Origin of the sequence: Bacillus sp. OK048 (assembly GCF_900103525.1) — a bacterium.
Taxonomy (GTDB): Bacteria; Bacillota; Bacilli; order Bacillales; family Cytobacillaceae; genus Neobacillus.
On sequence record NZ_FNHN01000005.1, the window covers coordinates 173,015 to 229,533 of the forward strand.

General features: G+C 38.7%; 62 protein-coding genes, 1 pseudogene and 2 riboswitches (2 of these 65 running past the window's edge). Of the genes and pseudogenes, 48 read left to right on the forward strand and 15 right to left on the reverse strand.

Annotation, left to right across the window (positions count from 1 at the left end; all coding sequences use genetic code 11):
- On the forward strand, window positions 1-83 hold the final stretch of the coding sequence (locus tag BLR86_RS11270) for a family 1 encapsulin nanocompartment shell protein (RefSeq protein WP_090761393.1). 766 nt of this gene lie to the left of the window's left edge; 83 of the gene's 849 nt are visible here — the last part of the coding sequence; its start codon lies beyond the left edge, outside the window; its stop codon occupies window positions 81-83.
- Window positions 83-451, forward strand: coding sequence for a 2Fe-2S iron-sulfur cluster-binding protein (locus BLR86_RS11275; RefSeq protein ID WP_090761395.1), 369 nt, complete (start codon window positions 83-85; stop codon window positions 449-451). Before BLR86_RS11270 ends, BLR86_RS11275 begins: the two co-directional genes overlap by 1 nt.
- A 523-nt stretch (window positions 452-974) precedes the next feature.
- On the opposite strand, the gene BLR86_RS11280 is transcribed toward BLR86_RS11275, so the two are convergent.
- Window positions 975-1,439 (reverse strand): hypothetical protein, encoded by a 465-nt coding sequence (locus tag BLR86_RS11280; protein WP_090761397.1) that lies wholly within the window; start codon window positions 1,437-1,439, stop codon window positions 975-977.
- A gap of 331 nt (window positions 1,440-1,770) precedes the next feature.
- Between BLR86_RS11280 and BLR86_RS11285 the strand changes: the two genes are divergently transcribed.
- The 3 genes from BLR86_RS11285 to BLR86_RS11295 all read left to right on the forward strand — a co-directional run bounded on the left by BLR86_RS11285 (window position 1,771) and on the right by BLR86_RS11295 (window position 4,199).
- The gene (locus BLR86_RS11285) at window positions 1,771-2,772 is read left to right on the forward strand and encodes an AI-2E family transporter (protein WP_254782305.1); all 1,002 of its coding nucleotides are present in this window, start codon (window positions 1,771-1,773) and stop codon (window positions 2,770-2,772) included.
- A gap of 12 nt (window positions 2,773-2,784) precedes the next feature.
- The gene (locus BLR86_RS11290) at window positions 2,785-3,018 is read left to right on the forward strand and encodes a group-specific protein (protein ID WP_090761401.1); all 234 of its coding nucleotides are present in this window, start codon (window positions 2,785-2,787) and stop codon (window positions 3,016-3,018) included.
- Window positions 3,019-3,218: 200 nt separating this feature from the next.
- A complete protein-coding gene (locus tag BLR86_RS11295) occupies window positions 3,219-4,199 on the forward strand; it encodes a cation diffusion facilitator family transporter (RefSeq protein ID WP_090761403.1) in 981 nt (326 codons plus the stop codon).
- 269 nt (window positions 4,200-4,468) lie between these two features.
- On the opposite strand, the gene BLR86_RS11300 is transcribed toward BLR86_RS11295, so the two are convergent.
- Entirely contained in the window at window positions 4,469-4,981 is a 513-nt protein-coding gene (locus BLR86_RS11300) for an acyl-CoA thioesterase (protein WP_090761405.1), read from the reverse strand.
- A 153-nt stretch (window positions 4,982-5,134) separates the two neighbouring features.
- Here BLR86_RS11300 and nadE point away from each other — a divergent pair, with 153 nt between their 5' ends.
- The 9 genes from nadE (at window position 5,135) to BLR86_RS11345 (ending at window position 14,463) form a co-directional block, all read left to right on the forward strand.
- Window positions 5,135-5,953 carry an ammonia-dependent NAD(+) synthetase gene (gene nadE / locus BLR86_RS11305; RefSeq protein WP_090761407.1) on the forward strand — a complete coding sequence of 273 codons (819 nt, stop codon included), beginning with the start codon at window positions 5,135-5,137 and terminating at the stop codon, window positions 5,951-5,953.
- 137 nt (window positions 5,954-6,090) lie between these two features.
- Entirely contained in the window at window positions 6,091-7,293 is a 1,203-nt protein-coding gene (locus BLR86_RS11310; protein ID WP_090761409.1) for an MASE3 domain-containing protein, read from the forward strand.
- 181 nt (window positions 7,294-7,474) lie between these two features.
- Window positions 7,475-8,317, forward strand: a complete 843-nt coding sequence (locus BLR86_RS11315; RefSeq protein WP_090761411.1) for an amino acid ABC transporter substrate-binding protein — start codon at window positions 7,475-7,477, stop codon at window positions 8,315-8,317.
- Complete coding sequence (locus BLR86_RS11320; RefSeq protein ID WP_090761413.1) at window positions 8,304-8,999, forward strand: amino acid ABC transporter permease; 696 nt, start codon at window positions 8,304-8,306, stop codon at window positions 8,997-8,999. The genes BLR86_RS11315 and BLR86_RS11320 overlap by 14 nt, the downstream gene beginning before the upstream one ends.
- A gap of 18 nt (window positions 9,000-9,017) precedes the next feature.
- A complete protein-coding gene (locus BLR86_RS11325; protein ID WP_090761415.1) occupies window positions 9,018-9,752 on the forward strand; it encodes an amino acid ABC transporter ATP-binding protein in 735 nt (244 codons plus the stop codon).
- A 120-nt stretch (window positions 9,753-9,872) separates the two neighbouring features.
- Window positions 9,873-10,406, forward strand: a complete 534-nt coding sequence (locus tag BLR86_RS11330) for an NfeD family membrane protein (protein WP_090761417.1) — start codon at window positions 9,873-9,875, stop codon at window positions 10,404-10,406.
- 13 nt (window positions 10,407-10,419) lie between these two features.
- Window positions 10,420-11,934 (forward strand): flotillin family protein, encoded by a 1,515-nt coding sequence (locus BLR86_RS11335; protein ID WP_090761419.1) that lies wholly within the window; start codon window positions 10,420-10,422, stop codon window positions 11,932-11,934.
- A 464-nt stretch (window positions 11,935-12,398) separates the two neighbouring features.
- Complete coding sequence (locus BLR86_RS11340) at window positions 12,399-13,109, forward strand: response regulator transcription factor (RefSeq protein ID WP_090761421.1); 711 nt, start codon at window positions 12,399-12,401, stop codon at window positions 13,107-13,109.
- Window positions 13,087-14,463 (forward strand): HAMP domain-containing sensor histidine kinase, encoded by a 1,377-nt coding sequence (locus tag BLR86_RS11345; protein ID WP_090761422.1) that lies wholly within the window; start codon window positions 13,087-13,089, stop codon window positions 14,461-14,463. The genes BLR86_RS11340 and BLR86_RS11345 overlap by 23 nt, the downstream gene beginning before the upstream one ends.
- A gap of 16 nt (window positions 14,464-14,479) precedes the next feature.
- Here the strand turns inward: BLR86_RS11345 and BLR86_RS11350 are convergent, their stop codons facing one another.
- From BLR86_RS11350 to BLR86_RS11365, 4 genes are read right to left on the reverse strand one after another with little or no spacing between them, the layout of a single operon-like run.
- A complete protein-coding gene (locus BLR86_RS11350; RefSeq protein WP_090761424.1) occupies window positions 14,480-15,253 on the reverse strand; it encodes an ABC transporter ATP-binding protein in 774 nt (257 codons plus the stop codon).
- Window positions 15,250-15,948 (reverse strand): ABC transporter permease, encoded by a 699-nt coding sequence (locus tag BLR86_RS11355; protein WP_090761426.1) that lies wholly within the window; start codon window positions 15,946-15,948, stop codon window positions 15,250-15,252. The genes BLR86_RS11350 and BLR86_RS11355 overlap by 4 nt, the downstream gene beginning before the upstream one ends.
- A gap of 35 nt (window positions 15,949-15,983) precedes the next feature.
- Complete coding sequence (locus tag BLR86_RS11360) at window positions 15,984-16,850, reverse strand: ABC transporter substrate-binding protein (RefSeq protein ID WP_090761428.1); 867 nt, start codon at window positions 16,848-16,850, stop codon at window positions 15,984-15,986.
- Entirely contained in the window at window positions 16,850-17,785 is a 936-nt protein-coding gene (locus BLR86_RS11365) for a substrate-binding domain-containing protein (protein ID WP_090761430.1), read from the reverse strand. Before BLR86_RS11365 ends, BLR86_RS11360 begins: the two co-directional genes overlap by 1 nt.
- Before the next feature lie 240 nt (window positions 17,786-18,025).
- Here BLR86_RS11365 and BLR86_RS11370 point away from each other — a divergent pair, with 240 nt between their 5' ends.
- Window positions 18,026-18,688, forward strand: coding sequence for an FMN-dependent NADH-azoreductase (locus BLR86_RS11370; protein ID WP_090761433.1), 663 nt, complete (start codon window positions 18,026-18,028; stop codon window positions 18,686-18,688).
- A 221-nt stretch (window positions 18,689-18,909) separates the two neighbouring features.
- Here BLR86_RS11370 and BLR86_RS11375 read toward each other — a convergent pair whose 3' ends face one another.
- The gene (locus tag BLR86_RS11375) at window positions 18,910-19,692 is read right to left on the reverse strand and encodes an undecaprenyl-diphosphate phosphatase (protein WP_090761435.1); all 783 of its coding nucleotides are present in this window, start codon (window positions 19,690-19,692) and stop codon (window positions 18,910-18,912) included.
- Window positions 19,693-19,856: 164 nt separating this feature from the next.
- Between BLR86_RS11375 and BLR86_RS11380 the strand changes: the two genes are divergently transcribed.
- The gene (locus BLR86_RS11380) at window positions 19,857-20,630 is read left to right on the forward strand and encodes a DUF4931 domain-containing protein (protein ID WP_090761437.1); all 774 of its coding nucleotides are present in this window, start codon (window positions 19,857-19,859) and stop codon (window positions 20,628-20,630) included.
- A gap of 130 nt (window positions 20,631-20,760) precedes the next feature.
- Complete coding sequence (locus tag BLR86_RS11385; protein WP_090761439.1) at window positions 20,761-21,930, forward strand: FtsW/RodA/SpoVE family cell cycle protein; 1,170 nt, start codon at window positions 20,761-20,763, stop codon at window positions 21,928-21,930.
- A gap of 48 nt (window positions 21,931-21,978) precedes the next feature.
- Here the strand turns inward: BLR86_RS11385 and BLR86_RS11390 are convergent, their stop codons facing one another.
- Window positions 21,979-22,110: a YuzL family protein gene (locus tag BLR86_RS11390; RefSeq protein WP_090761441.1), complete on the reverse strand. Its 132-nt coding sequence runs from the start codon at window positions 22,108-22,110 to the stop codon at window positions 21,979-21,981.
- A gap of 218 nt (window positions 22,111-22,328) precedes the next feature.
- On the opposite strand from BLR86_RS11390, the gene BLR86_RS11395 reads away from it, so the two are divergent.
- From BLR86_RS11395 to BLR86_RS26415, 22 genes are all read left to right on the forward strand, one after another.
- Window positions 22,329-24,716 (forward strand): 3-hydroxyacyl-CoA dehydrogenase/enoyl-CoA hydratase family protein, encoded by a 2,388-nt coding sequence (locus BLR86_RS11395; RefSeq protein WP_090761443.1) that lies wholly within the window; start codon window positions 22,329-22,331, stop codon window positions 24,714-24,716.
- Between the two features lie 86 nt (window positions 24,717-24,802).
- Entirely contained in the window at window positions 24,803-25,978 is a 1,176-nt protein-coding gene (locus BLR86_RS11400) for an acetyl-CoA C-acetyltransferase (RefSeq protein WP_090761445.1), read from the forward strand.
- Between the two features lie 253 nt (window positions 25,979-26,231).
- The gene (locus BLR86_RS11410; RefSeq protein ID WP_090761450.1) at window positions 26,232-28,016 is read left to right on the forward strand and encodes an acyl-CoA dehydrogenase family protein; all 1,785 of its coding nucleotides are present in this window, start codon (window positions 26,232-26,234) and stop codon (window positions 28,014-28,016) included.
- 181 nt (window positions 28,017-28,197) lie between these two features.
- Window positions 28,198-28,554 carry an arsenate reductase family protein gene (locus BLR86_RS11415; RefSeq protein ID WP_090761452.1) on the forward strand — a complete coding sequence of 119 codons (357 nt, stop codon included), beginning with the start codon at window positions 28,198-28,200 and terminating at the stop codon, window positions 28,552-28,554.
- A gap of 87 nt (window positions 28,555-28,641) precedes the next feature.
- Complete coding sequence (gene gcvH, locus BLR86_RS11420) at window positions 28,642-29,025, forward strand: glycine cleavage system protein GcvH (RefSeq protein ID WP_090761454.1); 384 nt, start codon at window positions 28,642-28,644, stop codon at window positions 29,023-29,025.
- 217 nt (window positions 29,026-29,242) lie between these two features.
- Window positions 29,243-29,599, forward strand: a complete 357-nt coding sequence (locus BLR86_RS11425) for a toprim domain-containing protein (protein ID WP_090761713.1) — start codon at window positions 29,243-29,245, stop codon at window positions 29,597-29,599.
- 3 nt (window positions 29,600-29,602) lie between these two features.
- Entirely contained in the window at window positions 29,603-29,911 is a 309-nt protein-coding gene (locus tag BLR86_RS11430; protein WP_090761456.1) for a thioredoxin family protein, read from the forward strand.
- A gap of 132 nt (window positions 29,912-30,043) precedes the next feature.
- Window positions 30,044-30,148, forward strand: a riboswitch (SAM riboswitch).
- 70 nt (window positions 30,149-30,218) lie between these two features.
- Entirely contained in the window at window positions 30,219-31,535 is a 1,317-nt protein-coding gene (locus BLR86_RS11435) for an O-acetylhomoserine aminocarboxypropyltransferase/cysteine synthase family protein (protein WP_090761458.1), read from the forward strand.
- A 133-nt stretch (window positions 31,536-31,668) separates the two neighbouring features.
- Window positions 31,669-31,777: riboswitch (SAM riboswitch) on the forward strand.
- A gap of 141 nt (window positions 31,778-31,918) precedes the next feature.
- A complete protein-coding gene (locus tag BLR86_RS11440) occupies window positions 31,919-32,944 on the forward strand; it encodes a methionine ABC transporter ATP-binding protein (RefSeq protein ID WP_090761460.1) in 1,026 nt (341 codons plus the stop codon).
- A complete protein-coding gene (locus BLR86_RS11445; protein ID WP_090761462.1) occupies window positions 32,937-33,602 on the forward strand; it encodes a methionine ABC transporter permease in 666 nt (221 codons plus the stop codon). The genes BLR86_RS11440 and BLR86_RS11445 overlap by 8 nt, the downstream gene beginning before the upstream one ends.
- Before the next feature lie 18 nt (window positions 33,603-33,620).
- Window positions 33,621-34,448 (forward strand): MetQ/NlpA family ABC transporter substrate-binding protein, encoded by an 828-nt coding sequence (locus BLR86_RS11450; RefSeq protein ID WP_090761464.1) that lies wholly within the window; start codon window positions 33,621-33,623, stop codon window positions 34,446-34,448.
- Between the two features lie 412 nt (window positions 34,449-34,860).
- Window positions 34,861-35,646 (forward strand): Fe-S cluster assembly ATPase SufC, encoded by a 786-nt coding sequence (sufC, locus tag BLR86_RS11455; protein WP_090761466.1) that lies wholly within the window; start codon window positions 34,861-34,863, stop codon window positions 35,644-35,646.
- 17 nt (window positions 35,647-35,663) lie between these two features.
- Entirely contained in the window at window positions 35,664-36,974 is a 1,311-nt protein-coding gene (gene sufD / locus BLR86_RS11460) for a Fe-S cluster assembly protein SufD (RefSeq protein ID WP_090761467.1), read from the forward strand.
- A complete protein-coding gene (locus BLR86_RS11465; RefSeq protein ID WP_090761469.1) occupies window positions 36,974-38,203 on the forward strand; it encodes a cysteine desulfurase in 1,230 nt (409 codons plus the stop codon). Before sufD ends, BLR86_RS11465 begins: the two co-directional genes overlap by 1 nt.
- Window positions 38,193-38,624: a Fe-S cluster assembly sulfur transfer protein SufU gene (sufU, locus tag BLR86_RS11470; protein WP_090761471.1), complete on the forward strand. Its 432-nt coding sequence runs from the start codon at window positions 38,193-38,195 to the stop codon at window positions 38,622-38,624. Before BLR86_RS11465 ends, sufU begins: the two co-directional genes overlap by 11 nt.
- A gap of 55 nt (window positions 38,625-38,679) precedes the next feature.
- On the forward strand, window positions 38,680-40,077 hold the full coding sequence (gene sufB / locus BLR86_RS11475; protein ID WP_090761473.1) for a Fe-S cluster assembly protein SufB: 1,398 nt from the start codon (window positions 38,680-38,682) through the stop codon (window positions 40,075-40,077).
- Window positions 40,078-40,236: 159 nt separating this feature from the next.
- The gene (locus BLR86_RS11480; RefSeq protein ID WP_090761475.1) at window positions 40,237-41,082 is read left to right on the forward strand and encodes a DUF72 domain-containing protein; all 846 of its coding nucleotides are present in this window, start codon (window positions 40,237-40,239) and stop codon (window positions 41,080-41,082) included.
- 302 nt (window positions 41,083-41,384) lie between these two features.
- On the forward strand, window positions 41,385-42,206 hold the full coding sequence (locus tag BLR86_RS11485) for a sulfite exporter TauE/SafE family protein (protein ID WP_090761477.1): 822 nt from the start codon (window positions 41,385-41,387) through the stop codon (window positions 42,204-42,206).
- Window positions 42,207-42,256: 50 nt separating this feature from the next.
- A complete protein-coding gene (locus tag BLR86_RS11490; RefSeq protein WP_090761478.1) occupies window positions 42,257-43,603 on the forward strand; it encodes a bifunctional metallophosphatase/5'-nucleotidase in 1,347 nt (448 codons plus the stop codon).
- Between the two features lie 72 nt (window positions 43,604-43,675).
- A complete protein-coding gene (locus tag BLR86_RS11495; RefSeq protein WP_090761480.1) occupies window positions 43,676-43,978 on the forward strand; it encodes a YunC family protein in 303 nt (100 codons plus the stop codon).
- A gap of 90 nt (window positions 43,979-44,068) precedes the next feature.
- The gene (yunB, locus tag BLR86_RS11500) at window positions 44,069-44,824 is read left to right on the forward strand and encodes a sporulation protein YunB (protein WP_090761482.1); all 756 of its coding nucleotides are present in this window, start codon (window positions 44,069-44,071) and stop codon (window positions 44,822-44,824) included.
- A gap of 63 nt (window positions 44,825-44,887) precedes the next feature.
- Window positions 44,888-45,025 (forward strand): hypothetical protein, encoded by a 138-nt coding sequence (locus BLR86_RS26415; RefSeq protein ID WP_217642379.1) that lies wholly within the window; start codon window positions 44,888-44,890, stop codon window positions 45,023-45,025.
- 377 nt (window positions 45,026-45,402) lie between these two features.
- Here BLR86_RS26415 and BLR86_RS11505 read toward each other — a convergent pair whose 3' ends face one another.
- Window positions 45,403-46,350, reverse strand: coding sequence for a M23 family metallopeptidase (locus BLR86_RS11505; RefSeq protein WP_090761715.1), 948 nt, complete (start codon window positions 46,348-46,350; stop codon window positions 45,403-45,405).
- A gap of 203 nt (window positions 46,351-46,553) precedes the next feature.
- Between BLR86_RS11505 and lipA the strand changes: the two genes are divergently transcribed.
- The gene (lipA, locus tag BLR86_RS11510) at window positions 46,554-47,474 is read left to right on the forward strand and encodes a lipoyl synthase (RefSeq protein ID WP_090761484.1); all 921 of its coding nucleotides are present in this window, start codon (window positions 46,554-46,556) and stop codon (window positions 47,472-47,474) included.
- 190 nt (window positions 47,475-47,664) lie between these two features.
- Here the strand turns inward: lipA and BLR86_RS11515 are convergent, their stop codons facing one another.
- Entirely contained in the window at window positions 47,665-48,306 is a 642-nt protein-coding gene (locus tag BLR86_RS11515; RefSeq protein WP_254782306.1) for a YhcN/YlaJ family sporulation lipoprotein, read from the reverse strand.
- A 115-nt stretch (window positions 48,307-48,421) separates the two neighbouring features.
- Between BLR86_RS11515 and BLR86_RS11520 the strand changes: the two genes are divergently transcribed.
- Complete coding sequence (locus BLR86_RS11520) at window positions 48,422-48,697, forward strand: YutD family protein (protein ID WP_090761486.1); 276 nt, start codon at window positions 48,422-48,424, stop codon at window positions 48,695-48,697.
- Between the two features lie 27 nt (window positions 48,698-48,724).
- Here BLR86_RS11520 and BLR86_RS11525 read toward each other — a convergent pair whose 3' ends face one another.
- Window positions 48,725-49,009: a cytosolic protein gene (locus tag BLR86_RS11525; RefSeq protein WP_090761488.1), complete on the reverse strand. Its 285-nt coding sequence runs from the start codon at window positions 49,007-49,009 to the stop codon at window positions 48,725-48,727.
- Window positions 49,010-49,056: 47 nt separating this feature from the next.
- On the reverse strand, window positions 49,057-49,323 hold the full coding sequence (locus BLR86_RS11530) for a DUF3055 domain-containing protein (RefSeq protein ID WP_090761491.1): 267 nt from the start codon (window positions 49,321-49,323) through the stop codon (window positions 49,057-49,059).
- A 486-nt stretch (window positions 49,324-49,809) separates the two neighbouring features.
- Here BLR86_RS11530 and BLR86_RS11535 point away from each other — a divergent pair, with 486 nt between their 5' ends.
- Complete coding sequence (locus tag BLR86_RS11535; protein WP_090761493.1) at window positions 49,810-50,244, forward strand: DUF86 domain-containing protein; 435 nt, start codon at window positions 49,810-49,812, stop codon at window positions 50,242-50,244.
- 89 nt (window positions 50,245-50,333) lie between these two features.
- On the forward strand, window positions 50,334-51,098 hold the full coding sequence (locus tag BLR86_RS11540; protein WP_090761495.1) for a TIGR01457 family HAD-type hydrolase: 765 nt from the start codon (window positions 50,334-50,336) through the stop codon (window positions 51,096-51,098).
- A 151-nt stretch (window positions 51,099-51,249) separates the two neighbouring features.
- On the opposite strand, the gene BLR86_RS11545 is transcribed toward BLR86_RS11540, so the two are convergent.
- Window positions 51,250-51,750 (reverse strand): phosphatidylglycerophosphatase A family protein, encoded by a 501-nt coding sequence (locus BLR86_RS11545; RefSeq protein ID WP_090761497.1) that lies wholly within the window; start codon window positions 51,748-51,750, stop codon window positions 51,250-51,252.
- Between the two features lie 185 nt (window positions 51,751-51,935).
- Between BLR86_RS11545 and yutH the strand changes: the two genes are divergently transcribed.
- Entirely contained in the window at window positions 51,936-52,964 is a 1,029-nt protein-coding gene (gene yutH, locus BLR86_RS11550) for a spore coat putative kinase YutH (protein WP_254782307.1), read from the forward strand.
- A gap of 45 nt (window positions 52,965-53,009) precedes the next feature.
- Here yutH and BLR86_RS11555 read toward each other — a convergent pair.
- Window positions 53,010-53,234 (reverse strand): annotated as a pseudogene (locus BLR86_RS11555) (NifU family protein); the annotation flags it as partial.
- 170 nt (window positions 53,235-53,404) lie between these two features.
- On the opposite strand from BLR86_RS11555, the gene BLR86_RS11560 reads away from it, so the two are divergent.
- The 3 genes from BLR86_RS11560 (at window position 53,405) to BLR86_RS11570 (ending at window position 54,574) form a co-directional block, all read left to right on the forward strand.
- On the forward strand, window positions 53,405-53,731 hold the full coding sequence (locus BLR86_RS11560; RefSeq protein WP_090761503.1) for a YuzD family protein: 327 nt from the start codon (window positions 53,405-53,407) through the stop codon (window positions 53,729-53,731).
- A gap of 159 nt (window positions 53,732-53,890) precedes the next feature.
- Window positions 53,891-54,130, forward strand: coding sequence for a YuzB family protein (locus BLR86_RS11565; RefSeq protein ID WP_090761506.1), 240 nt, complete (start codon window positions 53,891-53,893; stop codon window positions 54,128-54,130).
- A 78-nt stretch (window positions 54,131-54,208) separates the two neighbouring features.
- A complete protein-coding gene (locus BLR86_RS11570) occupies window positions 54,209-54,574 on the forward strand; it encodes a HesB/IscA family protein (RefSeq protein ID WP_090761508.1) in 366 nt (121 codons plus the stop codon).
- Window positions 54,575-54,612: 38 nt separating this feature from the next.
- On the opposite strand, the gene BLR86_RS11575 is transcribed toward BLR86_RS11570, so the two are convergent.
- Window positions 54,613-55,611, reverse strand: coding sequence for an NAD(P)/FAD-dependent oxidoreductase (locus BLR86_RS11575; RefSeq protein ID WP_090761510.1), 999 nt, complete (start codon window positions 55,609-55,611; stop codon window positions 54,613-54,615).
- 355 nt (window positions 55,612-55,966) lie between these two features.
- Between BLR86_RS11575 and BLR86_RS11580 the strand changes: the two genes are divergently transcribed.
- On the forward strand, window positions 55,967-56,519 hold the beginning of the coding sequence (locus BLR86_RS11580) for an NAD(P)/FAD-dependent oxidoreductase (protein WP_090761512.1). It continues 665 nt past the right edge of the window; the window shows 553 of its 1,218 coding nt (coding positions 1-553); the start codon lies at window positions 55,967-55,969; its stop codon lies off the right edge, out of view.

A 56,519-nucleotide genomic window follows, 5' to 3' on the forward strand; every position in this document is an offset into this window, starting at 1 on the left:
ACCCTTTCCGTGTTTTTGAAACAGTGGTTTTACGAATTAAGCGCCCATCAGCCATCTGCACGCTAGAATCAATAGGGGACTAATGAATAATCGAGTATTCACAGTTGGCTCCCTTATACCAGGAAGGCTGATGGCAAAACCAGCTTCGATACCTGATCGAACAGAAAAACCACAACATGCTGAAGCTGAAAAATCTCATCAAGTTGGGATTATTGTTGAGCAAAATGGTAGCAGATTCGAAATTCAACCTGTAAAAGGAAAGTTGCTGGATGCTGCCCTTAGTCAAGGAAAGGCAATCCAGCATAAATGTCGCAAAGGTACTTGCGGCCAGTGCACAGTTAAGGTAATAAAAGGTCATGGGCTATCTGATCCAAACGAGCTGGAGCAGAAAAGGTTAAAAAGTGAAGTAGCAACCGGATATCGCTTGGCCTGCCAGGCAGAAATCCGATAAATAAAGTAGAAGTCCTTGAACTCGCCATAGCAATGGTGAGTTTCTTTATAAAAAATAAATAAACCATATTTCACTTACTTATGATATGGTTCACAGTAATTCATCTTGAAATAAAACGTCTTACCTATACTCGATTAACCGGCAAGAGTAAAATAAGCGGAGATTTTCCGGTTAATTACAAAATGGAGCTCATTTCGGGGGATATAAGCGGAGGTTTTCCGCTTATGTAATGCAAAATCACCAATAATTTGTATTTTTTAAGTCAATAGGCGGAATCACTCCGTTTATTTAGCCCCTTTTTATTAAAAGTTTCAAATTAAGCGGAGTTTTTCCGCCTATTTCTTAGCCAGAAGCTTAACCTAAACCCCCCAATCGATAAATGCGGAACCTCTTGATTCTAGTGCGATAATCAGCAGTCTTTATTGACAAATCACCTTAATATACAAAAAAAAACGTCTGCTAATGCATACGTCAATCCTTGAGTCTTTTAAATTTTTTACTTGATGAGCATCTCTCGTTTTTCCTATGCCAACTTTATTATTTTTTCTTCAACAGGGAATGGAAGTGAGATATTGTGCTTTTGTAATTCATTCACACTGATATCCTGAACAAGTCTTAGAGCTTCTTTTTTAAACGTTTTAGTGACGAATCCAGCATTCACTTCACAAAGCTTTTGTAAGTATTGCAATGTATCACGGACCAACATTTGTTTAATATAAGTGTTAGTAAGCTGGCAGATTAATTTATGCTCTAATCCTTTTATGACCGCAATTTGGTCGACATGTGCAATAATATTTTGTCCTTCTCCATCAATAAAACCAACCGATACATACTGTCCTTTTGAGAAATCAACATTAGTAAACACCGGGTTTAAATAGGTTTCACCCGAAGATAGACGAATCGAATCTGCTTCTGCGGCACCGCCAATTTTTCGTTGATTTGCAATAACCGTGTGAATATCCTTTAACCCAAATAGCATGTTAAACATATGGATGATCCCCCATTTCCGAAGATGTCTATATTGGTCATTCTATAGATAATGAGAATCATTGTCAATAAGATTCAGATGCTAAATATGACGGATTTATGAAAAAATCATATGAAATTATTGTGAATTTTGAAATCGTTCATGCTAATACTTTACATTGTTCAGTTGAATTCCTGTCTAATTGCTAGACTTTTCCTTCCAGATCTAAAGGTCGGTGTAGGAATCTTTTTAAAAAAGATTCGGACTTAAAAGTAACATTCCGGTACTTATTTGTTATAATAAATTTATTACATAGTTTTTCAGGACACAATAATGGGGCATGGTAATTAATATGATAAATAAACTATTTCAAAGTAGCGGTTTTAAGAGAATTTCAATCTTTGTCTTACTTGCATTAGTTCTATATGCATTAAAAGATATGATTAACTTGATTTTATTTACGTTTATTTTTACTTTTTTAATGGATCGATTGGTCATCTTCTTGTCTCATAAAATTCCAATTAACCGAAAGATTCTTGTTATTGCTTCCTATTCCACCATTGTAGGTCTTCTCTCCTACGGTCTTGTTAAATATCTACCAATGATTGTTGGTGAAATAGCTGCATTAATTAAGCAAATAACTGCCTTCTACACAAAAAAACATGACAATATCATTTTAAATTACTTAGTTAGCCGACTTGAGGAAATACAAGTATCAAGTTATTTGGAAAGAGGTTTTACCTTTGTAATTTCCTATTTCACAAATATTAGTTCATTTAGCTTGCAAATACTTATTGCACTTCTAATGAGCCTGTTCTTCTTATTAGAAAAACCTCGTTTAATTGAATTTACGAGAAAATTCAAAACGAGTAAGATTGCATCTATTTACGCAGAAATAGAGTTTTTCTCAACAAAATTTGCGGGTACATTCGGTAAAGTAATTGAAGCACAATTAATTATTGCTGTCGTAAACTGTTTACTTACAACCATCGCCCTTTGGATATTTGGATTTCCACAGCTTGGCGGACTTTCCATTATGATCTTTTTCTTAGGATTGATACCAGTTGCGGGTGTAATTATTTCCCTTATTCCACTTGTCATCATCGGCTATAGCATTGGGGGAATGATGACTGTACTTTATGTATTTATCGCCATTATGATTATCCATGCAATCGAAGCCTATATTTTAAATCCAAATTTGATGTCTTCCAAAACAAATTTGCCAGTTTTCTATACGTTTCTAGTATTAATTTTTTCTGAACACTTTTTTGGTGTTTGGGGTTTAATCATTGGTATTCCAGTCTTTGTCTTTATATTAGATGTATTAGAGGTTACTGATCATCAGAAAGTTTAGAGGTGACTATTTATGAGCGAATGCAAATTAAATCATTCACAGGAAGATGTTAAAAATAAATTTGAATCACAAGCAGCCTTTCTTCCAGAAGACATGATGCCTTTATTTAAACAATTTTTCACCGAAGAACATACCCAGGACCTATTAAATGAAGTTTTTCATCTCTTAAAGAAATATGATTTAGCTTCAGAAGATGAAAGAAATGCGAGAAATAACAGGTTATTTTTAGTCTTAAAAAATGTATAAAAACCAAAACCTCCGAAAATCTTTCGGGGGTTTTTTTTAGCAAATTTTCCATCCGGAGTTGGTAAAATTACCTTTACCGACTTTTCTCTTTAAAGGGAAAAAACTCTATCGTATTCAAAAAATTAATGATAGACTATTTTCATGAAAATTGCGTTTTTAGAAAAAGATAACTAAAAATGCTGTGAGAAAGAAGGAGTACCATGGGAGAATTATTTCGTTTATTAAAAAAAGGTAATAAGTCAGCCATGATTGCTGCGATTGTCAATACCATCATTGCTATCGCTAAAGGTGTGGCATTTATGTTTACAGGAAATGTCGCTATGTTTGCCGAAACCATGCATAGTCTTGGCGATGCAGCTAACCAATTTTTTGTTTTCATTGGCTCTGCATTAAGTAAAAAGTCACCAACAAACCGATTTCCAAATGGCTTTGGCCGATTGGTTAACTTAGTTTTACTAGGAGCTGTATTAATCGTTGGAATTATGGCGTATGAAACCATCAAAGAAGGCTATCATCACATTCTTCACCCAACTAAATCTGGTGGATTCCTAATTAATGTAGGAGTGCTTACGTTTGCACTTATCCTTGAGCTCTTCGTACTTTATAAAGCAATGAAGGAAGTAATGCATGAAGCCGGAGAAGAGGCAATGGGGCTCAGTGTTATCTTCAAAAGTTTTGGCCATTTAGGAAGAGCGAAGCCAGCAACAAAGTTGGTATTCATGGAAGACTTAGTTGCATCAAGTGGTGGCTTACTGGCAATTATCGCGGTTGTAATCTCTCACTTTACCGGCATCCTATGGGTTGAGGGTGCTGCTTCTATCCTAATTGGATTATTGATGTTTTTTGTTGTCGGCAGGGTCTTTTTGGATAATGCTGCCGGTGTTCTTGGAAGAGCAGACGAGGAGATGGAGGAGAAAATAGGCCAATTAGTGATGGCTGACCCAGATGTAAAGGATATCCAAGACCTCGCTGTTATAAAAGAGGGAGAAGATTTACATGTGGAATTGGAGATTGAAATCGATCCAAGCCTAACGATTGCAGCTGCAGATGATATAAAGGACCGCTTGCAGGAAAAAATAATGGCCGAAAAAGGTGTAGTGGATGTAACGATTGAATTTGATGAAGAGGACGGAATCAGCACGTGGAAGCCAGGGGAGCCTAAAGAATCGACCAAAAAATAAAGGCAGGCTGCATAGCAGTCTGCCTATCTACAAAGTAAAGCTAGCTGAACTTAGATTACTGTCTAGCTCCAGCGCCCTAGCGGCTAGTGTCCTTCGCTCTCCGCTCTACGATAAGTCAACATCGAATCGCCTCCGGCTCTTCGTGTTTCCTTTATCTCAGTTGGAGCGCTCCACAAGGAACGCTTCGGCAGCATAGGCTTCGCACGAAGAAAAAGCGGTAGATTTTTCGAGGAGGCCATACGCCGCTGACCAGGGCGCTTGCGCTTTTCTTATTCCCAAGGTTTATTAGTTGTAAAATAACTTGCTAGTTCCTTGCTGTTTTTTCGATGTTCCTTGCGTTTCTCAGCTCTTATTTTCCCTGTTTCAAAGAGCTTTTTTTCCTCTTCCGTTTCAGGGATAATCGATGGAACTTTTGCTGGCTTTCCGTGTTCATCTAGAGCAACAAAGGTTAAGAACGCAGTTGCGGCTATTTTTCGATTGCCTGTTATTAGGTTCTCTGCAATCACTTTGACAAAAACCTCTATTGAACTCGTCCCTGTCCAGGTGACAAAGGATTCAAAGCATACGGAGTCATTCGGGGTAATGGGGCTAAGAAAGTCAACGGAGTCAGTGGAGGCAGTTACACACTCCCTTCTTGAAAGGCGAACTGCCGAAATGGAAGCAAGCATATCCATATCGCTCATTAATCTTCCCCCGAATAGAGTATTGTGGTTGTTAACATCATTTGGGAAAATTCTGCTTGTTCTTACAACTCTAGTTTCATTACACGTTTTTGAGTCCATACGTCTCCTCCAAAAGTAAAGATGAATTATTTTTTGCTCCAATCGTATTCTATACTCATTTGATTAAAATAAAAAGAGTCCCGAATGGAAGCTAATGTTTTTCAATTATGATAAATTACTTATAAGAATACATAGAATGGAGGTTCAAAGGCAATGATGCAAAATGAAATTCAACAAAGATTACATGTAAAATCTGAAATAAATCCTAATGCAGAAATACGAAATCGAATTGACTTTTTAAAAAATTACTTGTTAAAAACGAAAGCAAAAGGATATGTCCTTGGGATTAGCGGAGGTCAAGATTCATCACTAGCTGGCCGTCTTACTCAGCTTGCTGTGAAAGAGTTGAGAGCGGAAGGGCACGAGGCATTATTTATAGCTGTCCGACTCCCATATGGAGTCCAACAGGATGAATCAGATGCTCAGCTTGCTTTAGATTTCATCCAAGCAGACCAAGAGTTTAGTTTTAACATCAAAGCTGCTGTTGATGCTGTTCAAACAGAATATAATTCAGTTTCGAAAAAAGAACCATTAAGTGATTATCATAAAGGAAATGTAAAGGCACGGATGCGGATGATTGCTCAATATGCCTTTGGTGGGATGGAAGGTCTGCTCGTCATTGGTACAGATCATGCAGCGGAGGCGGTAACAGGCTTTTACACTAAGTATGGGGATGGCGGTGCAGACGTATTGCCATTGACCGGTTTAACAAAACGACAAGGGAAAGCTTTGTTAAAAGAACTTGGGGCAGATGAAAAGCTTTATTTAAAGGTCCCAACTGCAGACCTGCTAGATGTCAAACCGGGCCAGGCAGACGAAACAGAATTAGGGATTTCTTATGATGATATTGATGACTACCTAGAAGGAAAACCTGTTTCAAAAGAAATTTCAGAAAAAATTGAACAACGTTACTTGGTTACTGAACATAAACGTCAACAACCAGCATCGATGTTTGACACATGGTGGAAGTAAAGGAGGGGAGGCATTCTCTCTTTTTTTTTTATTTTATAAAAATTCATAAAGTTGATATAATTTGACCGATTATTTTTCTACGATGGTTTTATAATTATACTTAATCAAATCATTGTTAAAATAAGGATGTGGAAAATATGAAATCAAATATGACGGAAACAAAGTTTCTCGTCTATTCCGTTAGTGCGATTGCTCTCTTGGTGATGGTTCGTATGTTCCTGTCACAGATTAATAATATTTATAATCCTAATAATTATGTTGGAATACATTCGTTTTTAGAAATTATCTGCATATCCATTTCTATAACGATCTTTCTATATGGAATAAAACATTACAGTACTACTAAATCAGCCCGTTTGCTTCTTTTGGCTTTTACCTTTTTTACTATAGCAGTTATTGATATCTTCCATACCCTATCCTACAATGGAATGCCTTTTTTTATTACTCCCAGCTCTGTCCAAAAAGCAACCTGGTTTTGGGTTACCGCCAGAGTTATTCAATCCATTCTTATGTTATCACTAATCCTGTTGCCTGACCGGCAGTTAAAAAGAGATTATCGCTTTATGGCAGTTGCATTAGGGGTAATCGTATCATTCAGCATTGGATATATTATCGTTTCTTTTCAAACAAATCTTCCATTACTTGTAGTTGAAGGAAAAGGAACAACTCTATTAAAAAATAGTATGGAGTACGTAGTAAGTTTTATTTTATTTATTTCTCTGATGGTTTCGCTTTATCATTATTATTTGGATAAAAAGGAAGACAAGTTAACCTTTGCGTTAGCATTTGTCTTTCTGCTCTTAACAGAATTAATCTTTACCATTTATCAAAGTGTCTTTGACCTCGATAACTTTCTTGGACATATTTTTAAAGTATACGGGTTTTACTTTATCTTAAAAGGCTTTTATTTTTCCGAATCCGATGCTAAATCTGTCAAATTAAACGAACAACAGACTATGTCCGACCATCCAGGATTATTTTTTAGATTGAAGAAGCAGGGGAACCAGTTTATTTGTACATATATAGAAGGAGAGTTGTTAAAGGCAATCCACTATTCACCTGATGAACTGACTGGAAGGCCGATATCAGAAATTCTTCCTGCATATGATGCTTCCATGAATGATTATTGCTATTTATCAAAGAAACTTAAAGAAGCTGTCACCTTTGAAATGGTATTTCAGGAAAGGTTTTTAATCATTTCCATTAAGCCGTCGGTTGACGAATTAAACGAAGATGTCATACTAGGAACGGCGATGGATATGACAGGAGTTTTCCCTCGAAGGTTCAATCCTAAGCAAATGAATCATGCAGAAAATAAAAATGTTAAAATAGTAATGTAATCACCTCTTGAGGATTACCTTACTATTTTTTTGTTTATATAGCGTTAAGAGGTACATTTTAGTTAAAAGAAAGGGAATAATAAAGTTGTGTAAATTTCATATTTTTCCTTTACAGCAATAAAAGATTATATTAAGATAGTTTAATCCGAGAAAAACAATCAGAATTAGGAGGTTTACTGTAATGAAGAAAATAAACAAATTAACTGTGATGTTTGTCCTTTTACTCAGCTTCATGCTGATTTTATCTGCATGTGGAAAAGATGAAAAGGCAAAAGAGGGTAAAAAGGATAATAATAAGACAGCTGAAAAGGCTGATAAACAAGATTTGTTAGCAAAGATTAAGGATGATGGAAAACTTCTAATCGGGACTGAGGGTACATATAAACCATTTACTTTTCATGATGAAAGCGGCAATCTTACCGGATTTGATGTAGAAATTGCGACTGAAGTTGCTAAACGCTTAGGGGTAAAACCAGAATTTAAGGAAACCCAATGGGATGCTATCTTTGCAGGACTTGATGCAAAGCGTTTTGATATGATTGCAAATCAGGTTGGCATCCGCCCTGACCGTCAGGAAAAATACGATTTTTCCGATCCGTATATCACTTCAGCGGCTGTCTTGATTACACACAAGGATAATGATAAGGTTAAGGCTTTTGAAGATATTAAAGGATTAAATTCAGCTCAATCCTTAACAAGTAATTACGGTGATATGGCCAAGAAGTTTGGTGCAAATCTTGTTGGTGTCGAAGGATTTACACAGGCAGTAGAACTGCTTGCATCCAAACGTGTTGATGTAACAATTAATGATAGGATTACCGTTTTAGACTATACGAAGCAAAAGCCTGATGCACCGATTAAAATTGTTGATACAAGTGAAGAGGCTTCTGTTAGCGGCTTAATGTTTAGGAAAGATAGTGATACGCTAGTCGCCGGGGTTAATAAAGCATTAACTGAAATGATTAAGGATGGAACCTATACAAAAATCTCTGAGAAATGGTTTGGTGTAGATGTACTTAAATAGTATTTTGGCTGACCCAGAGAGAATGGCCCGATTAATTGACATTGCTCAAAGTTCCTTTCTGCCCCTTCTGAAAGGGGCTATTTTTTATACGATACCATTAACCATCATTACGTTTATCATTGGTATCATTTTAGCTATACTCACTGCCTTAGCTCGGATATCACATGTGAAGATCCTTCAAATCATTGCACGGGTTTATGTTTCAGTGATTCGAGGAACTCCTTTACTGGTACAATTATTTATCATTTTTTATGGATTGCCAACCGTTGGGATTATTATCAATTCCTATTTTTCAGCTGTAATCGGTTTTTCTCTAAGTGTTGGTGCATATGCTTCTGAAATTATTCGAGCAGCGATCCTTTCAACGCCGAAAGGGCAGTGGGAAGCTGGTTATTCGATTGGAATGAGCTATTCACAAGTGTTAAGAAGAATTATCCTGCCTCAAGCGGCTAGAGTTTCTATCCCGCCATTATCTAATTCGTTTATCAGTCTGGTAAAAGATACATCACTTGCTTCGCTTGTGCTGGTAACAGAAATGTTTCGAAAAGCCCAAGAAATTGCTGCCAGCAACTATGAATTCTTATTGGTGTATTCAGAAGCTGCCCTCATATATTGGGTCATTTGTCTTATCCTTTCCATCATACAGCAGATGATGGAAAAAAAACTGGACCGTTATGTATAGGAGAAGGGAGTGGATAAGATGATTTCAATAAAAGGATTATATAAGCAGTTTGGTAAATTAGAGGTCTTAAAAGGTATTGACTTAGAAGTCGGGAAGGGAAAAGTAGTGGTTGTCATTGGTCCATCAGGTTCAGGGAAAACGACCATGCTCCGCTGTTTGAATGTATTGGAAATACCAACCAAAGGTGTTATTTCCCTTGAGGACAATACTCTGGATTTTTCACATCATGTATCGAAAAAGGATATTGCCGCTTTTCGGCGGTTAACAGGAATGGTGTTTCAAAGCTATAATTTATTCCCCCATAAAACAGCCCTTGAAAATGTGATGGAAGGTCCAGTTGTGGTTAAAAATGAAAAGAAAGACATTGCACGAAAAAAGGCTCAAGCTTTGTTAGATAAGGTTGGCCTTGGTGATAAACTTAACTATTATCCAGCACAGCTTTCTGGCGGTCAGCAGCAACGAGTTGGAATTGCCAGGGCATTAGCAATGGAGCCAAAGGTTATGCTGTTTGACGAACCAACCTCTGCACTTGATCCAGAGCTTGTGGGTGAAGTTTTAAAGGTGATGAAGGACCTTGCCAATGAAGGAATGACGATGATTGTCGTCACTCACGAAATGCGCTTCGCAAGAGAGGCAGCCGATGAAGTTATTTTTATGGACCAGGGTGTGGTGGTCGAAAGAAACAAGCCAGAAAATATCTTCACCAATCCAAAAGAAGAACGGACAAGAAAGTTTTTAAATATGATTCAGTAAGTGCTATGGCAAATGTCATAGCATTTTTTATATTATTCAGGTAAAATTTTATTAGAAAGTGAAACTTTTTCAATATTCAACCGTATTAAAGTTAAATACATATTGAAAGGAGTAGTGCCAATGGAATTATTCAATCTGCCAATAGAAACAATCTATTTGTATGGATTAATTGGTTCAGGTATTTTGACCATTTTGTATGTGTTTTTTGCAGATGTTGCTCATTTTGACGGGCCAGATTATCTAAATCCTGTCATCATCTTAGCATTTGTTACGATTTTTTCGGCAAGCGGGTATTTATTCGAAAAAATCACCTCGCTTCATTATTTACTAATCATTGGAATTTCAGCTCTACTAGCTATTATTCTTGTTACTTTTTTAAATGTATTTGTTCTCATTCCATTGTCGAATGCAGAAGAGTCTTTGGTGTATAAAGAATCTGATTTACGAGGCAGAATCGGGTCCGTGATTACGGCGATTCCTGCAGATGGATATGGTGAAGTTTTGATTGAAAGTATTAGCGGCAGGATTGCAAAACCAGCAATAAGCTTTGATCATGTTCCAATTGACAATGGCACAAATGTGCTTGTTGTTGATATAAAAGATGGGGTGCTTCATGTGTCTTCCCATCAAGAAGTAGAGACATATTTAATATAGGGAGGTTGGCTAGATGGAATTAAGTTTTTGGATTGTAATTGGGATTGTCGCATTTATTTTACTTGCTTTAATTGGTGTTTTTGTTACGAAGTATCGGACGGCTGGGCCGGATGAGGCGTTAATTGTTACCGGTAGCTTTTTAGGAAACGGTAGTGTACATGTCGATGAATCAGGCAATAAAATCAAAATCATTCGTGGCGGCGGTAGCTTCATTTTACCAGTGTTTCAACAGGCAAAGCCGCTTAGCTTGCTATCTAGTAAGCTAGAGGTCACTACACCAGAGGTATATACTGAGCAGGGTGTACCGGTAATGGCAGATGGTGTCGCGATTATTAAAATTGGTGGCTCTATTAGTGAAATTGCCACGGCTGCTGAACAATTCCTTGGTAAGGCTAAGGAAGACCGAGAAAATGAAGCAAAGGAAGTTCTTGAAGGGCATTTACGCTCCATCCTCGGTTCAATGACAGTGGAGGAGATTTATAAAAACCGCGATAAATTCTCGCAAGAGGTTCAAAGAGTCGCTTCACAGGATTTGGCGAAAATGGGATTAGTTATCGTTTCCTTTACAATTAGGGATGTTCGCGATAAAAATGGGTACCTCGATTCCCTTGGTAAACCAAGAATTGCCCAAGTTAAACGTGACGCTGATATTGCAACTGCTGAAGCTGATAAAGAAACTAGGATTAAAAGAGCAGAAGCAGCAAAAGAAGCTAAGCGTTCTGAATTAGAACGTGCGACTGAAATCGCTGAAGCAGAGAAAATTAATCAGCTTAAGGTTGCAGAGTTCCGCCGTGAACAAGATAGTGCTAAAGCCCGAGCTGACATGGCATACGAATTGGAAAGTGCAAGGTCGAAGCAGGAAGTAACTGAGCAGGAAATGCAGGTTAAAATCATCGAGCGACAAAAGCAAATTGAACTTGAAGAAAAAGAGATTCTACGTCGTGAACGTCAATACGATTCTGAAGTCAAGAAAAAAGCCGATGCAGATAGATACTCCGTGGAGCAGGCTGCAGCAGCGAATAAGGCAAAACAAATCGCAGAAGCAGAAGCGAATAAATACAGAATTGAAGCAATGGCAAAAGCCGAGGCAGAACGCGTTCGCTTAGATGGTTTATCTAAAGCCGAGGCCCAAAAGGCACAAGGTACTGCGGAAGCAGAAATTATTCGTCTAAAAGGTTTAGCAGAAGCGGAAGCGAAGGAAAAGATTGCAGAAGCATTCGAGCAATTCGGTCAAGCCGCGATCTTAGATATGATTATTAAAATGCTTCCGGAATATGCGAAGCAGGTTGCAAGCCCGCTTGCCAATATTGATAAAATTACAGTGGTCGACACTGGCGGTTCCGGAGAAAATGGCGGTGCCAATAAAATTACCGGTTATGCTACAAATCTAATGGCTACTCTCCAGGAGTCATTAAAGGCATCTAGTGGTATCGATGTCAAAGAATTAATCGAGAACTACTCTGGTAAAGGAAATGTTAAAAGCAGCATCGAGCAACTTACATCCACCATTAAAAAAACAGAAGAGTAATTTATGAAGAATCCCTATCAAAATCTGATAGGGATTTTTTAATGGCTGTGTTAAAGCGTAATATGGATATCGGCACCTGTTGATTTGTGCGGAAGGCACGAAGACTCCTGCAGGAGGACGGGACAGGGGAGACCCCGCAGACGCTTTAGCGTCGAGGAGGCTTCCCGAACCGCCTGCGGAAAGCGAAGTGCCTGGAGCGCAAATCAACAGTCTAGTTAAGCACAGCCTAAAAAAATAAGGCACCCCACGTTGGGATACCCATATGTAAAAAAAGAGAGATTAAAAATTGGGAGAGCAAGTGGTTAAAATCATAATAACCTAAAGAGTTGAAAACCTCTTTCATTGCTACAAGTTCATCTTATCGGGAAATATTGTAGATGTTATGAAGAAGTTGTGATGAATTTGTGAAGATGAAAAAAGCCAATCCCCAACATGATATATTATAGTTAAGGGGAGTGAATACGATGAAAATACTACTCGTTGATGATGAAAAAAGAATTATCGAAGTCCTTGAAGCCTATCTTGAAAGAGAAGGATATGAAATTCACTGTGCTGATAACGGAATTGATGCCCTGAAGAAGGCGAAAACCATACAACCAGACTTAATTATATTAGATTTAATGCTTCCGGATATTTCTGGAGAAGAAGTCTGCCGTTTAGTAAGAAAAGAATCAGATGTACCGATTCTGATGCTGACAGCCAAATCTGCGGAAGATGACCGCATTAATGGAATTGTTATGGGGGCAGATGACTATTTAACAAAGCCATTTAGTCCGCGTGAAGTCGTTGTCCGTGTCCAAGCAATTCTAAGAAGAGTAAAGAAAACAGAAAAAGTAGAACGAATTGAATTCAATAATAAGCAGCTTGCGATCGACCTTAGTAAGAAGGAAGTAATCGTTAAAGGGCAGGATGTTATTTTGACACCGATTGAATATAAGCTGCTCACGAATATGGCATTAAATCCAGGGAGAGTATACAGCCGAATGGATTTAATTGAAAAGATCCAAGATGAGGGTATGTATTACGAAGGCTACGAGCGTAGTGTCGATACACATATTAAAAACCTGCGTAAAAAAATAGAACTAGATTCTAGACAGCCAACGTTTATCCTCACAGTTTTTGGGATGGGTTATAAATTTGGAGGGGTGTTAGATGTTTCAAACACTGCGGTCTAAGATCCTCTTTTATTTGTTACTCAGCTCGATGATTGGAATTCTCTTTGTCAGCTTTTTTATGCAGTGGGGATTTGAAGAAAGTTTTACGAGCTATTTAGATCGCAATCGAGATAAGAAGATTGATAGAATCATCACAGAGATAGAAAAGGATTATCGGAAAAATGGGCATTTTACCAGTGATCCTGTCTTTGGTCTCCTTCATGAGCATGCCATGACCGATCAACTTTATTTTCAATTGTATGACCGTGTCGGCCAGCTGCAAATGGATTCATCCAATATTAGGAGGATGTTGAATAGTTTTGGGCTTGCAGAGCCTGAACCAAATGGGGAAGAGTGGTATTCCAATTCCTATACACTTAGAGTTGATGACCACATTATCGGAAAGCTTGTTGCCATATACCCAGTTGGCTTAATCGATGATGAGTACAATTTTATCAAAACCATGCAGTTATACATTTATGCTGCAGTATGTTTAACGATCCTTTTGTCGATTCTGTTCAGTATGCTATTCTCGAAAAAATTAACATCTGGATTGAATAAGGTTTCCTTTGCTGCAAATGAACTGCAACAGCATAACCTATCCATTAGGATACCTTTATCAGGTTTACCTACAGAGGTCAAGCAGCTAGCAATATCCTTTAATAATCTAGCAGAATCATTGGCAAAGGGTGAAATGTTACGGAAACAATTTACAGGAGATTTAGCCCATGAACTCCGTACGCCACTTGCGACATTAAGAAGCCAAATTGAAGCTTACCAGGATGGAATTTGGGAGCCAACACAAGCCCGATTACAATCTAGTCATGAAGAACTCATGCGCTTGGTAAGGCTAGTGAATGAACTGGAGAAATTGCTTGCAGCGGAAAACCCGCAAATTAGATTGGAAAAGGTAGAGGTAGAGGCTGGCAGTGTTCTCGCAGCCCTATGGGAAATGTTTTTACCTTTGTTTAAGCAAAAGGGCGTACAGCTTCATATAGAAGAGCCTAATAAAGAACTTCTTTTCCCTGCTGATAAGGACCGCTTAATGCAAATCCTCTCTAACGTTTTAAACAATGCCCTTAAATATACGCCTGAAGGAAAGAATGTAACCATTTCCGTTTTAACTGAGAAGGAAGGGTATGTTGGATTCAAGGTGGAGGATGAGGGGGCAGGAATGGCCGAAGATGATATTCCACATGTATTTGAGCGTTTTTACCGTGGAGATAAATCACGTGATCGCAAAACAGGCGGAGCGGGTATAGGTCTCTCGATTGTGAAAGCATTAATGGAAGCGCATCAAGGGTTTATTAAAGTAAAGAGCAGAATTAATAAAGGGACAAGTATCATATTATGGTTCCCGCAAGAGGATGATTAATTAAGAAAAAAAACCGCTATCTAAACATGGATAGCGGCTTTTCATTGTGGGTATTAACATGATAAAATTTCTTCCATTCATTTAGAAATGGAGAAGTAGCGGAATTGGGGTGTTCCAGGACCCTCTGGGTAGGTCCATGCTGCTTCACTTCTCCATTTACCATGATAGCAAGAGAATTCGTTAAGTAATTTATTTCCATCAGATCATGACTTACGAAAGCAGTAGTAATTCCTGAACCTTCAATGATAGCTTTAAAGTCATCCATCAACTTAATTTTGGTTGGAAAATCGAGAGCTGAAAAGGGTTCATCTAGAAAAAGAATTTCAGGCTCAACAATCATCGCCCTTGCTAGGTTTACTCGTTGGGCCTCACCACCTGAAAGGTAATGGGCATTTTTCTTCGCCAGATGGCTAATTTGAAACTGCTCCAGCCATTCATTGACCTTCTTTTTGATGACAGCTTTCGGTACCTTCCTTAACTTTAAGCCAATGGCGATATTTTGAAAAACTGTTCCTTCTAAAAGTAATGATTGCTGCAAGGCGACGGAAAATTTTCTTCGTAGTTCCAATGACGGAGCTCCATTTGGTACCGCTTGCCCGCGGTAGAGTATTTCACCACTACTATTCTTGTCAAGCAAAGCCATAACCTTAAGCAAGGTACTTTTCCCAGCGCCATTAGGTCCCATAATTCCAAGGAATTCACCAGCATGGATCTGGAAATGAGGGATGTTTAATATACCTTTATGATTCGCTTTATAGGTAATGTTTTTAAGCTCAATTAATGGATTCATGATAATCGCTTCCTTTGCTGTAACAAGGTTAAGGATGCCGTAATGAGTAAAGCAACTGTTAATAGAATAAAGGAAATCGCAAGGGCTACATCAAAGTTACCTTTTGATACCTCCATTACAATAGAAGTGGTTAAAATACGTGTATCACCTTGGATATTTCCGCCTACCATTTGTGCAGCACCAACTTCAGCGATCACCCGGCCCAAGCCAGCCATGATTGCTGCTACAATGGCAATTTTCGTTTGTTTAAGAAGGAGTCCAAAGGTTTGGATTTTTGTAGCACCCAGCGCTTTAATTTGTAACAGCATTTTTTCATTAATCTGCTGAAAAGCAGAGCTGGTCAAACCTGTAATGATTGGCAGGGAAACGAGTACTTGTGCCATCACGATTGCCGTAGGAGAATAGAGCAAATGTAAATGGCCAAGGGGACCGGAACGCCATAAAAACATGGTAATCCATAACCCAGCAACTACAGGCGGTAAGCCCATGCCGATATTAATAAGGACTAGGATCATTTTTCTTCCTCTAAATCTTGTCAAACCAAGAAACATGCCAAGCGGCAAGCCAATAATGGAACTTATCAAGGTAGCTGAAAAGCAGACTTTTAACGTTAACCAAGTGATCTCAAAAATCGCTCGATCACCGGTAAGAATCATTTCTATCGCTTTTTTTAGCCCATTGATAATAAGTTCCATCCTGCTTGCCGCCTTTCCCTTATGCCTGTCTAATGCTATTCAGTATATTTAATAAATAAAGACTGACCAAATTCTTTTTTACCAAAGCTTTCAATTACATTTTGTGTTTCCGGGTTCACCATGAACTCGACAAATTTTTCTGCATCCTTGCTGTTAACCATGTCGTGTTTCTCTGGATTCACCTGCATAACGTGGTAAATATTCATTAAATCTTTGCCGCCCTCAACAACAATTGTAAGGTTGGTTAAGTTTTTCTCTTGTGCAAGCCATGTAGCACGGTCTGTTAAAATATATCCATTTTTCTCATTAGCAATTTGTAAAGAAGCACCCATGCCTTGACCCGTTGAGATATATGTGTCACCGGTTGGTTGGATATTGGCAGCTGTCCAGATACCAAGTTCTTTTTTATGTGTACCAGAGTCATCGCCGCGAGTAATAAAGTTTGCTTTTACTTCGGTAATTTTTTGGAATGCTGCTTTTACATCATCACCGCTTACACCTGCTGGATTATCTTTAGGTCCTACTAAAATAAAATCGTTGTACATTACGCGTTTACGATTCACAGCATCTCCACTAGTAACAAGTTCTTCCTCTGACTTTGGAGCGTGAACTAAAAGGACATCCGCTTCACCTTTTGTTCCCATTTCTAATGCTTGTCCTGTACCAACTGCAATCGTTTTTACTTTAACATTGTTTTCTTTTTCAAAGATTGGCAGCAATTCATCTAATAAACCGCTGTCTTGTGTACTAGTTGTTGTAGCAAGGATTAGTTCGGTTGGTTCTGCCTTTGGTTCTGGCTTTTTCTCTGTTGCTCCTTCTTTTTCGGTGGCAGTGTTTCCACAAGCGGATAAAATAAGAAGCATGAATACGAATAGTGTAGCAAAAAAGCGATTCTTTAACATTAGAATGTTTCCTCCATTTTAGCTGTTTTGTAAATTACTTTTCCTAATTCGGAAATATCATAGCCATCTAAGTCAGTCAGACTGTTTTTAAAACTATCAGACTGTAAGTAATGAATTAATTCGTTTAGATTTTTTTTATTTTCGTCTGTAAACCGGAACACCAAGTCAAATTGTTCCTTTGCAATCGGAATAAAGTCTAATCCTAAATGGCTTGCAGCAGATTGGATTCCAAAGGCCACATCGGCCATTCCTCTGCTAATATAGGATGCAGTGGAAAGGTGATTCCATTCTTCATTCATATAACCATTTATATCACCGGGGTTGATCCCATGGTTAGAAAGCATGGAATCGAACAGAAATCTTGTCCCCGCCCCTTTTTGACGGTTAACAAATTGAACATCTTTTCTAGTCAGATCGGCAAAAGTGGTTATCCTTTTGGGATTGCCTTTGGCTACAATAAAGCCTTGTTCTCTTGAAACGAATCGCTGTACCAAAATAGATTCATAAACAAAGAGTTGATGGATAAAAGGTAAATTATATTCTTGTGAAGCAGGATCTAATAGGTGCATGGCGGCAATATCGGATTGGCCGCGATAAAGCATCATTAATCCTTCAAGGCTGCCTATGTAGGTCGGCTGGATTTGGATCCTAAGGTCATTCGCTGTTTGTTTGACAAAATGCTCTACAAGAAAGTCATGGCTTCCGGATAGTCGGATAGGTAAGGATGTATAGGTATCAGGCTGCTCCACTTGAATTTTTTTCGCTGGTGCTTTTGTATTTTCTTTGTATCTTTCGATTTCTTCGAGTTCGATTCGCATTTTGTTGCCTACTTTAAATGCCTGTAATTCACCTCGCTTGATCAGTTCATAGACGGTGTGTTTGGAGATTTGGAACAGCTGTGCTACTTCATCAGGTGTATATGCTTTTCCTTCCATTGGTAATGCCTCCTCCCTATTAGCAGTATTAATATAAAATAAATATACAACACTAACTGTGACTTTTGTTAAGTTTCGTCTAGTTTCGTTAAGTTTTATTTGGAATTGTCACTTTTTGTTCATGAATTATGAAAAGTTCACACTATTTTCATAAACGTCACTCATTGTTCATCAGTGAACAAGGGAGTTTGTTGTACTATATTAGTAGGTGAAAATTATAGTTAAAGGGATGGGGATTAAATGTCAAAACTACTATACATTACTGTTAATCCAAAAAATGATATAAAACTTTCAAAGGGAATGCAGCTTGGCGAGGCGTTTCTAGAAGAGTTTAAAACACAGAGACCTGAAGTAGAAATAGAACATATGCATTTATATGATATGGATATCCCTCAAATAGATATGGACCTGTTATATGCACGGGCAAAATTATCTTTCATGGGCAAGACGTTTGATGAGCTTTCAGAGGGAGAACAAAAACAAATCACTGCGATGCATGCGCTTGCTGATCGGTTTATTGCAGCTGACTATTATGTGTTTGTAACACCAATTTGGAACTTTGGCTCTCCAGCTATTTTAAAAGCTTTCCTTGATAACTTATTTATTGTGAATAAGACATTTACCAATACACATGAAGGTGCAAAAGGGCTGCTTACCAACCGCAAAGCACTTCATATCCAAACGCGCGGTGGCATTTACTCGACTGGACCGATGGTTGACTTTGAATTTGGCGACCGATTCTTAACAAAAGTACTAGGATTCCTAGGAATGGAAGTTATGCCAACTGTATTTGCTGAAGGGATGGACCATTTTCCAAAGCAAGTACCAGAAATTATGGCAAAAGCAAAAGATCAAGTCATCGAAGCGGCAAGAGAAATGGCAAAAGAAACGGTTACAGTTTAATAATAGGAAAAATGCGACTCGAATATCGAGCCGCATTTTTTATTTGAGGTGAAACTGTGTCTATAGTGACCGAAAATCAACAAGAGCAGTAGTCATGGTCACTATAAGGGGTCTATAGTGACCGAAAATCTAAAGGAGCAGTAGTCACGGTCACTAAAAGAGGTCTATAGTGACCCAAATCCGAAAATAACAACAGACCTGGTCACTATAAATTAATCGTCCTAGAATTTCCCTGTAAACTGAAAAAATAACACTGCAAAGCCTAGCACCCAGACATATATGGCAAAAGGTTTTAATGAGCGTTTCTTTAAATATCCGATCATCCACTTCACCGCAAAATAGCCGAATAACGCAGAGGCGGCAATGCCAACAAGCAGCGCAGATAGGGAGATTTGTTCACCAGCACCGCCAACTAAATCTAAGGATTGGAGCACGACGGCACCAGCAATGGCTGGTGTAGATAAGAGAAAGGAGAAATAGGCTGCTGTTTCCCGGTCTAACTTTCTCCATAAGGCAGCCACAATCGTGAATCCAGAGCGTGAAATTGCGGGGAAAATGGCTGCAGCTTGAAAAGAGCCAATAATCAGAGCATCGGTATAACTAATATCCTCCATTTTTTTATAGCCATTTTTTGCAGAATCGGCAATCCAAAGAAACAAACCGGTCACTAAAAACTCCCATCCAATCGTAACCCCTGTCTTCGATATTTCCTCAAAGTAGTCCTTGAAAAGCAGCCCAATCACTACAGCTGGAATCGTTCCGACAATTAATAGGAAGGTAAGCTTGCTAAATGGATTTTTAATAATTTTAATAAACTCGTCCTTATAAAAAACGAATACAGCGAGCAAAGTTCCAACATGGAGCATCGTATCGAGTAATAAACCAGCTTCTTGTAATCCAAATAAGTTCCTGCCTAAATACAAATGTCCTGTACTGCTAATCGGTAAAAACTCAGTTAACCCTTGAATAATCCCTAAAATGAGTGCTTCTAATTTACTTAACATTGATACCCTCTCTTTCTGCACCATAGGCCTGTACATACTATAAATATGCACGAAACCCAACAATTAGCCGATAAAAATTTATATATTTGCAAGTCAAAAATAGTGCAAAAGAGGTGGAACCTCCCATAAAATAGAAGTAAGACGTTTAGAGAGGAGCTGCACACTTGAAAACCAGCCATCTACATTTCAATACATCCATCGGAGTCCAGAAACCAGAAAGTATCAGAAATAAACAGCAAGCATGCCCTTTTTGTGCGCGAGAAGAGTTGACAAATCTTATTGAAGTGGATGGACCCATCATCCTTTTAAAAAATAAATATCCTGTATTAGAAAATGCCTATCAGACCGTTTTAATCGAAACAGACGATTGCCATGGCGAATTATCGAATTATGAGCTCCCGCATCTACATAGGCTGCTGCAGTTTGCCATACGAAATTGGCTTGAGCTCGATAAAACCGGAAAGTATGAATCGGTTATTCTTTTCAAAAATCATGGTCCTTTGTCTGGTGGAACCATTGCACATCCTCATATGCAGATTATTGGGTTAAATAATATTAATTATCAGGATAATATAGCCGAAGAAGTGTTTCAGGGGATTACAATAGAAGAAAAAGATGAAGTCCGAATTACGCTATCGACAAAACCAAAGGTAGGCTTTTATGAATTTAATATTGATATGGACGATTCCTGTTATCATGAAACGTTTGGCGTTAATCTTCAAAAAGTAGTGGATTATATTCTCAACAACTTTCCCTTTAAAGCAAGTAGCTACAATCTTTTCTTTTACCATTATAATAGAAGAATATATGTAAAAATAGTTCCCAGGTTTGTAACGACTCCGCTTTATATTGGATACGAGATTCCCCAAGTACCGGATAATTTACAGTGGATGGCGGATGATATTAAAAGTAAATATTTCACGAGTGGAAGTTCCTAAACCTAGGAACTTTATTTTTTTATGTAAATTAAACCAACCCGATTTTAGAAGTTGTGCTTTGGGCAGATAAAAAATATAATGAAATAATGTACAAGTTCCTTTTGAACTTTGACATTAAGGAGTGTGAGGAATGACATCATCTAAAAATACAAATTCAAAACTTGATTATAGTCTTGTTTTTATCTTACTTTTATTATTTCTTGCTAGTTGTGTATCGATTTACAGTGCACAAGCAAGCGGTCAATATGTTGGTAACTTTTTATTAAAGCAAGTTATCAATTATGCCATTGGATGTGGAATTATTGCTGTCGTGATTAGGCTCGACTCCGATCAGCTAAAAAAATTAACTTGGTATGCCTATGGGGTAGGCATATTTTTACTCATTTTCTTAATTATCGCACCGGAAAGCATTGCCCCAGTAAAAAACGGGGCAAAAAACTGGTTTCAGGTTCCTGTACTTGGATCCCTACAGCCATCTGAGTTTGTCAAAGTTTTTCTTATTTTAGCCTTGGCGAAAGGAATAGACAGTCATCATCAAAAGCACCAAGTTAAGACCATTTCATCAGATTTTTTGCTGTTAATAAAGCTTGGTGTTATAACAATGGGACCGTTAGCCCTGCTTATTAAAGAGGACTTAGGAACTTCGCTTGTCTTTTTGGCTATTCTATTAGGTATGATCTTTATCTCGGGTATCACTTGGAAATTGCTGGTACCGATATTTTCATTCGGGACAGCAATGATTTCGGTTATTTTTTATTTTGTGCTCTTAAAACCAGAGATTCTTGAAAAATATTTAGGTGTGAGGCCGTATCAATTTAATCGTATTTACTCTTGGCTTGACCCTTACAACTTTCAAAGTTCAACCGGATATCAGCTGACAAGATCCTTACTAGCCATTGGATCAGGACAAACTGGGGGTAAGGGTTATGGAAATAGGGAAGTATATCTGCCAGAAAGTCATACCGATTTTATTTTTAGTGTGGTCGGTGAAGAGTTTGGATTTATAGGTGCGAGTGTACTAGTAAGTTTATTTTTCTTGTTGATTTATCATATTACCAAGGTTGGTATGGAAACAAAGAACAATTTTTACACGTATATTTGTGTCGGAGTCATTAGCATGATTACTTTTCACGTTTTCCAAAATATCGGAATGACAATAGGGGTGCTCCCGATTACTGGTATTCCTTTGCCGTTTATCAGTTATGGAGGAAGCTCGTTGATGGGGAATATGCTTGGAATAGGTTTGATTTTCTCGATCCGCTACCATTATAAAAAATATATGTTTTCCACTTCTGCATAGAATAATAAAGAGCCCAGGTTATAAATAACCAAATGGGCTCTTTTCTTCTTATCTTTTGTACTGATTATTTTGGCTGTTTACTTTGTTTTTGTCAGCTTGTTCTCCGCCAGGACCCGCGTTACCTTGAACGCTAGCAGCGCTTACGCCTCTTTTAGATGGCTCTTTTTTCATTTTACCCATGCCTCATCACCTCAATAAATAGGATGCCCAACTAAACTTTTTTATGTAAATAAGGTAGAAAAATTATTTTTCAAAAAAATCATAATTTTCAGCGTTTAATGATTGCGCAAATTTTTGAAATATTCTATAGTAATAATTAGCAGGACTCATTCAATTGTGAATTTTTTTTGACAAAAAAATGAATGAGTATTCATTCAAGGTGTGTAAAGGGGGAGACAATGTTGAACAAACTTATTAAAAAAGCAGCTGTTCTAGGATCGGGAGTCATGGGATCAGGGATTGCTGCACACTTAGCAAACATCGGGATACCAACATTATTATTGGATATTGTTCCAAGAGAATTAACCGAAGATGAAAAAGCAAAAGGACTAACGTTAGAAGATAGGCAAGTCCGCAACCGCATTAGCAGCCAATCCATCCAAAAATTAGTAAAACAAAAACCAGCACCATTAGCGGTAAAAAAGAATCTGGCTCTTATTGAAGCTGGAAACCTTGAAGATGACCTCATTAAATTGAAGGATGTAGACTGGGTCATCGAAGTGGTTGTTGAAAATCTGAATGTGAAGAAACAGGTTTTTGAAAAAGTAGAACAATACCGTAAACCTGGAAGCATCATCAGCTCCAATACTTCTGGTATCTCTGTTGAAGCGATGGCAGAAGGAAGGTCAGAGGATTTTAAAAAGCACTTCCTTGGTACCCATTTCTTTAACCCACCACGATACTTAAAGTTACTTGAAGTGATTCCTACTCAATATACTAGCCAAGAAGTCATTTCATTCATGAAAACTTTTGGAGAGGATGTATTAGGAAAAGGCGTCGTGCTTGCTAAGGATACACCAAACTTTATTGCCAACCGAATTGGAACATATGGGCTTCTAATTACGGTGCAAGAAATGGTAAAGGGCGGCTATAGTGTCGGGGAAGTCGATTCAGTTACTGGACCATTAATTGGACGTCCTTCAAGTGCAACCTTCCGAACCCTGGATGTAGTCGGATTAGATACTTTCGCACATGTGGCAGGCAATGTTTATGAAAAAGTAACTGGGAAAGAACAGGAAGTTTTCGAGGTTCCGGCGTTTATGAAAACAATGCTAGAAAAAGGCTGGTTAGGTAGCAAATCTGGGCAAGGCTTTTTCCTTAAAAAAGGGAAAGAGATTCTGGAGCTTGACACTCATACATTAGAATATATACCACGTAAAAAGCTATCCACTGCAGCAACAGAATTGAGTAAGCAGGAGAAAGGTACTGCGAACAAATTGAAAGCGCTTGTATATGCAAATGATCGTGCGGGGGAACTATTATGGAACATCTTTAGTCCAGTCCTTGTCTACTCTGCACAGCTTTTAGGTGAAATTGCTGAAACGATTGTGGACATTGACCGTGCCATGAAATGGGGCTTCGGCTGGGAAATGGGTCCATTTGAAACATGGGATGCGATCGGGATCGAGAAATCAGTCGAAAAAATGAAGAATGCTGGAGTAGAAATTCCTGTTTGGATAACAGAGATGCTCGCTAAAGGACATACATCGTTCTACTTAGAAGAAAATGGCGAACGTTTCTATTACAAAAATGGAGAATACCGTTTGGTTGAAAGTAACCCAAAAGCAATCGACCTAAAAAAGTTAAAGGAACAAAAGGGAGTCATTAAAAAAAATGGCGGCGCCAGCTTAATTGATTTAGGTGATGGTGTAGCTCTCCTAGAATTCCATTCGCAGAGTAATGCGATAGGTCTTGATATTATCCAGATGATTAATTTTGCTATAGACGAAGTGGAGAAAAATTATAAAGGACTTGTAATTGGAAACCAGGGGAAGAACTTTTGTGTCGGTGCGAACCTAGCCATGATGTTAATGGAAGCACAGGATGACAATATTCATGAGCTTGAAATGGTTGTCCGTCAGTTCCAAAATGCGATGATGAAAATTAAATATAGTGCAAAACCGGTGGTAGCAGCACCATTTGCGATGACACTCGGTGGTGGTGCGGAGGTTTGTTTACCGGCAGCGCATATCCAAGCATCTGCAGAAACCTATATGGGGCTAGTTGAAGTCGGGGTTGGCTTACTGCCAGGCGGCGGTGGAAACAAAGAGCTTTATATGAAACATTTAGAAGGTCTGCCGAACGGTGTTCCATTTGACCTTCAAGCAGTTGCCAACAAAGTGTTTGAAACGATTGCCACTGCCAAAGTATCCACGTCAGGTGCAGAAGCACGTGAGAACAATTTCTTAGGTTTAGCTGATGGAATAAGTGTTAACGGGGATCACTTGTTATACGATGCGAAGCAGGCTGTTCTCTCATTGAATGAGCAAGGGTATGTACCAAAGGCTCGCCGTAACATTCCAGTCGTGGGTGAAACAGGATACGCAACACTTCTTTTAGGCGCTCATTCTATGCTCCTATCTGGTTATATTTCAGAGCACGATATGAAAATTGCTAAAAAAGTTGCTTATGTGATCGCAGGCGGAAAAGTCCCATATGGCACTGAAGTAGATGAGCAATATTTGTTGGATCTAGAAAGAGAAGCGTTTTTAAGCTTAATTAGAGAAGGTAAAACACAACAGCGCATGCAACACATGCTAGTCAAAGGTAAACCACTGAGAAATTAAAAAGAAAAGCGGAAGCGCCCCGAGCCAGTAGGCTACTTGCGCTAGACAAATAGATTACTACTATAAGAGGAAAGTGAGGGAACGAAATGAGAGAAGCGGTAATCGTGGCCGGTGCTCGGACCCCGGTAGGCAAAGCCAAAAAAGGTTCGCTTGCCCATGTTCGTCCTGATGATTTGGGAGCATTGGTTGTAAGAGAAACCTTAAAACGTGCGGGAAATTATGAAGGTACTATTGATGATTTAATTATTGGCTGTGCCATGCCTGAAGCGGAGCAGGGGAATAACATGGCACGTAATATTGGTGCATTAGCGGGTCTGCCTCATACAGTACCAGCCATCACCATTAATCGTTTTTGCTCATCTGGACTACAGGCAATCGCCTATGCAGCCCAAGGAATTATGCTTGGGCACACAGATACTGCAATCGCAGGTGGAGCCGAATCGATGAGTCTAATTCCAATGGCAGGGCATGTCATACGGCCCAATGTAAAGTTAGCCGAAACAGCACCAGAGTATTATATGGGAATGGGCCATACCGCAGAGGAAGTAGCAAAAAAATATGGGATTTCTCGTGAGGATCAGGATGCATTTGCGGTCCGCAGTCATCAGAAGGCAGCAAAAGCGATACAAGAGGGAAAGTTCGTAGACGAAATCGTGCCTGTTGAGGTTACCTTCCGTTCTGTAGGTAAGGACAATAAGTTAGCTGAAAGAACGATCCAATTTTCACAGGATGAAGGAGTTCGTCCAGATACAAACCTTCAATCACTTGCGAGACTTCGCCCGGCCTTTTCAGTAACTGGTTCCGTTACGGCAGGTAATGCCTCACAAACAAGTGATGGTGCAGCCGCATTAATGGTTATGGATCGCGAGAAAGCAGAAGCACTTGGACTAAAGCCGTTAGCAAAATTCAGATCGTTTGCGGTTGGGGGCGTACCGCCGGAAATTATGGGGGTTGGCCCGGTTGTAGCTGTACCAAAAGCAGTTAAACTGGCAGGTCTAGAACTATCGGATATCAATTTATTTGAATTGAATGAAGCCTTTGCTTCGCAGTCCCTTCAAGTGATTCGCGAGCTTGGTCTCGATGAAGAAAAGGTTAATGTAAATGGCGGTGCGATTGCACTAGGACATCCACTTGGCTGTACAGGTGCAAAGCTAACGTTAACACTTATTCATGAACTAAAGCGGAGAAATGAACAATTTGGTGTCGTTACCATGTGTATTGGCGGCGGAATGGGCGCAGCCGGTGTGTTTGAACTTTTATAATAAGGTTTTAGAATTCATTGTTGATATTAGTACTCTGTTAATTGGAGTGGAAGGCACGAGACTCCTCGAAAATGCTATCGCATTTTCTTCGTGCGTGGGCAGATTCGAGGATGTAATTCAATGTCCTGCGGGAGGACGGGGCAGGGGAGACCCCACAGGCGCTTCAGCGCCGAGGAGGCTCCCCGAACCGCCCGCGGAAAGCGAAGTGCCTGGAACGGAAATTACCGCTATAAGTGATTAGGAGGAATTAATAATGACACAACAAACTGAAAAAATGATTAAAGGCGGAAGCTTTTTAATCGATGATATCCCATATGACCGTGTTTTCACACCTGAGGATTTTAATGAAGAACAATTAATGATTGCCAAAACAGCAGAAGACTTCGTTGAAAAAGAAGTTCTTCCACAGCTAGAACATCTAGAAAATCATGAATTTGATCGGACAGTTAAGTTGTTAAAACATGCGGGAGACCTTGGCCTGTTGGCGGCGGATGTACCTGAAGAATATGAAGGGTTAGGCTTAGATAAAGTAACTTCATCCCTTGTAACTGAAAAAATGTCAAAAGCTGGTGGTTTTTCATTATCTTATGGTGCACATGTTGGTATCGGGTCACTGCCAATCGTTTTATTTGGAAACGAGGAACAAAAGAAAAAATATTTACCTGCCCTTGCTTCCGGTGAAAAAATTGCTGCCTATGCTTTAACAGAGCCAGGATCAGGATCTGACGCTCTTGGTGCAAGAACAACAGCAAAATTAAATGCAGAAGGCACCCATTACATTTTGAACGGCGAAAAGCAATGGATTACCAATGCGGGCTTTGCAGATGTATTTGTTGTCTATACAAAAATAGATGGTGAACATTTTACGGCATTCATTGTTGAAAGAGATTTTCCAGGAGTTTCTACTGGTGCAGAAGAAAAGAAAATGGGAATCAAGAGCTCTTCTACAAGGACTCTAATTTTAGAAGATGTACCTGTTCCTGTTGAAAATCTATTAGGCGAATACGGTAAAGGCCATGTGATTGCATTTAATATCTTGAATATCGGACGCTATAAATTAGCTGTTGGCGTTGTTGGCGGTTCTAAAAATGCATTTGAGTTGGCGGTGAAATATGCAAATGGCCGTAAGCAATTTAATACACAAATTTCCCAATTCAATTTAACAAAAGAAAAGTTCGGTACGATGGCTTCAAAAATCTATGCAGCAGAAAGTTCTGTCTACCGTACAGTTGGATTGTTCGAGGAAAACCAAGGTAAACTTACAACGGAAGAGCAGAAGGACATTAAATTAGTGGCAGGTTCTATCGCGGAATATGCAATTGAATGCTCGGTCAATAAATTCTTTGCTAGTGAAGTATTGGATTATGTGGTTGACGAGGGTGTTCAAATTCACGGCGGCTACGGCTTTATGCAGGAGTATGCAATCGAAAGAGCATACCGCGACTCTCGTATTAATCGTATTTTCGAAGGTACAAATGAGATTAATCGTCTGCTTGTACCAGGAACCTATATTAAAAAGGCTTTCAAAGGTGAGCTGCCATTATTCCAAAAAGCGCTTGTCTTGCAAGAAGAACTCATGATGATGATGCCTGAAGAGCCAGGTGATGAGCCGCTAGCGCAAGAGAAATATTTGGTAAGCAATGCAAAGAAAATTGGCTTGTTAGCTGCTGGTTTAGCTGCCCAAAAATTTGGTAAGGCGCTAGAAAAAGAGCAAGAGATCTTATCAAATATTGCGGATATTGTTTCTAATGCATATGCAATGGAATCAGCCGTTTTACGGACAGAGAAAGCAATTGCTAAATCTGGTCTTGAAAAAAATAAACAAAAGCTTCTTTATACACAGATTTTTTGCCAAGAAGCTTTTAACGAAATTGAACAGCATGCTAAGGAGACTCTGGTTGCTACTGAGCAAGGCGATACCCTCCGTATGCTTGTATCGGCTCTTCGCAAGCTAACACGCCACACGCCAATCAACGTGATTGCAAAAAAACGTGAAGCAGCTGACGTTCTTATTGAAGCTGAACGCTATATCGTATAATGAAAAAACTTTAGGCTCCCAGCACTTGGTGGGAGTCTAAAGTTTTTCTATAAATCTAGCAGGATTATTGCGGATTTAGTCGAAACTTTTAAGTGAAGCATTTTTACTTTTTTTCCAGTTATGTTACTATTCAAGTGACGATTAATGTCATTTGAAGTATTGGTACAAGGAGGGGAAACAGATGTCTCTTACTTTCTACTGGTACCCGAAATGTGGTACATGTCGAAATGCAAAGAAATGGCTGGATAAAAATCAGCGTTCCTACAAAGAAATACATATTGTTGAAAACCCGCCATCTAAGGCAGAACTTCAGGATATTTACGAAAAAAGCAACCTTGAATTAAAGAAGTTCTTTAATACAAGCGGGCAAAAGTATCGGGAATTAGGCATAAAGGATAAAATATCCACTGCCACTGAAGATGAACTGCTAGAGTTATTAGCATCGGATGGGATGTTAATCAAAAGACCCTTATTAACGGATGGGGAAAACGTAACAGTTGGTTTTAAAGAAGAAGAGTATGAAAAAATGTGGTTATAAGCATTTCATTACTTTTCAAAAAGAAATTTAGCTAAAATCGATTGATGTCGATAATAGATTTTAGAAAATAATGGAGGGATTTTTGTAATGACTACACCAAAGGAATTGCGTTATTCTGAAGAACATGAGTGGGTAAAAGTTGAAGGAGAAACTTTCCGTATCGGAATCACTCACTTTGCACAGTCAGAGCTAGGAGATATCGTTTTCGTGGAACTACCTGAAGTAGGCGATGAAGTTTCAGCTAATGAGCCTTTTGGCAGTGTTGAGTCTGTTAAAACAGTTTCTGAACTATATGCACCGGTAAGTGGTAAAGTAGTTGCTGTTAACGAAGATTTAAGTGACAGCCCTGAATTTGTCAACGAATCCCCATACGAAAAAGCATGGATGATCGTGTTGGAGCCTTCTGATAACAGTGAATTAGACAAGCTTATGACTGCAGAACAATATGAAGCAATGACGAAAGAAGACTAGTTTGTACAAGCACCTTGTTAATCAAGGTGTTTTTTTATTGCTGCACTTTGGGAAAAATTCGCACCTTCTTAATTCTAAAACTAGGGGACAATAGAATAAACTTTAATTATGGACTGTGATGATGGTATAGTTAATATATTCACACGTTATTTACGTTTTCGAATATGTTAACAACAAACAAATAATTTTCTTTTGTATAGGTGATGAATGATGAATGATGAATGACTCTTATGGTGATAAAGTTCTGATTGTTGAAGGAAAATCAGATAAGAAAAAGGTAAAAAGTATTTTGAAGGAACCGATGGAGATTGTTTGTACAAATGGAACCATCAGCATGACGAAATTGGATGAATTAATTGATTCTCTCGAAAATAAAGAGGTCTATATCCTCGTTGATGCAGATGACGCTGGCGAAAAGCTCCGTAAACAATTGAAAAGGGAATTCCCTCAAGCGGAACACCTATATATAGACAAGATGTACCGTGAAGTGGCAACTGCACCAGTATATCATCTGGCCACAGTCCTTTTAGGTGCAAATATCGATGTTCATTCTGAATTCTTAGAGATGGGCTAACGAATGAACGATTGGACCCTAGATGAGGTATCATCCTTATTAAAAAATCATTCATCTGGACTCATATACTTCTATACTCCTTTGTGTGGTACTTGTCAGGTAGCATCGAGAATGCTCCACGTCATTGAAAATTTGGTTACTATAGAAATAGGGAAAATAAATTTGAATTTTTACCAAGAGCTAGCAAAAAAGTTTGAAATTGAAAGTGTTCCTTGTCTAGTCTTTATAAAAGAAGGAGAAGCAGTAGACATGGTTTATGCTTTTCAATCTGTGCCGTTCTTATATGAAAAAATAAAACAATATTTTAACTAAAACTAAAACAGATGCTCACTGCTGCATCTGTTTCTTTCATTATTTACTTAAAAACTATTGACGAGATTCCATGATTTGGTGTATCATCTGTTTAAATATTCAAATAATTATTTGTGTAATTACATACAAACTTACTTATCCAGAGAGGCGGAGGGACTGGCCCTATGATGCCCAGCAACCGGTTAATCAACACACGGTGCTAATTCCAACAGAGTACGTCACTCTGGCAGATAAGGAGAGATTTCCCCCTCTTCTTGAAGTGGGGTTTTTCTGTTTTATGATTTATAAAATTAAAGGAGTGGTTAGGATGGGAGAAAATCAAAAGAATTATCGTTTTGAAACATTGAGTGTTCATGGTGGGTTAGGACCAGATCCAGTTACAGGAGCTCGTGCAGTACCGATTTATCAAAATAATGCCTATCAATTTAAAAATACTGAGCATGCTGCAAATCTTTTTGCTTTGAAGGAGTCAGGATACATATATACGCGAATCCATAACCCAACTACAACTGTTTTCGAGGAAAGAGTTTCCTTATTGGAAGGTGGAGTAGGTGCACTAGCGGTAGCAAGCGGTATGGCTGCGATTACGCTGGCTATTTTAAATATTGCAGAAGCTGGTGATGAAATCGTTTCTGCTTCTAATTTATATGGTGGAACATACAACTTATTTGCCGTTACTCTACCGAAATATGGTATAAACGTAAAGTTCGTAGATCCAGAAGATCCAGAAAATTTCCGTGCTGCTATCAGTGAAAAAACAAAAGCTGTATTTGCGGAGACAATTGGTAATCCATCTTTAAGAATCCTTGATATTGAAAAAGTAGCAGATATAGCCCATGAAGCAGGGGTTCCACTGATTATCGACAACACATTTGCTACCCCGTATCTTTGCCGACCAATTGAATATGGCGCGGACATCGTTGTTCATTCAGCAACAAAATGGCTGTTAGGAAATGGAACATCAACAGGCGGGATCATTGTCGATGGAGGAAAGTTCGACTGGAATTCACCGAAATTCCCTGGCTTCACTACTCCTGACGCGAGTTATCATGACTTGGTTTACGCTGAAGCACTTGGTGCTGTAGCGTATATCATTAAGGCACGAGTACAGCTATTGCGTGACCTTGGACCTGCTTTAAGCCCGCAAAATGCTTTTCAATTCACTCTGGGGCTTGAAACTCTTCATGTACGGATGAAAGAACATGTGGCGAATACTAAGGTAGTTGTTGATTATTTAGTCAATCATCCTGCTGTAGAATGGGTATCTTACCCAGGACACTCATCACACCCTGATTATGAATTGGCAGGCAAATATTTACCAAAAGGCGCAGGTTCTATGATTGTTTTTGGTATTAAAGGTGGAAGAGAAGCAGGAGCAAAGTTAATTGATTCAATCACACTATTTGCCCATGTTGCGAATGTTGGCGATGCGAAAAGTTTAATTATCCATCCAGCAAGCACTACTCATCAGCAACTTGATGCCGAAGGACTAAAAGCAGCCGGTGTTTCAGATGACTTGATTCGACTTTCCATTGGAATTGAAAATGTAGAGGACCTCATTGAAGACCTTGAGGCAGCAATTGGGGCTGCTACAGGTGTTGCTTCACAAAAAGAAAATGCATAAATGGGATTAAAAATTTATTCGAAATATCTAGAATATTTGGTTGACACTACTTCTAATCAATGTTAGTATTACACTCATACTTAATCAAATGCTTTAATCCTTGAACGTATTAATTGAATATAGAATGCTATAGCTCTTATCAAGAGAGGTGGAGGGATGTGCCCGATGAAGCCCGGCAACCGTCAATATTATTATTGAAATGGTGCCAATTCACACAAAGCGATTGCTTTGGGAGATGGGAGAAAGGTCTTTATTTATGATGCCTTTCTGCCCATGCAGAAAGGCTTTTTAATTTTTCTACAATAAGAATGTTTTTCTGAAAACAGTCAAACCATAAATAAAGCTGGAATTATTATTTTATTGGATAAGAAGTAGGTGATGAAATGATTACTATAAAAAATGTTGGTAAAGTTTTTCCTACGAGTCAGGGGCAGGTAAAAGCTGTCGATGCTGTAAATTTAGAAATAACAGAGGGAGAAATTTTTGGAGTTATTGGATATAGTGGTGCAGGGAAAAGTACTTTAATAAGAATGCTTAATGGTTTGGAACTCCCGACAGAGGGAACTGTTACTGTAGCGAATCGGGTTATTTCAAAAATCAGGGGCAGCGAGCTTCGGAAAGCCCGGCAGGAAATTAGTATGATCTTTCAGCATTTTAACTTGCTTTGGTCGAGGACCGTTAGTGAAAATATCGCTTTTCCTTTAGAAATCGCTGGGGTAAATGGATCGCAAAGAAAGAAAAGGGTTGCTGAACTAATTAAGCTGGTAGGTCTTGAAGGAAGAGAAAATGCTTATCCATCACAGCTTAGCGGTGGACAAAAGCAACGGGTTGGTATTGCAAGAGCACTTGCCAATAACCCAAAAGTACTGCTTTGTGATGAAGCAACATCCGCTCTTGATCCGCAAACAACCGATTCTATTTTGGAATTGTTAGTAGATATCAATAAACGTCTTGGTTTAACAATCGTCTTAATTACCCATGAAATGCATGTCATTCGCAAAATCTGCCATAGAGTTGCGGTGATGGAAAGTGGAAAAATCGTTGAACTTGGTTCGGTTTTGGACGTGTTTAAACATCCACAGCAGCCAATTACGAAACGATTTGTCCAGCAGGTTACTGAACCTGAAGAAACCAGAGAAACAATTGAACACTTACTTGAACTTTTTCCACAAGGAAAAGTGGTACAGCTTTCGTTTGTTGGGGAATCAACAGAACAGCCTTTGATCACAAACATCATCCGAGATTTCGATATTATTGTAAATATTCTTCAAGGGAAAATTTCGCACACGCAAAACGGATCTTATGGAACATTATTTATCCACATGGATGGACTAGCGACCGAAATACAGAAAGCCATTGATTATATTCATTCACAGCATGTTGGAGTGGAGGTGATCAGTAATGGCTGACGGTTTGGTAATGGTACAATGGGAAAAGTTACTAGAGGCAACGCGTGAAACCATTTATATGACTTCCATTTCAGTGTTTGCCACATTTGTTTTAGGGTTGCTTCTTGGCCTGCTGTTATTTTTAACGGCGGAAGGGAATTTATGGGCGAATCGGACTGTAAATGTCATCATTGGAAGCTTTGTCAATATTTTCAGATCGATCCCGTTTATTATTTTAATCATTTTATTAATTCCGTTTACAAAATTATTACTTGGGACTATCCTCGGTGCAAATGCAGCCCTGCCGGCGCTTATTATTGGCGCAGCACCTTTTTATGCACGTATGGTAGAAATTGCTCTTAGGGAAATAGATAAAGGTGTTATTGAGGCATCGCAATCGATGGGGGTCACACATGGTCAGCTTATTTTTAAGGTCTTAATACCTGAATCTATGCCGGCGTTAATTTCAGGGATTACAGTCACAGCTATTTCGCTAGTGGGCTTTACAGCAATGGCCGGGGTCATTGGAGCCGGCGGGCTCGGACATTTTGCCTACCTTGAAGGTTTTCAGCGCAACAGACCAATCGTAACGCTAGTCGCAACGATTGCGATATTAATTTTGGTTTTTATCATCCAATTTATTGGAGATTATTTTACAAAGAAAACAGATAAACGATAACAGAGGGAGAGTAAGAAGATGAAAAAATTAATTAGTTTTATAGTAGTAACCATTTTAGCGATTACATTAACTGCCTGCGGTGGTGGAAAAGACGATTCATCAGATAATGCTGGTAACAAGAAATTAGTTGTTGGTGCATCTGCTGTACCACATGCGGAAGTGCTAGACGCGGCGAAACCATTATTAAAGGAAAAAGGCATTGATTTAGAAGTACAGGTTTTCCAAGACTATATTCTTCCAAACGTAACGTTAAGGGATAAAGACCTTGATGCAAACTATTTTCAAACACCAGGATACTTAGCTTTACAAATGAAAGAAAATAAGGATTTTGATTTTGTAAGTGTTGGTGAAATTCATAAAGAACCGATTGGCATTTATTCAAAAGAATTCAAAAGCTTGAAAGACCTTCCAAATGGCGCAAAAATTATTATGAGTGATTCACTAAGTGATCATGGACGTATTTTACCGATTTTTGAAAAGGAAGGTTTAATTAAGCTTAAAGCCGGCGTTGGCGCAAATGCAAGAGTTGAGGATATTATTGACAATCCAAAGAATCTTGATTTCTCAACATTAATTGAAGCAAAATTATTAGCTACTTCATTCGAAAGTGGTGAAGGTGATGCGGTCGTTATTAATACGAACTACGCATTAGAAGGCAATGTTGACATTGGGAAGTATGGAATTGCCTTTGAAGGTGATGATGTTGTACCAGCTAATCTTGTAGTTGTCCGTTCAGAGGACAAGGACCGCGAAGAAATCAAGGCACTTGTTGAAGTCCTTCACTCAAAGGAAATCAAAGACTTCATTCTTGAAAAATACCAAGGTGCCGTAACGGTATCTGAATAAGAAATAATATAGAAGAAAGATGAAAGTCAGTGATTTGAAACTCACTGGCTTTCTTTCATTTATAAAGATGAGTATAAGCAACTAAGATAGGTAAAAATAGGCAAGATATAATCCGGTCAATATCTTGGCAAAATAGAGACAAGTACGTTATGATTTTAGGCGTACCTGAATACATAAAATGATTCTTTGAATTAATATAGTACCAAACTACCTTGTAGAAATTCATTCTCACTTGGATTGTGTTGAGTGAAAATAAAGTTTCTTTTGTATTCATAAAAGTTATTACTGTTTATGAGTTGCTAACAGATTCGATTTGTTATAAGATTGTAATGAGAATAAAGTGAGAATAGAATTTTGGGGCCGAGAGTTTGAGGCTTACAAGATACAAAATTATCTTTGCGGAGGTATATATATGGCTGGGTCAACATTAACGATCAAAGATTTACATGTAGAAATTGACGGAAAAGAAATTTTAAAAGGTGTAAACCTTGAAATAAAAGGTGGAGAAATCCACGTAATCATGGGACCAAACGGAACCGGTAAATCAACTTTATCTTCTGCAATCATGGGTCATCCAAAATATGAAGTGACGAGCGGAAATATTACATTAGATGAGCAAAATGTACTTGAAATGGAAGTAGATGAGCGTGCACGTGCGGGTCTATTTTTAGCGATGCAATATCCAAGTGAAATCAATGGCGTAACCAATGCCGATTTCTTACGTTCAGCTCTAAATAGCCGCCTTGGTGAAGGTAATGAAATCTCGCTTATGAAATTCATCAGAAAAATGGATAAGCAAATGGAATACCTTGAGATGGATCTTGATATGGCACAACGTTATTTAAATGAAGGATTCTCTGGCGGAGAGAAAAAGCGTAATGAAATCCTGCAATTAATGATGCTAGAGCCTAAAATTGCGATTTTAGACGAAATTGACTCTGGGTTAGATATTGATGCCCTTAAGGTTGTTTCAAAGGGAATCAATCAAATGCGCGGCGAAGAGTTTGGCTGTCTAGTTATTACTCACTATCAACGACTTTTAAATTATATCACTCCTGACTATGTGCATGTTATGATGCAGGGCCGTATTGTAAAATCAGGCGGACCGGAACTAGCACAACGTTTAGAAGCAGAAGGATATGACTGGATCAAACAAGAGCTAGGAATTGAAGATGAAACGGTTGGGCAAGAAGCGTAAGAGTTAGGAGGATAATCATGACAACAGAAACGAATTTATCGTTTGATAAAGATTTTGTTCGTTCTTTTTCAAAAGAAATGAACGAGCCTGTGTGGATGGAAGAAATTCGTCTTAAAGCATTAGAACTGAGCGAAACCCTTCCGATGCCAAGACCTGATAAAACAAAAATTGATAAGTGGAATTTCACACAATTTAGCAGACATACCGTAAGCAGTGAAGGTTTCGCATCTCTTACAGAGCTTCCCGCAGAGGTAAAAGCATTAATTGGTGATGAGGATTCCGCAAAAAATCTCTATATTCAACGCAATCATACACCTGCATATATTTCTTTAACAGAGGAATTAAAAGGGCAAGGGGTTATTTTTACGGATATTTATACAGCAGTCCGTGAGCATAGTGAACTTGTACAAAAATACTTTTTAACAGATGCTGTTAAAATGGACGAACACCGTTTGATTGCCTTAAATGCTGCACTTGTAAATGGTGGTGCTTTCTTATACATTCCTAAAAATGTAGAAATTAAAGAGCCTATCCATTCGATTTATTTACACGACAATCCTGAAACAAATCTTTTCAATCATGTGATTGTCGTTGCCGACGATAATAGCTCCGTTACGTATGTAGAAAACTATCTATCCACTCTTGAGTCTGCTGATAGTGTTTTTAATATCGTGACTGAAGTAATCGCTAAGGCGGGTGCTAAAGTCCAATATGGTGCTGTTGATACCCTTGCTAAGGGAATAACAACTTACGTAAATCGTCGTGGGTCAGCTGGAAGAGATGCTCGGATTGAATGGGCACTAGGGTTAATGAACGAAGGAAATACGATATCAGAAAATACTACTAACCTAATGGGTGATGGTGCTTTTGGTGATACTAAAACGGTTGTTGTAGGTCGTGGAGAACAAACACAAAACTTTACAACAAAGGTCGTTCACTATGGCAAAAACACTGAAGGTTATATCTTAAAACATGGGGTCATGAAGGATAGTGCATCTTCTATATTTAATGGAATCGGTCATATTCTACATGGTGCTTCGAAATCCAATGCAGAACAGGAATCACGTGTGCTAATGTTGAGTGAAAAAGCCCGTGGAGATGCCAATCCAATTCTACTTATTGATGAAGATGATGTAACCGCTGGCCACGCAGCATCCGTTGGACGTGTGGATCCTGTTCAACTTTATTACCTAATGAGTCGTGGAATTCCGAAAAAGGAAGCAGAACGTTTGGTCATTCATGGTTTCCTTGCTCCAGTCGTTAACCAGCTACCAATTGAAGGAGTTAAAAAGCAGTTAACTGAAGTGATTGAAAGGAAAGTACGATAATGAATGTCCTTGATATTCGTCGTCAATTCCCTATTTTAGATCAGGAAGTAAACGGGAAACCGCTAGTCTATCTCGATAGCTCTGCAACCTCTCAAAAGCCTATTCAGGTGATTGAGACCGTGGAAAAATATTATAAAGAAATCAATTCCAATGTCCATCGTGGTGTTCATACGCTCGGAACACATGCAACAGATGCTTACGAAGGGGCAAGGGAAAAGGTTCGTAAGTTTATAAATGCGAAATCAACTCAAGAAGTTATTTTTACTAGAGGTACCACTACTTCTATTAATACGGTTGCTGCAAGTTATGCAGCCGCAAATCTAACTGCTGGTGATGAAATTGTTATTACGTATATGGAACACCATAGCAACATTATTCCTTGGCAGCAGGTAGCCAAACGAACTGGAGCGGTGTTAAAGTACATTCCGCTTCAAGAAGATGGAACGATTTCTCTTGAGGATGTTCGTGCAACTGTTACGCCAAATACCCGTGTGGTTTCTGTGATGCAGGTATCAAACGTACTGGGAGTCATTAATCCGGTGAAGGAAATAGCAAAAATTGCTCATGAAAATGGGGCGATTATGGTAGTTGATGGGGCACAAAGTGCGCCACATATGAAAATAGACGTTCAAGATTTAGATTGTGATTTTCTAGCTTTTTCCGGACACAAGATGTGTGCACCTACAGGAATTGGTGTGCTTTATGGCAAAAAGCATTTATTAGAAAATATGGAGCCAATTGAATTCGGTGGAGAAATGATTGATTTTGTTCATTTACAGGAATCAACATGGAAAGAGCTTCCATGGAAGTTTGAAGCCGGAACTCCGATTATTGCAGGTGCAATCGGTCTCGGAGCTGCGATTGACTTTTTAAATGAGATTGGCTTAGAAAATATTGCCGAACATGAGCATAAGCTAGCTGCTTACGCATTGGATAAAATGTCTTCTATTCCTGGAATGACAATTTATGGACCACTAGATGCTGCCAAGCGTGCTGGCCTCGTTACTTTTAATATTTCGGATGTACACCCACATGATGTGGCTACGGTTCTTGATGCGGAAGGAATTGCTGTCCGCGCCGGACATCATTGTGCACAACCGCTGATGAAATGGCTGAAGGCCACAGCAACTGCTCGTGCAAGCTTTTATTTATACAACACAGAAGACGATATTGATAAGCTAGTTGAAGGACTTGTTAAAACAAAGGAGTATTTCAGCGATGTCTTCTAATTTAGATGCACTCTACCGTCAAGTTATTATGGATCACTATAAAAAGCCAAGGAACCGCGGGCTTTTAGAGGATGGCAGCCATACCATCAATATGAATAATCCTACTTGTGGCGACCGAATTCAATTGACTTTTAAGGTTGAAGACGGGATTGTCAAGGATGTACGTTTTGAAGGTGAAGGCTGTTCGATTTCGATGTCATCTGCTTCGATGATGACACAAGCTATTAAGGGGAAAAAAGTGGAGGAAGCGATTAGGCTTTCAAAGATTTTTTCCGATATGATTCAAGGTAAAGAGTATGATGATGAAATTGATTTAGGTGATATAGAAGCACTACAGGGTGTTTCAAAATTTCCGGCCCGGATTAAATGTGCTACGTTAGCATGGAAGGCAATGGAAAAAGGATTGAAGGAAGAGGAATAACAATAGAACAAAAAGGGATGATCCCTTTTTGTTTATGAAATGGAGGAACTCGACAATGGCGAAAAAAATGCCGGAAATCAGTGATTATAAATACGGTTTTGCCGATAAGGACGTTTCCATATTCCGTTCAAAACGTGGTTTGACAAGCGATATTGTTAAAGAGATTTCAAAGCTAAAGAATGAACCACAATGGATGCTTGATTTCCGATTAAAGTCATTAGAGCATTTTTATAAAATGCCAATGCCTCAATGGGGTGGAGATTTAGGTTCGTTAAATTTCGACGAAATCACTTATTATGTAAAACCATCTGAGAAATCGGAAAAATCTTGGGATGAAGTTCCTGAAGAAATTAAAGCAACATTTGACAAACTTGGGATTCCTGAAGCAGAGCAAAAGTATCTTGCTGGTGTATCTGCACAATATGAATCAGAGGTTGTTTACCATAACATGAAGGTAGAACTTGAAGATTTAGGTATCGTTTTTAAAGATACTGATTCTGCTCTTAGAGAGAATGAGGATATCTTCCGTGAGCACTTTGGAAAAACAATTCCACCGACAGATAATAAGTTTGCGGCCTTGAATTCTGCTGTTTGGTCTGGCGGTTCTTTCATCTATGTTCCACCTGGTATAAAAGTGGATACTCCATTACAAGCATACTTCCGAATTAACTCTGAAAACATGGGTCAATTTGAGCGTACATTAATCATTGTTGATGAAGGGGCACATGTTCATTATGTAGAAGGATGTACAGCACCTGTTTATACTACGAACTCACTTCATAGTGCAGTAGTTGAAATTGTAATTAAAAAAGATGCTTATTGCCGTTATACAACGATTCAAAACTGGGCAAACAATGTCTTTAACTTAGTTACTAAGCGTGCCGTTTGTGAAGCGAATGCAACCATGGAATGGATTGATGGTAATATCGGTTCAAAATTAACGATGAAATACCCAGCGGTTATCCTTAAAGGTGAAGGTGCTCGTGGTATGACATTATCGATTGCGATTGCAGGTAAAGGTCAGCACCAGGATGCTGGAGCGAAGATGATTCACTTAGCTCCAAATACATCTTCTACCATCGTTTCAAAATCGATCTCTAAGCATGGTGGTAAAGTTACCTATCGTGGTCAAGTTCATTTTGGACGTAAAGCAGATGGTGCCCGTTCAAATATCGAATGTGATACGTTGATTATGGATAATCAATCAACATCTGATACGATTCCATACAATGAAATCCTAAACGACAACATTTCACTTGAGCATGAAGCGAAGGTTTCGAAAGTATCTGAAGAGCAGCTCTTCTACTTGATGAGCCGCGGTATTTCGCAACAAGAAGCAACTGAAATGATTGTAATGGGCTTCATCGAGCCATTCACAAAAGAATTACCAATGGAATACGCAGTCGAAATGAACCGTCTCATAAAATTCGAGATGGAAGGCAGCATCGGTTAATAGATGTTGGTCCGCTTGCCCCCGTGGCAGGCGGATTTTTTCATTTTGAAGGAATACTGGCGTATGGGGAGAAATACTGGCGGATAGCGGAAAGTACTCTCGGATAGCGGAAATTAGAAACTAGGGGTATATTATTAGTATAGCTGTGAGGTGATAGAATTGATTTACATTGGTGTAACAGGTTGGGGAGATCAAGACAGTTTATATCCAGGTCCTATCTCTCCCAGGGATAAATTGAAAGAATATGCAGCTCATTTTCCAACAGTAGAAGTGGATGCAGCTTTTTATGCCATTCAACCGAAAAGGAATGCAGCAAAGTGGGTTAACGACACACCCTCCTCGTTTCAGTTCATTGTCAAAGCCTATCAAGGCATGACGGGACATCAGCGTGATGAAATTCCATTTGCTTCAAAACAAGAAATGTTTTGTGCCTTCAAAGAATCACTAGAACCTTACATAGAAGCAAACAAATTTGCAATGGCCCTTTTTCAATTTCCGCCATGGTTTGATTGTAAGCGGGAAAATGTTGAATACTTAAGATGGTGTAAAAAAGAAATGGGTGATTTATCATGTGCGCTGGAGTTCAGGCACCAGTCATGGTTTTTACCTAAGTACCGACAGCAAACACTTGATTTTATGAAAAAGGAAAAATGGATACATAGTATTTGTGACGAACCACAATCAGGTGAGGGATCAATCCCAACCATTTTAGAGGCAATTGATTCCGAAAAACTCCTCATTCGATTCCATGGACGTAACGTCCATGGCTGGCAAAAACGCCAAGATGCGGATTGGCGGGAAGTCAGATACCTCTATCGGTACAATCAACAAGAACTCCAAGAATGGGCAGAGGCAATTCGGAAATTAGCCCATGATTCTAAGAACGTCTATGTTCTCTTTAACAATAATTCTGGTGGAGATGCAGCAGATAACGCAAAAGAAATGATGAATCTTTTAGAATTAGAATATGAGGATCTTGCTCCGAGACAACTGGATTTATTTTAAAATAAGGCTCTGTTACAACTGAATGTTGATTTCACTCTGTTCGAAAAATAAGCGGAGAAATTCCGTTAATATAGGGAAATACCCATATTTCCCTTAAAATAAGGGGAGTTTTTCCGGTTATACGATCCAAATCGATGGATTTTGTCTTATTTAGAGCAGTTAATCGGAATATCTCCGCTTATATCTGCTTCTAAAGCCTCCACTATATACAATAACCGGAAATTCTCCGCCTATGAATTCTTATACCTACACGAAAATCAACAATGAATAATAACAGAGCCTAAAATAAAGGAGAAAACACGATGGAATGGATTATATTAGTTTTAATTGGAATTGCAGGTAGTTCCTTAGGCAGTTTAATTGGACTCGGCGGGGGGATTATTATTGTTCCATCCTTACTCTTTTTAGGCTCTCTATCTGCATTTGGCTACATATCACCGCAAACAGCAGTAGGGACCTCTCTTTTCACGATGATCTTTACTGGCCTTTCGTCGACGTTAGCTTATATGAAACACAAAACAGTTGATTATAAAAGCGGCTTGATTTTTCTAATTGGAAGTGGTCCTGGGAGCATTCTAGGCGCCTGGGTGACAGAAGTATTAAATTTAAAATCATTTAATTTATTTTTTGGTATTTTTATTATTTTCGTCTCGTTTGTCCTTTTATTAAAAGATAAGCTAAAGCCGATTCCATTCCGAAAAGACAAAGGGATAGTGAGGAGTTTTACCGATAACTCTGGGAAACTCTTTGAATATGGCTTTAACCCATTGGTGGCCGTTGTTATTTCATTTGTAGTCGGATTTTTATCGGGAATATTAGGGGTCGGTGGAGGCTCTTTAATGGTACCGACCATGATCCTTTTCTTTTTCTTTCCGCCTCATGTCGCTACAGCCACTTCGATGTTTATGATTTTACCAACATCCATTTTAAGTTCGATTACCCATATCACACTTGGAAATGTTGATTGGCTACTTGCCTTGGCACTCGTTCCTGGAGCATGGATTGGTGCGAAAGTAGGAGTCTATTTAAACACGAGGCTAAAAAGCAAAACAATTGTTTTATTATTACGAACCATATTAATAATCGTTGGCATACGATTAATTTATCAAGGTATTTTTGGTTAACAACAAGATTTACGAAAAGAGCCTTCACTAAAAAAGGATGCGAATCATGAATGGAATTCATTCACATATACCATACAAACGACCTTCATAGCCATTTAAAACGGTGGCCACGAAATCAGCACTTCCTAACAAGCAAAAGAACTCAACATGAAGCAGCTGGAGAAGATTTTTTTCTTTTTGACATTGGTGACTTTATTGACCGCTGGCACCCACTTTCCGAAGCGACTCAAGGGCAGGGAAATATAAAGTTGTTAAATGAGGCTGGCTATACAGCCGTTACAATTGGAAACAATGAAGGAATCAACTTCCCGTATGAAGGGTTAAATCATTTGTATGACAACAGGGATTTTGATGTAGTAGTTGCTAATCTCTACAATAGCAAGAATCAACATCCATCATGGCTAATACCTTATAAAATTTACCAGACAAAAAGTGGAACACGAATTGGCGTGATTGGGCTAACAGCTAATTTTTCGCTACTTTATGAACTTCTTGGCTGGAAGCTGACCAACCCTATAGAAGAGTTAAAGAGATGGATGGAACCTTTAAAAGAGGACGCGGATATTATCATCCTGCTTTCCCATCTCGGACTTAATCATGATGAACGAATAGCTGTAGTCTACCCAGAGATAGATGTCATTCTCGGCGGCCATACCCATCATGCACTACCCGAAGGAAAACAGGTAGGTCAGACACTTATAGCTGGTGCTGGTAAGCATGGTAGGTTTATTGGACAAGTGACACTACAGGTTGTTGACCGGAAACCAATTCATCAACAGGCGAAATTGTATAATGTCATGGAGCTTCCGGCAGTCCAAGATGAGAAAGCAGTGGCAAAGGAACTTTACCGAAAAGGAAAGAAATTATTAAATCAAACGATAACAACACTAACCAATGATTTGCCACATGATCCATTTCAAGAAACAGAGCTTTCGCAAATTTTATGCCGTGCACTAAGAGAGTGGTGCGATGCGGATTGTGCGTTTATTAATGGTGGCCTGATTTTGGGACCATTATCAGGAACAGTAACCGCATATGATTTGCTCACTATCTGTCCCCACCCAATCAACCCTTGTAAAATCTACCTGACAGGTAAGGAATTAACAGAGGTTTTACTTGAAACAAGAGATGAGAACTGGTCACAGCGACAAATTACAGGTCTTGGGTTTAGGGGAACGATTATGGGAATCAGTGTTTACGATGGGATAACGTTTGATGAGAACAACGTTATTTTTATCAATGGTATGGAACTAGAATTAGAAGGAAACTATACATTAGCCATTCCAGATATGTTTACCTTTGGACATTTTTTCAAAGAGATTTTTCCAAATAAGAAAAAGGAATATTTTCTTCCCGAGTTTCTGCGGGATTTATTAAAATGGAAATTAGAAAAGTAGTCCTAAAGGATAGTATATACACGCTTTTTCTATTTCTTTCATAAGTTGAAGGTATGGAAAGGAGTGTGTAAATTGATTGAGCTATCACCGGTAGAAATTAATGGTCACACGTTCTTGGCGGTTACTGTTTTATTACCAAAAACAACACTGCTCTCTGTTAGCAATGATAAAGGATATATCATGTGCGGTGCTTTAGATGTTGGTTTATTAAATGAGAAATTAAAGGATCGCAAAGTCATAGCCGCCAGAGCGGTGGGGGTAAGAACGATAGAACAGCTCCTTAATGCCCCAATGGAGTCTGTTACTGTCGAGGCGGAAAGCTTAGGCATAACAAAAGGTATGATTGGTAAAGATGCCCTGCTGAAAATGGTTTGAAAAGCTTGCACATTGGTGTAGGCTTTTTTTTACTTTGAAGGCTAGTTCGTTCTTTTTATGCATACATATAACATGTAAGGGGGGATTTTTTTGGCAAAGCTTCGTTTACGTCCTAGAAAACGGGGTCCGTTACCTTTCCGATATGTTTTGCTATTATCATTTGTGTTTTTTCTTTTGTCTACTGCACTTGGAATATGGTTGGTGAATAAAGGGATTGAACCTACGTTAATGAGTTATGCCGAATCTAAGACAAAACAAATTGCCTCACAGGTTATTAATAAGGCGATTAATAAAAAGACGGTTGAAGTGGGAGATGTCATCGCAATTGAGCCTGGACAGGGTGATGCCCAGCCAAGCGCTAGTCTTAAAACAGAAGTCATTAACCAGAAATTATCTGAAATTACCAATGAGATACAAAAGAACCTCAATGCAGCAGAAAAAGGGGATCTTGCCTCTTTAGAGCGTTTAACTGACGTCGATATTGAAGTGAATAGGGAGAAAGAGGATGGAATTGTTTGGAATGTTCCGTTAGGGCAGGCAACCAACATGGCGTTATTAGGAAATCTTGGTCCCAAGATACCAGTAAGGTTTCATGCGATTGGTGAAGTACGACCAGATGTAAAAATTAACCCGAAACCAATGGGGATCAATAATACTTGGATAGATGTTGCTATCCATTTAGAAGTTTCTGTACAAATCATTACCCCTTTTGCAACCAAGATTACCAGACTCGAACAGAATATTCCGGTGGGGGGAAGGTTGATTCAGGGGGAGGTACCACAATTTTATAATAATGGCGGTGGTGGGGTTACCCCTTCCATTCAGATACCGGCACCTAAAAATTAATAGGACTGTCAAAGGATAGCACTTCTAGGATGATGACCAAAATTCATTGAAAAAATCGTAAAAATGGTAATCATACCATCGATGATGACCAAAACACATGAAAAAATCGTTGAAATGGTCATCATACCATCGATGATGACCAAAATTCATGAAAAAAACATAAAGATGGTCATCATAAAGCTGATGATAGTAAACAAGTGAATTGTCCTTCATGAAGGGGATGAAGGACATTTCGTGCCGGGTGAACAAGTGAAATGTCTTTCATGAAGGGGATGAAGGACATTTCGTGCCGGGTGAACAAGTGGAATGTCTTTCATGAAGGGGATGAAGGACATTTCATGCCGGGTGAACAAGTGAAATGTCTTTCATGAAAGGGATGAAGGACATTTCATACCGGGTGAACAAGTGAATTGTCTTTCATGAAGGGGATGAAGGACATTTCGTGCCGGGTGAACAAGTGAAATGTCTTTCATGACCAAAACTCACAAAAAAAAATCATAAAAATGGTCATCATACCATCGCATGAGAATGGCTGTCGAGACTTTCTCGACAGCCTAAGGACTGTCAAAGGACAGTCCTTATTTTTTCTTCAATGCTTGTCTTTCTTGCTGCTTCCACAAACCTAAATGTGGAGTGGGGTCAAAGGACCATTCGGTATAACCATTGTCTTTATACATTCCATAGTGCAAATGAGGCGGGAATTTCCCTGATGTCCCTGGTGGACCATACCCAGAACTGCCGACACCACCAATCAAGGTACCGGGTTCAACGATTTGCCCTACTTTAAGGTCTTTAGCAAAGCCACTAAGGTGTGCAAAATAATGATACGTATTATTAATATCACGAATTCCAACTCGCCAGCCACCGAACTTATTCCAGCCCTTCATTTCTACAATTCCATAGTTTGTTGCTCGAACAGGAACACCGTAGCCTGCAAAAATATCTGTACCCTCGTGCATTCTTCTGCCACCCCAGCCCCTCGCATCACCCCAGGTACTGCGATAGCTGTGATTGCTTCGTATAGGTAAAGGGAAAACATGTTTATCTAAATCTAATCGACCGAAATGGCGGTATACCTTTGCCTTGTCAACGATAATACCAACGGTCTTGTCACGTTGATAATAGTTCCATAATCCAATTTTGATATTATCATGATCGATTCCGTATGAGAGAAGATAATTGGCAAACGCATATAAGACATCTTCATCACTTTTTAAGCTGGCTTTTCCATCCCCATCCCCGTCCACACCCATACCATTGAAAAATTGGATGATTGCGGGGTTTTCTTCTGCAGGATCGGGATTGGCAGCTCCTGCCCATTTTTCCGGAGTAAAATAGATACCAATCACACTTTCAGGTTTCGGTAAGTCCTTGCGAACCTGGCGAATATTTCTTTCGTATTGATCGATAGCTGCTAAATAATACCAAGGCAGTTGGGTAACGGTTTCCACCTTTTTATATAATTTCATTCTCTCTTGATACTCATCAGGACTTTTAGAATGAGCATCCCCAAGAGAAAGGCTCATAATTAAGAGGAAAGTTCCGATTATTAGAAAAACCCGCACAGAAATCCTCCTTCCGATTATTGTATGACTTTAGTTTATGATTTCTAGGCTATTTCATAATGGTCAATAATTGGAAATAGGCTATACAAAAGCTGGTCTGCTTGTCCTTGTCACAAAAAATATGGTAAAGTGACATGGAGCGATCACAGTAAGGAGTGAAAAAATTGAGCAGGAATGAAGAATATTTACGCAAACCTGACTGGTTAAAAATAAAATTAAATACAAATGAACATTATACAGGCCTGAAAAAAATGATGCGTGAAAAGAATTTACATACCGTATGCGAAGAGGCACGATGTCCGAATATCCACGAATGCTGGGCTGAAAGAAGAACCGCTACCTTCATGATTCTCGGTGACACTTGTACACGCGCCTGCCGCTTTTGTGCGGTTAAAACAGGACTCCCAACAGAATTAGACTTACAGGAACCAGAACGAGTAGCAGACTCCGTCCAATTAATGAACCTGAAACATGCTGTCGTTACTGCTGTAGCACGTGATGATTTAAAAGATGGTGGTGCAGCCGTTTTTGCTGAAACGGTTCGTGCAATCAGAAGGAAGAATCCTTTTACAAGCATTGAAGTCCTTCCTTCAGATATGGGTGGCAAGGAAGAAAATTTAGCTTTATTAATGGAGGCTAAGCCTGACATCTTGAATCATAATATTGAAACGGTAAAACGGCTGACTCCAAGAGTGAGAGCGCGAGCGAAGTATGACCGTTCACTTGAGTTCTTACGCAGAGCGAAAGAGATGCAGCCAACTATTCCTACAAAATCAAGCTTAATGGTTGGGCTGGGGGAAACAAAAGAAGAAATCATCGAGGTAATGGATGACCTTCGAGCAAATAATGTCGATATTATGACGATTGGACAATATCTACAACCGTCCAAGAGCCATTTAAAAGTAGAGAAATATTATCGTCCAGAAGAATTTGCAGAACTGCGTGACATTGCCCTCACAAAAGGGTTTAGTCACTGTGAGGCTGGCCCATTAGTACGTTCATCCTACCATGCAGATGAGCAAGTTAATGCAGCGGCAAAGCACAAACAATTGTTAGGTGAAACCGAAGAAGTAAAAGAAGCATAGAATGAAAAGCGGAAGCGCCTTGCTTAGGGGCGACAGGCATAAGACGAGTAGGCAGGAAGGTTGCTCTTTAACCTTCTTGACGGATTGCTTGTGACCCCGAGCCCCTAGGCGCTGTAGCTAGACAGGAAAAAAGAGTTCAGTCCTAAAATTGGCTGAACTCTTTTGTTTTAGACAGGTTTGGGAACGATGGTTAGCGACGATTATTTGTGTTCATCACATCATCACGTGTAGCACCATTTTCGTCTTCACTTTCGCTCATTCGATTACCCTGTGGAGACTTTTTCATTTGTTTAACTAAATTATCGACTGAATTTCTGGCATTTTTACTTGTTGAATCCATATTTGCAAGATTTTCTACATCGCGCATTAAGTTTTTATCGTCCGTTACATACACATGATAAAATCTCGGAACAACGGACATTGCCGTTTTTTTAACCTGGTCTGCTGTTTGGTTACGGTCCTTTGTATCAGAACTATAGGCAATGAGCACCTCCTGGTCTGTCACCAAAGTAGCCACATCATTTACATTTGGAATATCTGTGCTAAACTGACTAATAATATTGGCGACTTGTTCTCGGTTTACCGCTGAATAATGCTCCATACCACCACGGTCGTTCTGGATAGGACTTTTTTGATGACGAACAAAGCCATAATTGTCACTTACATTCCGAACACCTTGACTGCCACCTTCGTTATATAGTTCTTCTCGTTTATTATTAACATTTATTGTATCTCCACTTTTTTCATACACATCGCGATTAGCCATATCCTTTGAGCAGCCAGCAGCGAATAGAAGTAAACAAAATCCAATAATTATCGACCACTTTTTCACGTAATGCACCTCCTTTTTATAGAATTGCCAAATAACTGATTTTTTTTCTTAGTAATTGATGGTGAATCGGTTATAATGAAAGAAGGATTGACTGGTAAAATATTGAGGTGAGTACATGATCAGTATCAATGGTTCGACATATGAAATTGTGCAGGAACGCAGAGAGGCATTTAATGAGGAAGCCTTAAAGGCACGGTATAGTGAAATATTATCTAGATATGATTATATTGTTGGGGATTGGGGATATGGCCAGCTCCGGCTAAAAGGCTTTTTTGATGATCAGAATCAAAAGGCTACCTTTGATACCAAAATCAGTACATTAAATGAGTATTTGTATGAATATTGTAATTTTGGCTGTGCCTATTTTGTATTAAAAAGAGTGAAAAAGTAAAACAGCTCGCCCTAATGGCGAGCTGTTTTACTGATTATAAGGAGGCTGCTCGTCACTATCAGGGTCATCGTGTGTAGGGTGAGCACCATCCATTTGCCGAGGGATATTCTGATGAAAGGTTTTATCCTCATAATTAAAGTTGCTATAATATCGCTGCCCTTCTTGCCACGGAGTGCTTTTGTTCTCAACCGGTTCATCTTTACGAAAAGATGATCCATATGAACCCTCTGGAAATTCTTCTGCAGTTAAAAAGTTCTTTTGTTTTTCAACATTCGATAAATCAAAATAGTTCCTTGATTTTTTTTCGACCATATTATCACTCCTTTTGTTCTTATTATGTAAGAAGGAGTGATAAATAATTAAAGTAATTCTAACAAAAAGCTACGTAATTCTTCGGCATCCTCTTCATTCAATTGAAAAGCATATTCTAAATACCCTTCCTCTTTTAAATCATCCTCACCAATGATTGCAAAACGATTACCTTGAATATCGAGTACTAGATGCTTTCCAAAATGACGATCGGTTTTTACGATAGCCAAATCGAAGCGTTGATTGTCACCAACAAAGCTGACAAAACGTGTTTTTGTATCCTCTGTATCATCATATAAGAAAAAACGTTCTTTCATGTAGGTGTTCTCCTTTAGTTAATTTCTTCATCCTCTTTATAGTACCAAATAATAAGTCGGTGGGGGAATATTGAAGTAAATAGAATATTGTTAAAAGTTTACTGAAAGAAAGGCTCTTTCCTGAAAGATTATTAGAGGATTAACTTAATTACCACAAAGCCAGAAAAAACACGTTAACGGTCATCAGAGAAGCCAACTGATTACCACAAAGCCAGAAAAAGCACGTTAACGGTCATCAGAGAAGCCATCTGATTACCGTGAAGCCAGAAAAAACACGTTAACGGTCATCAGTGGTCGCTTGTAATTATGAAATTAACCTAGAAAGATCAGGGCTGCTATCTTCGGATCCTATAATGTGGACTGAAGTTAATAAAAGCAACGAAAATTGCGAAAACAGCATAAAGAAAAAACGAATACTGTCACATTGTGTTAGAATATACTTATTATTGTCGTAAGCTGCTTAATAATGAATGAGGAAGTGATGGTATGTACTTTGTAGACCGTGAAAAGTTGGAGCTAACATTGGTTTTCTTAGAAAAACAAATCCAGCTATTTTCAAGCCAGGAACGTTGGTCAACGCCGCTAGAAAAAGCAGCTTTGGAAAGAGTAACACATCTAGTGATTGAGTCGCTACTAGATGTGGGTAACGCAATCATTGATGGATTCATTATGAGAGACCCTGGGAGTTATGATGACATTATTGATATCTTAATCGATGAAAAGGTCATTACTGCTGAATCAGGAAAGAGCCTAAAAATACTTATCCAGAATCGTAAAGTACTCGTACAGTTATATACAGATATCGATCATATTGAACTTCAGAAGCAGTTTGTTGACAATATGAATGTGTTAGCATTATTTCCTAAAAATGTACGAGATTACATTAAGAATGAACTTGGTCCAGTATCAGCATTTAATTAATACGTTTCAAAAAGGATCGCCGCATGCGATCCTTTTTACATAATGAAAAGAAATGGGAACGGAAATGATACTTAATAGGAGTGATTAGCATGAAAAAGTATAAAGGTTATTTAATTGATCTTGATGGAACCATGTACAAAGGATCAGAAAAAATTGAGGCGGCTGGAGATTTTGTGAAAAAATTGAAGGAAAAGGATATTCCTTATTTATTCGTTACGAATAATTCTTCTAGAACTCCAGCCCAAGTTGCTCAAAAGTTGAGAGAATTTGATATTCCCGCGGAAGAAGATTTAGTATTTACAACTAGTCAGGCAACAGCTAATTATATCTATGACCAAAAGAAGGACGCTTCCGTATATGTGATTGGCGAAGAAGGAATTCGTAGCGCTTTGAATGAAAAGAAGTTTGCATTTAGTGGAGAAACCCCAGACTATGTTGTAATCGGTATTGACCGTGAGATAAGCTATGAAAAATTAGCCGTAGCCTGCCTAGCAGTCCGCAATGGAGCAATCTTCATCTCGACAAACGGAGATATAGCGATTCCGACCGAGCGGGGTTTGCTCCCTGGAAACGGATCGCTTACCTCTGTGATTGCTGTTTCGACCCAGACAAAGCCGATTTTTATCGGGAAGCCTGAATCAATCATCATGGAGCAGGCGTTAAAGGTTCTTGGCACCTCTAAAGAAGAAACGTTAATGGTTGGGGATTATTATGATACCGATATTTTAGCAGGGATGAATGCTGGGCTTGATACGCTATTGGTTCATACTGGAGTCACAACGAAGGAATTGCTTTCAGGGTATGATCGACAACCAACCTATGCTATTGACACACTAGATCAGTGGGAGCCGTAAGAAAAGGATGGAGCATTCAACTTTGAGAATTGTCTAGCTGCAGCGCCTAGGGGCTCGGGGTCATAAGCCAATCCGTCAGAAAGGTTAAAGAACAACCTTCCCGCCAGCTCGTCTTATGCCTGTCGCCCCTGATCAAGGCGCTTCCGCTTTTCTATTCAACATGAGCAGCCCGATGAGCAAGTCTGCTAGAAGCAGCAGCTGCAATCGCGCCGATGATATCATCTAAAAAGGTATGACATTCACCTGTAGATTTATCATTCAAATGTGCTAAGATTCCTGGTTTTTGCTTATCAATATATCCATAGTTTGTAAAACCAATCGAGCCGTACACATTCACAATCGACAATGCTAAAATTTCATCAACCCCATAAAGACTCTCATCGGTTTTGATAATCGATTGAATGGGTTCTTCCAACATTCCTTTTTCGGCAAGGATATCGAGCTGAATACCTGTAATAACGGCATTTTGGACTTCGCGTTTTGACAGCACGCGTTCAACATTGGCAATACAGTCTTCCATTTTTAAGTTTTTGTGGTATTTTTCCTGTAAGAAAAAGACTAAATCTGCAATATCCTGAATGTCGACGCCTCTTTCTTTAATCCATCTTCTTGCTGTTTCTTCTGTTAGATCCATTTTTTTATCTTCTGCCATCCAGATCACCTTTTTCTTGGAATTTTCACTATTCTTAATTCATAACATATTCACGGCCACTTGAAAAGGAACGAATGAATCAATACCCTCTTTACAGATTTCTCCTATCATGTTTTTCTTATACTTCTTGCTAAGAAGACAACAAGTTTTTTGGGCTACTACATATATATGACATAGGAGACGAAATGAGAAGAGGTGAGTGGATGTTGCAAAAATTGCTTGAAGTTAAATATGGAATACAAGTTGATGAATATCTTAAATTAGATTCCTACGACGCGCTGCGAAGCAATGGCTGGCTCTATTTGATTGCTAAACCTAACGGTAGGACAGTCGAGGATATAATTGAACTAGAGAAAATTGCGGATCACTTAAGGGAAACTGGTGATACCTATGTGCCTGCCTTTTTACCCGATAACGAAGGCAACGTTATCACAACGTGGGAGGAAAAACAGTATTGTGTACTGGCAAATCGACAAATGGATAAAAAAAACAAAGTGAAATTAGGACGAAAGTTAGCCAAATTTCATGAACGCGGAAAAACAGTGCCCTTTAAAATTGATAGATCAAGCAGGATCGGGCAATGGAAGCAATTATGGGAAAAGCGCCTTGATCAAATTGAAAAGGTATGGAGTGAGCTGATGTTTCAAACGCCAGAAGATGATTTTGAAAGAATGTTTATTGATTCATTCCCTTATTTTATTGGGCTTACAGAAAATGCGATTCAATATCTAGTAGATACTGAGTTAGATGACGAACCAAAAGAAGCCGATAGTGGAACAGTTTGCCATGAGCGGTTTTCAAAAAACTCATGGGGTGCCAATTATTCATTGAAGGATCCATTTGATTGGGTGTTTGATCATCGCAGTCGAGATCTTGCAGAATGGACGAGAGAGAGGTACTTTCTTAATACGCAAACATACGAAATCGATGTGAGGCAGTTTTTCAATGATTACCAAACTATTGGACCATTAACCTCTTTTTCGTGGCGGTTATTATTTTCACGTTTACTATTCCCGCTCCATTACTTTGAATGTATTGAAAATTACTATATAACTCGTTCAGAACAGGATAAAAAAATGTTAGAAGAACAGTTAAGTAAAATGTTAAAGCAATCAACTGAATATGAACGCTTTTTAGCTTACTTTTACCAAACAGTGGGTGCACCAATAAAACCATTAAAACTTCCCCAACTAGACTGGTTATCAATAAGATAATGAAAAAGCGATTGCTTGGCTAAGCAATCGCTTTTTCATTTATGATTAAAATACTTGTTCTACTTCAACAATGCCAGGAACTTCTTCTAAAAGTGCTCTTTCAATTCCTGCTTTAAGGGTAATCGTTGAGCTCGGGCAGCTTCCGCATGCGCCTAGTAAACGGAGTTTAACAATACCGTCCTCAATATCGACTAATTCACAATCTCCTCCATCGCGAAGAAGAAATGGACGTAATTTATCTAATACTTCCTGAACTTGCTCAAACATTTCTTGTACTTGTTCTGCCATTTTATATCGTCTCCTTTCCTTACCTTATATTATAATGTCATCGAGGGGAAAAATCCATTCTCATGAAATGGGAATTCGCACATTTACAACCATATTTGTGTGTTTAATAGTTTGAATGATGTAAAATAAAAGAAAAAGGCAGGTTGGATGGAATGACAAATACGACCGTTGAAATTATTCTTTATGGAGCAGAACAACTATGCCCAAGCTGTGTTAACTTACCTTCTTCAAAGGAAACATTTGAATGGCTTGAGGCAGCTATTTCTAGAAAGTTCCCTGAGCAGCTTTTTAAAATGACCTATGTTGATATTTTTCAACCGCCAAATGACAGTGAAAAAGAAAATTTTGCCAAAAGAGTGATTGAGGAAGATCTGTTCTATCCCGTTGTTGTCATTAAAGATAAAATAGTCGGGGAAGGGAACCCGAGGTTAAAAACAATCTTTGCTGAAATGGAAAAATACGGTTATATGGCGATATAAGAGAAGCATTCCTAGTTGATACTGGGATGCTTCTTTTTCGTCCTAGGGTGAAATAACAACAAATACGAAAGGGTTTATTGTCAATAGCACCTCCAAACATGGTATTTGACGATGCTGTAGAAAGATAGTAGGATAATAAGTTAATGAGAGGTGATAGCCATGATTCAGCCAATTATTGAATTTTGTATGAGTAATCTGGCCAGCGGTGCTCAAAAGGCTCTAGAGATATTAGAAAAAGACCCAAATCTCGATATCATTGAATACGGATGTCTCGGTTATTGTGGGAAATGTGCTTCTACCCTTTATGCTCTTGTAAATGGCGAGGTCGTATCTGGCAATACACCTGAAGAATTGGTCGAAAACATTTACCGATATTTGGATGAAAATCCAATGTTTTAATTATATGGTTTAATTAGTTGAGGACTTACCATTCAGTGTATATACTATAAGAAAGACCTCAAAAAGGAGGAGAAATAAATGAGTAACGATGTAGTTATTTTAACGGAAGCTGCGGCTCTTCAAATAAAAGAAATGATGAAACACAATGAAGAAGAAGGTGCTCTTTTACGCGTTAGTGTAAAAGGTGGAGGCTGCAGTGGTTTATCTTACGGTATGGGCTTTGACCATGAAGTGAAAGAAAACGATCTTCATTCCGTGCAACATGAAATTCAAGTCCTGATTGATAAAGAGGATGCTGCAATATTAAAGGGTACTAAAATTGATTATAAGCAATCCATGATGGGCGGCGGATTTACGATTGAAAATCCTAATGCGATCGCATCATGTGGCTGTGGTTCATCGTTTAGGACGGCTACAGCAACAGGAACACCTGAAGAATGCTAAAACAAAGCAAAAGGCGCCTCAAGTAGGCGCCTTTCATATTACTTACCAAACATGGAAGAACTGTGAAGTGGTTGGATCTTAGCTTTTGGATCAATAAATGCTTTTGCGTTGTTAACTGCAGTTGGTGCTTCACCAAATCCGCAGGCGATTAGTTTCACTTTGCCTTCATATGTGCATATATCTCCAGCAGCATAAATGCCAGGTACTTTCGTTTCCATTTTAGAATTGACCACAATAGAGCTTTTTTCAATATCTAAGCCCCACTCTTTAATTGGACCTAGAGAGGAAACAAAACCATAGTTACAAATAACAGCATCAACGTCAATTGCTTCTCTGCCTTCGCCGTTAACTCCTGTTAGGACAACTTGCTTAATACCGCTGTCATCACCAATTAATTCAGCTGGAATAAAAGGAGTTTTGACCATTACTTTTGAGTTATTCAAGTTCTCAACACTATGCTCATGCGCTCTGAATTTATCACGACGATGAACAATCGTTACTTCCTTTGCAATCGGCTCTAACATTAATGCCCAGTCTACAGCCGAATCGCCGCCACCAAAAACAATCACTTTTTGGTCAGCAAACTTGTTAAGATCGTCTATAAAGTAATGGAGGTTTTTACGCTCATATTGTGTAGCGCTTTCAAGTTCCAATCGACGTGGTTGGAAGGCACCGTTCCCAGCTGTAATAATAACTGTTTTTGAATAATGGACTTCAGAATTGGTCGTTAATTTGAACGTCCCATCCTCTAGTTTTTCTAACTTTTCAACGGATTGTTCTAAAGCAACAGCAGGATCAAACTTTGCCATTTGTTCCTTTAGATTATTTATTAATTCTTGTGCACGGACTTTTGGAAATCCTGCAACGTCATAAATGTATTTTTCTGGGTATAGTGCCGATAATTGTCCGCCTAATTGTGGCAAGCTCTCGATGATCTTTACTGAAGCTTGTCTCATACCACCATAAAAGGCAGTAAATAGACCGGTAGGACCGCCCCCGATAATCGTAATATCATAAACTTTTTTATCTTCTTGCACCCTATATCCCCCTTACTTATGTAGTAACAGTTTCTATTTCCTATAATATAACAAAAAGATAACATCCTCACAACTTTTGGGGAATATTCAGAAATTTAGTACAGAAAATTAGTACAGAAAAGTACATACTGACTGTAAAAATATTTAAAATAACTACTTGATATTGTGAAGAGTTTATCATAAGATATATTGAGGGTAGATGTTAAATTTGTGTGACGAAGTTAGTAATAATTTGTGTCCATGTACGTGAAATATATCACATACTTTTTCCGGCTAACGAAAATAATATTGTTAAAAGCGGAGGAAGATAAGGTTAAGCATAATACTCAAAATAAAAAAGGTGGAAGTGATCACTTTGAGAAAGCCAAAAATAGTTATTGTCGGTGCGGGATATGGCGGGCTTATGACAACTGTTAGGTTGCAAAAGCTTGTTGGAGTTAATGAAGCTGATTTAGTATTAATAAATAAAAATGATTACCATTATGAAACAACATGGCTTCATGAAGCATCTGCAGGTACACTTCATCATGATCGTGTCCGTTATGACATTCGTGATGTTATTGATAGAAGTAAAGTTGATTTTGTACAGGACACTGTGATTGAAATCAATAAAGAAGAGAAAAAAGTCATCCTAGAAAAGGGTGAAGTGGGGTACGATTATCTTGTTATCGCTCTTGGCGGTGAGCCAGAAACCTTTGGAATTAAAGGATTGAAAGAGTATGCTTTTGGAATCACGAATATAAACTCTTCACGTCAATTACGAGAGCATATTGAATACCAATTTGCCACTTATAATATGGAAGAGGAAAAGAATGATAATCGTTTATCCATCGTTGTAGGTGGTGCTGGATTTACAGGAATTGAATTCCTAGGTGAATTAACAAATCGGATTCCAGAGCTATGTCATG

Bases quoted from the DNA above. Each gene is read 5' to 3' on its own strand.
- BLR86_RS11290 (WP_090761401.1), top strand. From the start codon at position 2,785: ATGAGCGAATGCAAATTAAATCATTCACAGGAAGATGTTAAAAATAAA.
- BLR86_RS11385 (WP_090761439.1), top strand. From the start codon at position 20,761: ATGACATCATCTAAAAATACAAATTCAAAACTTGATTATAGTCTTGTT.
- BLR86_RS11345 (WP_090761422.1), top strand. From the start codon at position 13,087: ATGTTTCAAACACTGCGGTCTAAGATCCTCTTTTATTTGTTACTCAGC.
- BLR86_RS11485 (WP_090761477.1), top strand. From the start codon at position 41,385: ATGGAATGGATTATATTAGTTTTAATTGGAATTGCAGGTAGTTCCTTA.
- BLR86_RS11280 (WP_090761397.1), bottom strand. From the start codon at position 1,439: ATGTTTAACATGCTATTTGGGTTAAAGGATATTCACACGGTTATTGCA.
- BLR86_RS11440 (WP_090761460.1), top strand. From the start codon at position 31,919: ATGATTACTATAAAAAATGTTGGTAAAGTTTTTCCTACGAGTCAGGGG.
- BLR86_RS11435 (WP_090761458.1), top strand. From the start codon at position 30,219: ATGGGAGAAAATCAAAAGAATTATCGTTTTGAAACATTGAGTGTTCAT.
- BLR86_RS11370 (WP_090761433.1), top strand. From the start codon at position 18,026: ATGTCAAAACTACTATACATTACTGTTAATCCAAAAAATGATATAAAA.
- BLR86_RS11565 (WP_090761506.1), top strand. From the start codon at position 53,891: ATGATTCAGCCAATTATTGAATTTTGTATGAGTAATCTGGCCAGCGGT.
- BLR86_RS11325 (WP_090761415.1), top strand. From the start codon at position 9,018: ATGATTTCAATAAAAGGATTATATAAGCAGTTTGGTAAATTAGAGGTC.
- BLR86_RS11285 (WP_254782305.1), top strand. From the start codon at position 1,771: ATGATAAATAAACTATTTCAAAGTAGCGGTTTTAAGAGAATTTCAATC.
- BLR86_RS11570 (WP_090761508.1), top strand. From the start codon at position 54,209: ATGAGTAACGATGTAGTTATTTTAACGGAAGCTGCGGCTCTTCAAATA.
- sufU (WP_090761471.1), top strand. From the start codon at position 38,193: ATGTCTTCTAATTTAGATGCACTCTACCGTCAAGTTATTATGGATCAC.
- BLR86_RS11360 (WP_090761428.1), bottom strand. From the start codon at position 16,850: ATGTTAAAGAATCGCTTTTTTGCTACACTATTCGTATTCATGCTTCTT.
- BLR86_RS11425 (WP_090761713.1), top strand. From the start codon at position 29,243: ATGAATGACTCTTATGGTGATAAAGTTCTGATTGTTGAAGGAAAATCA.
- sufB (WP_090761473.1), top strand. From the start codon at position 38,680: ATGGCGAAAAAAATGCCGGAAATCAGTGATTATAAATACGGTTTTGCC.
- BLR86_RS11450 (WP_090761464.1), top strand. From the start codon at position 33,621: ATGAAAAAATTAATTAGTTTTATAGTAGTAACCATTTTAGCGATTACA.
- BLR86_RS11545 (WP_090761497.1), bottom strand. From the start codon at position 51,750: ATGGCAGAAGATAAAAAAATGGATCTAACAGAAGAAACAGCAAGAAGA.
- gcvH (WP_090761454.1), top strand. From the start codon at position 28,642: ATGACTACACCAAAGGAATTGCGTTATTCTGAAGAACATGAGTGGGTA.
- BLR86_RS11395 (WP_090761443.1), top strand. From the start codon at position 22,329: ATGTTGAACAAACTTATTAAAAAAGCAGCTGTTCTAGGATCGGGAGTC.
- BLR86_RS11505 (WP_090761715.1), bottom strand. From the start codon at position 46,350: ATGAGCCTTTCTCTTGGGGATGCTCATTCTAAAAGTCCTGATGAGTAT.
- BLR86_RS11340 (WP_090761421.1), top strand. From the start codon at position 12,399: ATGAAAATACTACTCGTTGATGATGAAAAAAGAATTATCGAAGTCCTT.
- BLR86_RS11300 (WP_090761405.1), bottom strand. From the start codon at position 4,981: ATGGACTCAAAAACGTGTAATGAAACTAGAGTTGTAAGAACAAGCAGA.
- BLR86_RS11530 (WP_090761491.1), bottom strand. From the start codon at position 49,323: ATGAAAGAACGTTTTTTCTTATATGATGATACAGAGGATACAAAAACA.
- yutH (WP_254782307.1), top strand. From the start codon at position 51,936: ATGAGAAGAGGTGAGTGGATGTTGCAAAAATTGCTTGAAGTTAAATAT.
- BLR86_RS11415 (WP_090761452.1), top strand. From the start codon at position 28,198: ATGTCTCTTACTTTCTACTGGTACCCGAAATGTGGTACATGTCGAAAT.
- sufD (WP_090761467.1), top strand. From the start codon at position 35,664: ATGACAACAGAAACGAATTTATCGTTTGATAAAGATTTTGTTCGTTCT.
- sufC (WP_090761466.1), top strand. From the start codon at position 34,861: ATGGCTGGGTCAACATTAACGATCAAAGATTTACATGTAGAAATTGAC.
- BLR86_RS11315 (WP_090761411.1), top strand. From the start codon at position 7,475: ATGAAGAAAATAAACAAATTAACTGTGATGTTTGTCCTTTTACTCAGC.
- BLR86_RS11365 (WP_090761430.1), bottom strand. From the start codon at position 17,785: ATGGAAGGAAAAGCATATACACCTGATGAAGTAGCACAGCTGTTCCAA.
- BLR86_RS11535 (WP_090761493.1), top strand. From the start codon at position 49,810: ATGTACTTTGTAGACCGTGAAAAGTTGGAGCTAACATTGGTTTTCTTA.
- BLR86_RS11355 (WP_090761426.1), bottom strand. From the start codon at position 15,948: ATGGAACTTATTATCAATGGGCTAAAAAAAGCGATAGAAATGATTCTT.
- BLR86_RS11330 (WP_090761417.1), top strand. From the start codon at position 9,873: ATGGAATTATTCAATCTGCCAATAGAAACAATCTATTTGTATGGATTA.
- BLR86_RS11275 (WP_090761395.1), top strand. From the start codon at position 83: ATGAATAATCGAGTATTCACAGTTGGCTCCCTTATACCAGGAAGGCTG.
- BLR86_RS11310 (WP_090761409.1), top strand. From the start codon at position 6,091: ATGAAATCAAATATGACGGAAACAAAGTTTCTCGTCTATTCCGTTAGT.
- BLR86_RS11560 (WP_090761503.1), top strand. From the start codon at position 53,405: ATGACAAATACGACCGTTGAAATTATTCTTTATGGAGCAGAACAACTA.
- BLR86_RS11540 (WP_090761495.1), top strand. From the start codon at position 50,334: ATGAAAAAGTATAAAGGTTATTTAATTGATCTTGATGGAACCATGTAC.
- BLR86_RS11375 (WP_090761435.1), bottom strand. From the start codon at position 19,692: ATGTTAAGTAAATTAGAAGCACTCATTTTAGGGATTATTCAAGGGTTA.
- BLR86_RS11295 (WP_090761403.1), top strand. From the start codon at position 3,219: ATGGGAGAATTATTTCGTTTATTAAAAAAAGGTAATAAGTCAGCCATG.
- BLR86_RS11525 (WP_090761488.1), bottom strand. From the start codon at position 49,009: ATGGTCGAAAAAAAATCAAGGAACTATTTTGATTTATCGAATGTTGAA.
- BLR86_RS11445 (WP_090761462.1), top strand. From the start codon at position 32,937: ATGGCTGACGGTTTGGTAATGGTACAATGGGAAAAGTTACTAGAGGCA.
- BLR86_RS26415 (WP_217642379.1), top strand. From the start codon at position 44,888: ATGGTAATCATACCATCGATGATGACCAAAACACATGAAAAAATCGTT.
- BLR86_RS11520 (WP_090761486.1), top strand. From the start codon at position 48,422: ATGATCAGTATCAATGGTTCGACATATGAAATTGTGCAGGAACGCAGA.
- nadE (WP_090761407.1), top strand. From the start codon at position 5,135: ATGATGCAAAATGAAATTCAACAAAGATTACATGTAAAATCTGAAATA.
- BLR86_RS11335 (WP_090761419.1), top strand. From the start codon at position 10,420: ATGGAATTAAGTTTTTGGATTGTAATTGGGATTGTCGCATTTATTTTA.
- BLR86_RS11390 (WP_090761441.1), bottom strand. From the start codon at position 22,110: ATGGGTAAAATGAAAAAAGAGCCATCTAAAAGAGGCGTAAGCGCTGCT.
- BLR86_RS11350 (WP_090761424.1), bottom strand. From the start codon at position 15,253: ATGAATCCATTAATTGAGCTTAAAAACATTACCTATAAAGCGAATCAT.
- BLR86_RS11320 (WP_090761413.1), top strand. From the start codon at position 8,304: ATGTACTTAAATAGTATTTTGGCTGACCCAGAGAGAATGGCCCGATTA.
- BLR86_RS11430 (WP_090761456.1), top strand. From the start codon at position 29,603: ATGAACGATTGGACCCTAGATGAGGTATCATCCTTATTAAAAAATCAT.
- BLR86_RS11465 (WP_090761469.1), top strand. From the start codon at position 36,974: ATGAATGTCCTTGATATTCGTCGTCAATTCCCTATTTTAGATCAGGAA.
- BLR86_RS11490 (WP_090761478.1), top strand. From the start codon at position 42,257: ATGGAATTCATTCACATATACCATACAAACGACCTTCATAGCCATTTA.
- BLR86_RS11400 (WP_090761445.1), top strand. From the start codon at position 24,803: ATGAGAGAAGCGGTAATCGTGGCCGGTGCTCGGACCCCGGTAGGCAAA.
- BLR86_RS11410 (WP_090761450.1), top strand. From the start codon at position 26,232: ATGACACAACAAACTGAAAAAATGATTAAAGGCGGAAGCTTTTTAATC.